This is a genomic window from Arthrobacter ipis, assembly GCF_014694315.1.
Classification (GTDB): Bacteria; Actinomycetota; Actinomycetes; order Actinomycetales; family Micrococcaceae; genus Arthrobacter; species Arthrobacter ipis.
The window spans coordinates 1-57,671 of record NZ_JAAOXD010000004.1 but is presented as its reverse complement, the minus strand read 5'-3'; the positions used below and the strand labels follow the sequence as shown (position 1 = coordinate 57,671).

At 62.4% G+C, this 57,671-nt stretch carries 45 protein-coding genes, 1 tRNA gene and 4 pseudogenes (1 of these 50 running past the window's edge); 16 read left to right on the top strand and 34 right to left on the bottom strand.

The window, feature by feature from the left end; translation table 11 throughout:
* Positions 1 to 487, bottom strand: a pseudogene (locus G9E11_RS12270) (DUF6994 family protein); it reaches 181 nt to the left of the window's first position.
* Between the two features lie 456 nt (positions 488 to 943).
* Here G9E11_RS12270 and G9E11_RS12265 point away from each other — a divergent pair.
* Positions 944 to 2,980 (top strand): coiled-coil domain-containing protein, encoded by a 2,037-nt coding sequence (locus G9E11_RS12265; RefSeq protein ID WP_194718149.1) that lies wholly within the window; start codon positions 944 to 946, stop codon positions 2,978 to 2,980.
* A gap of 11 nt (positions 2,981 to 2,991) precedes the next feature.
* Positions 2,992 to 4,641 (top strand): Hsp70 family protein, encoded by a 1,650-nt coding sequence (locus G9E11_RS12260; RefSeq protein WP_190606124.1) that lies wholly within the window; start codon positions 2,992 to 2,994, stop codon positions 4,639 to 4,641.
* On the opposite strand, the gene G9E11_RS12255 is transcribed toward G9E11_RS12260, so the two are convergent.
* The 7 genes and pseudogenes from G9E11_RS12255 to G9E11_RS12225 form a co-directional block, all read right to left on the bottom strand.
* Positions 4,634 to 7,984, bottom strand: coding sequence for a DEAD/DEAH box helicase (locus tag G9E11_RS12255; RefSeq protein ID WP_190606122.1), 3,351 nt, complete (start codon positions 7,982 to 7,984; stop codon positions 4,634 to 4,636). The genes G9E11_RS12260 and G9E11_RS12255 overlap by 8 nt on opposite strands.
* A 531-nt stretch (positions 7,985 to 8,515) precedes the next feature.
* A complete protein-coding gene (locus G9E11_RS12250; RefSeq protein WP_190606121.1) occupies positions 8,516 to 10,369 on the bottom strand; it encodes a DUF262 domain-containing protein in 1,854 nt (617 codons plus the stop codon).
* 53 nt (positions 10,370 to 10,422) lie between these two features.
* Positions 10,423 to 12,150: a TroA family protein gene (locus G9E11_RS12245; protein ID WP_190606118.1), complete on the bottom strand. Its 1,728-nt coding sequence runs from the start codon at positions 12,148 to 12,150 to the stop codon at positions 10,423 to 10,425.
* A gap of 12 nt (positions 12,151 to 12,162) precedes the next feature.
* Entirely contained in the window at positions 12,163 to 14,283 is a 2,121-nt protein-coding gene (gene brxL, locus G9E11_RS12240) for a BREX system Lon protease-like protein BrxL (protein ID WP_246468920.1), read from the bottom strand.
* A gap of 32 nt (positions 14,284 to 14,315) precedes the next feature.
* Positions 14,316 to 16,451, bottom strand: a complete 2,136-nt coding sequence (gene pglX / locus G9E11_RS12235; RefSeq protein ID WP_311764376.1) for a BREX-1 system adenine-specific DNA-methyltransferase PglX — start codon at positions 16,449 to 16,451, stop codon at positions 14,316 to 14,318.
* Positions 16,426 to 16,713: pseudogene (locus G9E11_RS12230) on the bottom strand (transposase); the annotation flags it as partial. The gene pglX and the pseudogene G9E11_RS12230, both read right to left, overlap by 26 nt.
* Before the next feature lie 60 nt (positions 16,714 to 16,773).
* The gene (locus G9E11_RS12225; protein WP_190606112.1) at positions 16,774 to 17,595 is read right to left on the bottom strand and encodes a putative protein N(5)-glutamine methyltransferase; all 822 of its coding nucleotides are present in this window, start codon (positions 17,593 to 17,595) and stop codon (positions 16,774 to 16,776) included.
* A gap of 215 nt (positions 17,596 to 17,810) precedes the next feature.
* Between G9E11_RS12225 and G9E11_RS12220 the strand changes: the two genes are divergently transcribed.
* The 3 genes and pseudogenes from G9E11_RS12220 (at position 17,811) to G9E11_RS12210 (ending at position 22,315) form a co-directional block, all read left to right on the top strand.
* On the top strand, positions 17,811 to 18,854 hold the full coding sequence (locus G9E11_RS12220) for a lactonase family protein (protein WP_190606109.1): 1,044 nt from the start codon (positions 17,811 to 17,813) through the stop codon (positions 18,852 to 18,854).
* 159 nt (positions 18,855 to 19,013) lie between these two features.
* A pseudogene (locus tag G9E11_RS12215) lies at positions 19,014 to 20,324 on the top strand (alpha-amylase family glycosyl hydrolase); the annotation flags it as partial.
* 176 nt (positions 20,325 to 20,500) lie between these two features.
* Positions 20,501 to 22,315: a tape measure protein gene (locus G9E11_RS12210; protein WP_203219249.1), complete on the top strand. Its 1,815-nt coding sequence runs from the start codon at positions 20,501 to 20,503 to the stop codon at positions 22,313 to 22,315.
* 58 nt (positions 22,316 to 22,373) lie between these two features.
* Here G9E11_RS12210 and G9E11_RS12205 read toward each other — a convergent pair whose 3' ends face one another.
* The 9 genes from G9E11_RS12205 to G9E11_RS12165 all read right to left on the bottom strand — a co-directional run bounded on the left by G9E11_RS12205 (position 22,374) and on the right by G9E11_RS12165 (position 27,577).
* Positions 22,374 to 22,829: a hypothetical protein gene (locus tag G9E11_RS12205; protein WP_190606107.1), complete on the bottom strand. Its 456-nt coding sequence runs from the start codon at positions 22,827 to 22,829 to the stop codon at positions 22,374 to 22,376.
* A gap of 62 nt (positions 22,830 to 22,891) precedes the next feature.
* Positions 22,892 to 23,755: a hypothetical protein gene (locus G9E11_RS12200; protein ID WP_190606105.1), complete on the bottom strand. Its 864-nt coding sequence runs from the start codon at positions 23,753 to 23,755 to the stop codon at positions 22,892 to 22,894.
* A 17-nt stretch (positions 23,756 to 23,772) separates the two neighbouring features.
* Positions 23,773 to 24,021 (bottom strand): hypothetical protein, encoded by a 249-nt coding sequence (locus G9E11_RS12195; RefSeq protein ID WP_190606104.1) that lies wholly within the window; start codon positions 24,019 to 24,021, stop codon positions 23,773 to 23,775.
* Entirely contained in the window at positions 24,018 to 24,221 is a 204-nt protein-coding gene (locus G9E11_RS12190) for a hypothetical protein (RefSeq protein ID WP_190606102.1), read from the bottom strand. Before G9E11_RS12190 ends, G9E11_RS12195 begins: the two co-directional genes overlap by 4 nt.
* Before the next feature lie 93 nt (positions 24,222 to 24,314).
* Positions 24,315 to 24,530: a hypothetical protein gene (locus tag G9E11_RS12185; RefSeq protein ID WP_190606100.1), complete on the bottom strand. Its 216-nt coding sequence runs from the start codon at positions 24,528 to 24,530 to the stop codon at positions 24,315 to 24,317.
* 4 nt (positions 24,531 to 24,534) lie between these two features.
* Positions 24,535 to 24,741, bottom strand: coding sequence for a hypothetical protein (locus G9E11_RS12180; RefSeq protein WP_190606097.1), 207 nt, complete (start codon positions 24,739 to 24,741; stop codon positions 24,535 to 24,537).
* A gap of 1 nt (position 24,742) precedes the next feature.
* Positions 24,743 to 24,967, bottom strand: a complete 225-nt coding sequence (locus G9E11_RS12175; protein ID WP_190606094.1) for a hypothetical protein — start codon at positions 24,965 to 24,967, stop codon at positions 24,743 to 24,745.
* Positions 24,968 to 24,993: 26 nt separating this feature from the next.
* The gene (locus G9E11_RS12170; RefSeq protein ID WP_190606092.1) at positions 24,994 to 27,270 is read right to left on the bottom strand and encodes a phage/plasmid primase, P4 family; all 2,277 of its coding nucleotides are present in this window, start codon (positions 27,268 to 27,270) and stop codon (positions 24,994 to 24,996) included.
* A gap of 94 nt (positions 27,271 to 27,364) precedes the next feature.
* Positions 27,365 to 27,577, bottom strand: coding sequence for a hypothetical protein (locus G9E11_RS12165; protein WP_190606090.1), 213 nt, complete (start codon positions 27,575 to 27,577; stop codon positions 27,365 to 27,367).
* 1,227 nt (positions 27,578 to 28,804) lie between these two features.
* On the opposite strand from G9E11_RS12165, the gene G9E11_RS12160 reads away from it, so the two are divergent.
* Positions 28,805 to 29,161 (top strand): hypothetical protein, encoded by a 357-nt coding sequence (locus G9E11_RS12160; RefSeq protein WP_190606088.1) that lies wholly within the window; start codon positions 28,805 to 28,807, stop codon positions 29,159 to 29,161.
* Positions 29,162 to 29,295: 134 nt separating this feature from the next.
* Here G9E11_RS12160 and G9E11_RS12155 read toward each other — a convergent pair whose 3' ends face one another.
* Complete coding sequence (locus G9E11_RS12155; protein WP_190606086.1) at positions 29,296 to 30,720, bottom strand: recombinase family protein; 1,425 nt, start codon at positions 30,718 to 30,720, stop codon at positions 29,296 to 29,298.
* A 28-nt stretch (positions 30,721 to 30,748) separates the two neighbouring features.
* Between G9E11_RS12155 and G9E11_RS12150 the strand changes: the two are divergent.
* Positions 30,749 to 32,311, top strand: a pseudogene (locus G9E11_RS12150) (pullulanase X25 domain-containing protein); the annotation flags it as partial.
* 70 nt (positions 32,312 to 32,381) lie between these two features.
* On the opposite strand, the gene malQ reads toward G9E11_RS12150, so the two are convergent.
* Positions 32,382 to 34,628 (bottom strand): 4-alpha-glucanotransferase, encoded by a 2,247-nt coding sequence (malQ, locus tag G9E11_RS12145; protein WP_190606084.1) that lies wholly within the window; start codon positions 34,626 to 34,628, stop codon positions 32,382 to 32,384.
* Between the two features lie 192 nt (positions 34,629 to 34,820).
* Entirely contained in the window at positions 34,821 to 35,159 is a 339-nt protein-coding gene (locus G9E11_RS12140) for a hypothetical protein (protein ID WP_190606081.1), read from the bottom strand.
* 331 nt (positions 35,160 to 35,490) lie between these two features.
* Here G9E11_RS12140 and G9E11_RS12135 point away from each other — a divergent pair, with 331 nt between their 5' ends.
* On the top strand, positions 35,491 to 38,169 hold the full coding sequence (locus G9E11_RS12135) for a GH32 C-terminal domain-containing protein (protein WP_190606079.1): 2,679 nt from the start codon (positions 35,491 to 35,493) through the stop codon (positions 38,167 to 38,169).
* 89 nt (positions 38,170 to 38,258) lie between these two features.
* Here G9E11_RS12135 and G9E11_RS12130 read toward each other — a convergent pair whose 3' ends face one another.
* Both G9E11_RS12130 and G9E11_RS12125 read right to left on the bottom strand, forming a co-directional pair.
* On the bottom strand, positions 38,259 to 38,552 hold the full coding sequence (locus G9E11_RS12130) for a putative quinol monooxygenase (protein ID WP_190606077.1): 294 nt from the start codon (positions 38,550 to 38,552) through the stop codon (positions 38,259 to 38,261).
* 66 nt (positions 38,553 to 38,618) lie between these two features.
* Complete coding sequence (locus G9E11_RS12125) at positions 38,619 to 39,617, bottom strand: LacI family DNA-binding transcriptional regulator (RefSeq protein ID WP_190607032.1); 999 nt, start codon at positions 39,615 to 39,617, stop codon at positions 38,619 to 38,621.
* Between the two features lie 164 nt (positions 39,618 to 39,781).
* Here G9E11_RS12125 and G9E11_RS12120 point away from each other — a divergent pair, with 164 nt between their 5' ends.
* The 4 genes from G9E11_RS12120 to G9E11_RS12105 all read left to right on the top strand — a co-directional run bounded on the left by G9E11_RS12120 (position 39,782) and on the right by G9E11_RS12105 (position 44,050).
* Positions 39,782 to 40,900 carry a substrate-binding domain-containing protein gene (locus G9E11_RS12120; protein WP_190606075.1) on the top strand — a complete coding sequence of 373 codons (1,119 nt, stop codon included), beginning with the start codon at positions 39,782 to 39,784 and terminating at the stop codon, positions 40,898 to 40,900.
* 159 nt (positions 40,901 to 41,059) lie between these two features.
* Complete coding sequence (locus G9E11_RS12115) at positions 41,060 to 42,106, top strand: ABC transporter permease (protein ID WP_190606073.1); 1,047 nt, start codon at positions 41,060 to 41,062, stop codon at positions 42,104 to 42,106.
* On the top strand, positions 42,103 to 42,897 hold the full coding sequence (locus G9E11_RS12110; RefSeq protein ID WP_190606071.1) for an ATP-binding cassette domain-containing protein: 795 nt from the start codon (positions 42,103 to 42,105) through the stop codon (positions 42,895 to 42,897). The genes G9E11_RS12115 and G9E11_RS12110 overlap by 4 nt, the downstream gene beginning before the upstream one ends.
* Before the next feature lie 229 nt (positions 42,898 to 43,126).
* A complete protein-coding gene (locus G9E11_RS12105; RefSeq protein WP_190607030.1) occupies positions 43,127 to 44,050 on the top strand; it encodes a carbohydrate kinase family protein in 924 nt (307 codons plus the stop codon).
* A gap of 10 nt (positions 44,051 to 44,060) precedes the next feature.
* On the opposite strand, the gene G9E11_RS12100 is transcribed toward G9E11_RS12105, so the two are convergent.
* The 11 genes from G9E11_RS12100 to G9E11_RS12050 all read right to left on the bottom strand — a co-directional run bounded on the left by G9E11_RS12100 (position 44,061) and on the right by G9E11_RS12050 (position 52,719).
* Entirely contained in the window at positions 44,061 to 44,351 is a 291-nt protein-coding gene (locus G9E11_RS12100; RefSeq protein WP_414635193.1) for an amidohydrolase family protein, read from the bottom strand.
* A 96-nt stretch (positions 44,352 to 44,447) separates the two neighbouring features.
* Positions 44,448 to 45,503 carry a HoxN/HupN/NixA family nickel/cobalt transporter gene (locus G9E11_RS12095; protein ID WP_190606070.1) on the bottom strand — a complete coding sequence of 352 codons (1,056 nt, stop codon included), beginning with the start codon at positions 45,501 to 45,503 and terminating at the stop codon, positions 44,448 to 44,450.
* Positions 45,503 to 46,333: an urease accessory protein UreD gene (locus G9E11_RS12090; RefSeq protein WP_190607028.1), complete on the bottom strand. Its 831-nt coding sequence runs from the start codon at positions 46,331 to 46,333 to the stop codon at positions 45,503 to 45,505. The genes G9E11_RS12095 and G9E11_RS12090 overlap by 1 nt, the downstream gene beginning before the upstream one ends.
* Before the next feature lie 257 nt (positions 46,334 to 46,590).
* The gene (ureG, locus tag G9E11_RS12085) at positions 46,591 to 47,208 is read right to left on the bottom strand and encodes an urease accessory protein UreG (protein WP_190606068.1); all 618 of its coding nucleotides are present in this window, start codon (positions 47,206 to 47,208) and stop codon (positions 46,591 to 46,593) included.
* Positions 47,209 to 47,236: 28 nt separating this feature from the next.
* The gene (locus G9E11_RS12080; RefSeq protein ID WP_190607026.1) at positions 47,237 to 47,905 is read right to left on the bottom strand and encodes an urease accessory protein UreF; all 669 of its coding nucleotides are present in this window, start codon (positions 47,903 to 47,905) and stop codon (positions 47,237 to 47,239) included.
* Positions 47,906 to 48,091: 186 nt separating this feature from the next.
* Positions 48,092 to 48,568 carry an urease accessory protein UreE gene (gene ureE / locus G9E11_RS12075; RefSeq protein ID WP_190606066.1) on the bottom strand — a complete coding sequence of 159 codons (477 nt, stop codon included), beginning with the start codon at positions 48,566 to 48,568 and terminating at the stop codon, positions 48,092 to 48,094.
* Between the two features lie 9 nt (positions 48,569 to 48,577).
* The gene (gene ureC, locus G9E11_RS12070) at positions 48,578 to 50,335 is read right to left on the bottom strand and encodes an urease subunit alpha (RefSeq protein ID WP_190606065.1); all 1,758 of its coding nucleotides are present in this window, start codon (positions 50,333 to 50,335) and stop codon (positions 48,578 to 48,580) included.
* Positions 50,332 to 50,685, bottom strand: a complete 354-nt coding sequence (locus G9E11_RS12065; protein WP_190606063.1) for an urease subunit beta — start codon at positions 50,683 to 50,685, stop codon at positions 50,332 to 50,334. Before G9E11_RS12065 ends, ureC begins: the two co-directional genes overlap by 4 nt.
* Positions 50,686 to 50,692: 7 nt before the next feature.
* Complete coding sequence (locus G9E11_RS12060) at positions 50,693 to 50,995, bottom strand: urease subunit gamma (protein ID WP_190606061.1); 303 nt, start codon at positions 50,993 to 50,995, stop codon at positions 50,693 to 50,695.
* A gap of 90 nt (positions 50,996 to 51,085) precedes the next feature.
* Positions 51,086 to 51,643, bottom strand: a complete 558-nt coding sequence (locus G9E11_RS12055) for a cysteine hydrolase family protein (RefSeq protein WP_190606059.1) — start codon at positions 51,641 to 51,643, stop codon at positions 51,086 to 51,088.
* Positions 51,640 to 52,719, bottom strand: coding sequence for a LacI family DNA-binding transcriptional regulator (locus G9E11_RS12050; RefSeq protein WP_246468918.1), 1,080 nt, complete (start codon positions 52,717 to 52,719; stop codon positions 51,640 to 51,642). Before G9E11_RS12050 ends, G9E11_RS12055 begins: the two co-directional genes overlap by 4 nt.
* 499 nt (positions 52,720 to 53,218) lie before the next feature.
* Here G9E11_RS12050 and G9E11_RS12045 point away from each other — a divergent pair, with 499 nt between their 5' ends.
* Entirely contained in the window at positions 53,219 to 54,589 is a 1,371-nt protein-coding gene (locus tag G9E11_RS12045; RefSeq protein WP_414635198.1) for a glutamyl-tRNA reductase, read from the top strand.
* Between the two features lie 88 nt (positions 54,590 to 54,677).
* Here G9E11_RS12045 and G9E11_RS12040 read toward each other — a convergent pair.
* Positions 54,678 to 54,750 (bottom strand) — tRNA-Lys (locus G9E11_RS12040).
* A 234-nt stretch (positions 54,751 to 54,984) separates the two neighbouring features.
* Between G9E11_RS12040 and G9E11_RS12035 the strand changes: the two genes are divergently transcribed.
* The 3 genes from G9E11_RS12035 (at position 54,985) to G9E11_RS12025 (ending at position 57,539) form a co-directional block, all read left to right on the top strand.
* Complete coding sequence (locus G9E11_RS12035) at positions 54,985 to 55,644, top strand: hypothetical protein (RefSeq protein WP_190606057.1); 660 nt, start codon at positions 54,985 to 54,987, stop codon at positions 55,642 to 55,644.
* A gap of 258 nt (positions 55,645 to 55,902) precedes the next feature.
* Positions 55,903 to 56,520: a DUF47 domain-containing protein gene (locus G9E11_RS12030; protein ID WP_190606055.1), complete on the top strand. Its 618-nt coding sequence runs from the start codon at positions 55,903 to 55,905 to the stop codon at positions 56,518 to 56,520.
* A 2-nt stretch (positions 56,521 to 56,522) separates the two neighbouring features.
* A complete protein-coding gene (locus G9E11_RS12025) occupies positions 56,523 to 57,539 on the top strand; it encodes an inorganic phosphate transporter (RefSeq protein ID WP_190606053.1) in 1,017 nt (338 codons plus the stop codon).
* Positions 57,540 to 57,671 lie beyond the last annotated feature (132 nt).

The following is a 57,671-nucleotide window of genomic DNA, read 5'->3' as shown; positions in this document are numbered from 1 at the left end:
TACCCGGCGAAGTCCCTGAACAGTGCGAAGAATTCGGCATATCTGAGCAGGACATCTGCGAGGGGGCTCGGCTCGCCAAGATAGTGGCGGCGGATGCACTCCAGTGTCAGGTCGAAGCGATCGGCAATCCTGGGATGGAGTCCGCGTGCACCAATAATCGTCGGCTTTCTGCCGATCCTGTTGCCTGGAAACACGAGCGTGCTTCCGGGGGTGTAGCCGAGGTACTCGGGTAGGTCGTCTTCCGGTATGTCACGGATGACGTTCCATGCCTTCCTTCGCAGCCTGGTGGTGATGGCGTCGCTGGGAGGAAGAAAACACCGGACGAGGATCGGTGCACGAGGTATGCGCGGGGTTCCATTGTCAGGTCGAAGTGCGGGCCGGCGGGCAACTCCTTGCTCCACAGCAGTTGGTGGTACTTCCGCAGGGCAGGACTGAAGGAGTCGGGGTCCTTGCCGGCCGGAGTATCGGAGTGGAAGTCGAAGGTCATCGGTGTCCCCATGCTCGATGCGTATGTCTTGGTGCGTAAATCGTCCCATGTGATCTCATAGGCAAAGCCTGTCTTGATCCAATGCTGCCGTGTTCCTGCGCCAATACTGAGAAGAAGTCGTTAGCCGCTGTAACACCGCGATTTGAAGCTTTTGGTGCAGCTGTGAATTGTCCCACCACAGTTTCTGCATCGCCTGCGTCAGCTCAACCCGCGGCCATCAAGCTGCAGCATCTCCTCCCCGGCGCTTCCGCCGTCGTCCTGATCATTGCCGCCGCAGTCTTAAACCGCCGGCACGTTAAGCGTCGGGACCAGGTACGCCGCTTCACCTGCCAGCAGCACCGCGGAGGTATGGTCGGCGACGAAAGACGTTCCAGCGCACGCGCTCGTCGAACTGATCGCTAAGGTCGGGATGAAGCCGGTGCTGTGGATAGAATAACGCGGGTGAAAGCGCCTCAGGTGGTCATAGACCTCGATAGGAAATCTCGGGTGGTCCTCCGAGAGGGACGCCTCGTCGCCCACAGGGGTTCTGAGGTCACTGTTCTTTGGAGTGACGGGTCAACCGATGATGTACGACTCGGTGTTGATGAGGATCACATACTGCTTGCCACCGCGACTGGTGGGCTACGCCATCGAAAGTTCGTCGACCCGATTGGCACCTCAGAGCTCGTGCGCTCGTCGCCTGCACAGGCTTTCGCGTTCGCCCTTCTCGACTCATCGAAGCCAACGTCTAGCAAAGACCTCATCGCGCGCGTCAAGGAAGCCTTCACCGGGGATGTCAGCGCTCTGTGGAAGCGGGCTCGCCCGACTTTCGAGACGAACGAGAATATTAAGACATCGGGTAAGGGCGCGAGCCTCGAGTACACCTGGGTGGGGCAGGCTCCGCTCGATGCAGTTTCGGCCGACATAGCCGCCCACATTGGCGAACGGACAACCAGGGACGAGAACACCGTGACGGTGAAACCCGAGGCCGGTAGCGCCGAGCGACGCGCTGACGCTGCTCCGCAAGTGGCCGATGGCGCTATCGGCGGGGCAGTGAACTCAGAAACTACCAACAAGGGCCGAGGCAGCGCACACAGTGCTGAGGACAGGCAAATGCACCCGGCTGTCGAACTCGTCCGCGCGACTTCAGTCTCAGGCCAACTGCCTGAGAACTGGGCTGGGGTACTGGGCAGTGCCATGCGAAATCCTTTGGCAGCTGGGCTCGCGGTGGGCTCACTGTCTGAGGATGTGCTTCAAGCGGCCGTTCCGGCGCTCGATCGAGCTGCTTTGATCCTGCAGGCCCTGCCGAGGGACAGCAAAACGATCAAGGCAATTGATGCACTGCAATTGGCGGGACCCGAGGGTGCGACCGCTCTGATAGATGCTGCAGAGGCTGAGTTGCGCGGTCTTGACTCTGCGTCTGCCAGAGCCCAGGAGCTACGGCAAGCCAAGGACTTCCTGATTCGGAGGTTGTTGAGTTCGCCCTCGGTTGGTCTCCTCAGCCTGGACACTGTTCTTCGTGCCACCCGCGAGATGGAAACGCCCAAAGATGCTGCCAAGAAGGGTGAGTGGGTCGCTGGAGTTCTGGCGGCCGTTATAGGCGCGATGGATCAGGACTCCTGGAAGAATCTTGCGCTCCAGGACAAGTCTGCGGTGGCCCGGCGTCTCACGTCCGTTCCGCTGAATGCGAGCGGCTCGAGGGCGCACGTGCTGGGGTGGATCTGGCGCAATCATCCGGCAGATCTCGCCGACGAAATGTGGTGGCGGGACGTGGAGTTTGATGACCTGGCTGCGGTCGCCACCACGCCCTTGGCCAGCGCGCTCGAGAGCGATGCCATAGCGTCCACCGTAGTCAAGCCCTTGGTGGTCAAGAGGCTCGAGTCAGCCACTACGAGGCGTCAGCTACTCAGGTCGCTCGCCGCCCCTACTGCACTTGCCCGCGTCATGGATGAAAGTGACGTTCAGCGAGCGTTCGACCGAGTCCTACGGGATGACAACATCGGCCGGGCCTGGCTTGTGCGCCTCAGGAATGAGACACGGATATCCGAGCTTGCTCACCAAGTAGAGGCCCTCAATCGCCAGGCGAGAGAAATGACGGAGCTGCTCGGCAAGGCCCAGGAAGCCGTGCGGTTGCGTGATGACCGGCTGCACCGCATGGAGGAAAAACTTGGCGAGGCCGCCGCGAGCACCAACGAGCTTCGCGAATCTCAGTCGCGCCAGATCAGGATCGATGTCATGCGCGCCTTTGCGGGGCTCTGCGCGTACGTCGACGGGGCTGCCGACAGTCAGTCCGCTCAGCGCGTCCGGGAGCGGGTACGGCGAATGGCCGCCCGTGAGGGACTGACTCCCTCGGGTGTTCCAGGCCGGACTGAGCCCTATGACCCACAGCGTCACGATGTCATCGGGGAGCCGCCACTGCCCAACACACCAGTGACTGTCACGGGCATCGGATATGCATGGGGCGAGGGGGCCGATGAGATCGTTCTCGTGCGCGCCCTCGTTGAACGAAGTTAGTAGGAGTGGGAGTGGCTCGAGAACAGTTTCTGGGTGTCGACTTTGGCACGAGCACGACACTGATCGCCGAGAGCCTGCCGGCGGGCAGGCCGACGGTAGTCCCAATCGGTCATGCCGAATCGTGGATGCCCTCCGCTGCTGCGGTCAGCGGTGACGCCTTGGTGGTCGGCGAGGACGCACTGACTCACAATCCCGCCGCTCTGATCACTTCAGTCAAACGCTGCATCACAGGACGCGCGGTAGTCGCGCGAAGCGGGGATGGCTCCATTGAACGCGACGCCGACGAGGTGATCGGCGCGGTCCTTCGCGAGATCGCGAACCGTGCCCGCGCTGATCGGCTCCCCATCTCCGATAAAGGAGTCACGCGGCTCGGCTGCCCTGCAATGTGGGATGGGGATCAGCGGGAACGGTTGCTCGGCCTCGCCGAGACGGCGGGGTTCAACGTCGGCCCCTCGACTCTGATTGATGAGCCGATCGCCGCTGGACTGAACTGGATCGGCTGGCGAACGCAACAGAGGGAGTACTTCGACGGAGAGCGCGTGCTCGTGTTCGATATGGGCGGAGGCACGCTCGACGTCGCCGTCCTTGACGTCACGACCGGCCCGCTCAGAGACCCTGAAATCTACGTCCTCGCCTCAGACGGCCTCAACGAGGCCGGCGACGTGCTCGACGGAACGATCGTCGCCGACCTGGAGGTCGCTCTCCGCGACCAAGGACTCGAGCTCGAGGCGTTGCCCGACGCTGATCTTGCGAGGGCTTATCTGATGCGCGCAGCGGCTGAGGCAAAGGTTGACCTCTCGATATACCAGGAGACGCAGGTGCATGTCGGCTATCAGGCCGGCAACCTGCCCAGCCTGCGCTACACCCGCGAGCAGCTGGAGGATGCCATGCGTCCGCAACTGGAACGCGCCTGGTCCCTCATCCTCTCGACTCTGCGCGGGTCGTACTTGACCCGCGCAGAAGGTGTGGTCACAGCTGCCCTGCGCCAGATTTCGGAGGAGGGCCTCACCTCAAAGGTTGATCACGTTCTCCTTGCCGGGGGCATGAGTCGCGCCTCCGCGGTGGAGAAGTTCCTTAGCCGAAAGCTACCCAACGCCAGGGTTCACACCTTCCCTGGCACGAACGGTGCGCGGGAGGCGATCGTGGCGGGCCTTGCCGAGAATACCTCCTATGAACAGGTGAATCTGCATCGTCCCGCCTTCGACTTCGTGCTCGAGTTCTCGGCGCGAGGCGGGAACGTGACCCGTGTTCCGCTCTACCGGGCACACACGAAGCTTTACGAGTCGTGGGAGGCACAGAGCCGGGACCGGCTCAGGTACGAGTGGCCAAACGGTGCCACCGCGGTCAATCGCGATTCAGCTCGATCATTGCCATCATCCGGGTACGGCCGCCTCGCTGTCTATGCGATGGACGGAACGCCGGTCGATCTGCGGCATAAGGAGACCGATGTGCCCGGACTAAAGGTGGCCTTTGGCTATGATGGTGTGCGCTTTGTCATGTCCACGGAGGGGCGCGTCAATATCACCGATGGCCGCGGAATGAGTCAGTCATTCCGCGTCTCGCGCTGGCCTGTGCTCACAGGGGGTTTCGCCCGCCTTGCCCTTCCTGTTAAGGAACCGGACTGGAAGCCAATGGAACGACGCGACTGGGACGTCAAGTAGCCGGACCGACGAGCTCAATCACTGCGACCGTCCTGCGGCTCATCGAGAAGGCCCGATGCTTTTCCAGCTCGGCCTCAAGCTGCTCGAGGTCTTGACCGAGGTTCCGGATGCGACCTTCTGCCATCCGGATGACTCGCGGGTCGCGTTCCCGCGCCATAACGACGTCCAACGTGGCTTTCGCCTTATGGATCTTGACCTGAAGACTCGCCTTGCGTGCATCGAGGCGGGCCTGTACCAACGCCGCATTGTCCAAACGTCTGCGTGACTCTTCCTCGCGGTGCCGGGCCCAGCTGACCTCCTTCAGCGATGCCAGGAAGGGCTCCATTGGTGTTGGAGCGGCTCCAGCGGCTTCCTCCAGTGATCCGTTCGCAATGGCTTCCAGCAACTGAACCCCGACGTCTGGCGCAACGGCCCCGGTCTGGATATCGATCGCCGTTGACCACAATTCCTTGGTCGGCTTTACTCCGGTCGACGCTACCAAGTCCACAGTGACGGCATAGCGAGCACCGGACGGCAGCGTTGCGAGCCTGCCTATGCCATAACGATGCAGCGCGAGCCTGTCGTGTTCCAGTTGGTGCAGTGCCACGTCAACGATGGGGTGTCGGAGAGATAGGAGCTCCACGTCCCGCGCGCTTGCCAAGTCGGCGTCGAAGGTGACTTCGATTGATTCTCCATTGCTGATACGACCTTGGAACAGTACCGCTGACCGACGGCTCGCTCCCTGAGTGCCTCGAAAGCGATAGATGAGGTCGGAGAGCTCTTTGCTTCCCCGTAATAGCAAGACGCCGGGATGCTCCGACTTCGCGAGCTTGCCTCCAGTGGCTCGCAGTATGTGCTCAATGAGGGTGCGCACTTCTGTCGTTCCGACATACCGCCCGTCCACTGGCCCTGATTCTGAGAGGCCTTCAACCTGCATCTCATCAATCGTGGACAGAGTAGCGCGCTCCTCATTCAGCCGCCGAAGGTTCGCCGCCCTCGTCTCGATGGCCGTTGCGATTTCTTCCGCTCGTTGCCTTCGCTGGGAGTCGTCCAGTCGCGGATCAAGGATTTGGTTAGCTAGGTCACGGAAATCGTCCCTGAGGATGGGCTCGAGGTCTCCGATTGAGTTTCGAAATACGCCGATTCGGGTGTATAGGCGTTCCAAGATGTCGGACTCGATCGTCCCCGGCACATGCATGTTGAGGATAAGCACCTTCTCGTGCTTTTGGCCGAATCGATCCAAACGACCGATTCGCTGCTCGACTCGCATGGGGTTCCAGGGCAGGTCGTAGTTCACCAGTACGTTGCAGAACTCGAAGTCCAGCCCCTCCGATGCCACCTCGCTCGCAATGAGGAGGTCGAATTTCCCATCGCGAAAGGCATCGACGATGGGCTGGCGATCCACCATATGGATACCGCCATGGAGCTGCTCGACCCGGAAGTCTGAACTAAGGCGTTCTGCCAAGTACGCGATTGTCCCGCGAAAGGTGGAGAAGATCAGTGCCTGACGCAAGCCTTGTTCGCGCAAGTGCGTGAGCCGCTCCAGCAGGGCTTCAAACTTCGAGTCCTCACCATGCCACTCGAAGGATGCCCGGTCCTCGCGCATTTCCGCCAAGTCCTCTTCGCCGTACTCCTCGTCGTAATCCTCCACTGAGCGCGCGAACTGGTCTGCGTTGGCAGAGAGTCGCGCCTGCATCGCGGGGAGGCAGCTCGCGACCTGTCGCAGCGGCATCTGCATGGCGAAGCCGGGTGGCGTTCCGTGCGCGCGAGCCCGGGACATGAAGTGGTCGACGACGCGGTCGTAGAAGCCCTTCTCATCCGGCGACCAGTTCACGGCTACCTGATGGGGTTCACGCACTGCCTTGGCGTCGGGTACATCCACCTTCCGGGTCCTTGAGAGCACGCCACTCAAGGTGTTCAGCTCGGAAACGAGACGCTTGACTTCGGCCCGTTGGCCCGCTTCCAAGGGTGCAGCGGTGTCAAGAACCTCCTCTAGGCGCGCGTAGTCGGGGCGATTCGAGACGGCGCGGCCGAAGGGCAGTGTCTTAATCGACAGCAAATGGTGACGCACTGCTGCGCCGGATGAGCCGTGAGAGATGCCGCGTTCGATCGCGTTGAGGTGCTGATTCGGTTCGAGCTGCATATGGAAGATTTGGGAGTCCTGGTACATGCCGTCGTCGAGCAAAGTCAGCAGGTTGTACAGGTCGTCAGAGCGCAGGTTGATGGGGGTGGCCGACAGGAACAACAAGTGATCGGCCCAATCGGATAGCAACCCGCCTAGCAGGTTCGACCTCGTACCGGCATTGCGCAACACGTGGGCCTCGTCGACGATGACCAAATCAAATCTCGGTCGGATTCGGGTCAGCTGCTCGAGCACGTCGCTCGCACTGCGGAGGGACTCCACCGAGATGATCGCGTGGATTTCCGGGTCTCGTCCGGCGAGGAGATCCTCGGCGAGGTCAGCCAGCTTGCCCGGCTTGATAACCTCGAGGTCACGGTCGAAACGCCGGCTCATCTCCATGCGCCATTTGTGAGTCAAGGAGGAAGGCGTGACCACAAGCGTGCGACGAAGAGGTGACCTCTGCTCCAGCTCGCTCCACACCAGTCCCGCCTCGATCGTCTTTCCGAGACCCACCTCGTCTGCCAGAAGTAGCCGCCCGGTCGGAGAGTTGAGGATCTTGAGCGCGGGGATGAACTGGTAGGCACGAAAGACCGTTTTTGTCGCTCGGTAGGAGTACAGGGTGTTCGAGAGCGGCTCGCGCAACTTCGTCCACGTCAGAGTCATTGCTATCTCCCGTGCCGAAGCGGGTGCCGAGGTTACCCAGAAGGCTGGATCGCGTGGGTCTCCGTCAATCCTCTGAAGGGACTCTGGGGCGACGTGCTGAAGCTCCCCGTCGACACTCACTTCAATCACGTAGCCAGCGCGCGTGCGAGTAACGCGCCGCACCCGACCAATGCGATCGCACCCGAGCACCTTCACGACATCCTCGGGGCCAAACGAACTTGTGCCGATGAAGGGCAGACCGTCCTCCCACTGCTCAACCAGGTCCTCTCGCGCCTCCGCGAGGTGACGCATCCCTCCGTCCGCAGTGAATCGATGGCGGGCAGTTGCATTTGGCCTTTCTTGGCCCTCTCCACGGATGACGAGGGCCTCCCATCGACCCTTGCGGTAGACCCCGTACACACCGTTAAAGAGATTGCCGCCGGAATATCCCGGCGGAAGCTGACGGACGTCGGCGTCGAGCGCCTCCAACTCTTCGAGCTCCAACCCCGTTAGTTCACCTCGAACGAGGATCCGCTCGGCTTCGCTCTCTTTCAGCCAAGTAAGCCCAGATTGCAGCCCCTGATAGACCAGATCATCCATTGACATCAGACGCGGACCTCCCTCGTAGGGATCTGCCCCGAGAATGGTTGATCTTGAGGAGATCGATGTCGTCGTGTGACCGGCAATTCCATACACGCCTGCTGGTGCCTGAGCACATCACCGTTCATCGCCCGTCATCGTGCTCCATCACCGTGTATTCCCTAAGCAAACACAGACTGCCGTTTTCTTCATGAAATGTGTACGTGTGCGAGTGATCCAGACTTGCTAGCGCGTAATCGATGTTCATGGCACCACCCGACATAAACTCCAATGCCTGCTGCCAAGAGAGATCAGTCTCTACCATTTCATCGTTTCCCGTCGATGACCACGCTCCGAGCCTTGTTATCTGGTATCGCTTCAATGAAGATCCTTCTGTTTGTGCCCGTATATATTGCCACGGACATCACTGATCAGCTCTTGCCGGCCCGAACAAGAAGGCCTGCAGACTTACGCCCTACAATGGTCTATTCCAAACATGTGGATGGAGCAAGTAATTGTGTAGCGATCCCTGCTTCACACGTCAGCAAGCACCTACTCAACGTCCCAGATTCGCCTGGACAGCTCAAAAAGCAACCTGTGACGCTCTTCAACTTCATCAGGCCCGAAGCCGGGAAGGGGACGAAAATTTAGCCCTTCACGGCGGATGAATTCCTGAAAGTCGAGTTTAGCTTTATAGGTGTCATCTCTGAGCGTTTCATTCCAATACAGAGTGTTAGCGTATGACCTGAGCTTGTCATCGTAAGGCTCGTTACTGCTTGAGATGTTGTCCCGCCCTCTAAGCAAGAGCACGGCTCCCAGACGGTTTCGCTCCACCTCGAAGAACTCCTCGTTTCCACCGAACAGTGCGACGTTCGCATCGTTGCGTGAAAGCACATGCTCGATGTGAAAACCGCTCTTGGCACCTGTCCTCGAAACGAGGTCGTATATAGGATGCTTCATACCCCGACCCATGCCCTTAGCCAGGTACCGCTCCACACGGCCGAAGAAGTAGCGAGCAAACCGGCTTGTCAACCTGTCTACGCTTATCGAACGGAAGAGCTGATAGCTGAAAAGCTCAGTCGTGCCGGTCTTCCTACGCTCTTCGAGCTCGGCCAACAGTTGCTGATCCATCAAGTGCCGAATCTTATCCGCAGGCTGGTTTCTGATGGCTGCACTGATCTCGTAGATACGGCCGACAAATTCGTTTGAATCGTATTGGCCCTGCAGCCTCAACAAGGAGAAAGCTCGATCTAATCCCTCTGACACCAGGGAAATCTTTTCGTCTTCCTCGGGATCATCAACTGTGCAAGCTGACATGATTAACTGCATCTGTGAGTCGAGATCGTTAAGGCGGCCGTTGAAGAACACCGCCGGGAAGTCGCCCGTCTCAGTCTCCGCCAAAGCACGAATACGGTGATACAAGCTTGAAAAGTACTGGAAATCACTTTTTAGGAATGCCTTGACTGCCGAGGCATTGTGATCCAGATGGAGCGTATCGTTCATGTCCTTCTTGAACATTTCCCGGTGGTAGTCGCCGTCAAAACGGACTCCCAGCCCTCGGGTGTCAGCGAACTTGGCTTTGAGCCATGACCGGAAGAAGCCATCGATGGTGTCGGCGCCAAAGCGGTTGAGGCTCTCTACCTGTCCATCCCAAAGTTCATTGAAATGCCCCGCGGCTAGCTCGCCTTTGTCTATCTGCCCTAGCAACTTTCCCTTTAGAATTTCGTGAGGTTTGAGCCGTACGCCGCGATCGTTAATGACTTCGAAGACCATAGGCACATGCGTCGTGTCGACGGAAAGATTGATCAGCACAAGGCGGAACAAGAAGTAATGGACGAAGACCTCAAACTTGCGCTTGCCCTGAATTTTCGCATCCAAGATTTGGGAAATTACCTGGTAGTTGTTGACCAGGTTCTCCGCAGTCACTCCCGAGCTCACGTCAATCGACGACAGTTCTTCCCCTTCGAGAAGCGCCCTCATGACCTGAACATGTCCTTCGTGATTCATCCAGAAAGACCGTTCCATACCTGAGTGCCCAGCAATTCGGTTTTCGAGCCACGGGCGAGTCTGTGACTCATACTCCTGAGCCATATGCGCGAGTTTGATGAGGGTCAGCGTCAGCGTTGTAAGCCGTTGTTGTCCGTCGACTACATAGACACGGCCCCCGACAGTGTTGGTCACATACGTGTTCAAGTAGTACCAAGGGTAGTGTGAGTCGATGTTCGCCCGATTGGCGTCAAGATCTGGGTTCTTCTTCCACGACTCTTCGAACTCGTACAAGATGTCGTCGAAAAGTCGCTGAACCGGCTCCTCACCCCATTTGTAGCTGCGCTGGTAAAAATCGATGTGGTACACCGTGTTGGAGAAGGTTTGGTCGAGGTTTTGTTTCTCCGGCTGAATTTCCAATGGCACCTCTCTCAGATCGAACGCCGTCAGGTGCCCCTCATCGGACTCCAGGCTCAGTATCTAGCCGTCGTCAAGTGTTCACCTATATATCCGATGTAAACATAGCCATCCGATTGGGCGCTGTCATGGAGGTACATACGCGGCGCGCCGGCACGGCCGTTTAGTAAGGCAATATGCGTCGTCATAACAATCGTCCCGCTTGGTGAAGCAGCCGAAGGCACACTCACGGTCCTCTCGGCCATCATCCTGGGATTGCTCTGCACGGTTTCACTTTCCGTGGGCCTGTAACCTAAGACTCGAGCACGGCCGCGGTGACCGCCGTCATTGATGTACTGATAAAGGCCGCCTCCAGTCCACGTCCCAGTAACCGTCAGGTTCGCGTAATCATGGAAAGCAGCGAGGGCATCCCAGGCTTTGTGGACAGCAATGGCTATGTTGGGGTGCTCGTCCAACGCCACGGCCGGGTCTTTTCGACCCACAAAACGAATGCGGTCGAACTCCCCAATCCTTTCCAAGAGGTCATAGAACGAATCGGGGTAGGCAGTCCTTTCCGACTCGTCCAAAGGCGCGTAGGCATCCCCTACCGCCTGCAGGTTTATCAGTCGGCGGCGTAGAGCATCAACCAGGTCTTGAGAGGTTTCTGCTCGGGCAGCCAGTTCAGCCGACTCGAGCTCCATCACCTGGATGGTTTCCTTTAGATCGTCGACTTCTTCCATTAGCCGGACGGCTTCCTCCAAAGCCACCAATGCGTCATGTTGTTGGCCTTGGAGTTGCGCGGCCAGCTTCGCATTGAGCGCGATAAGATTTTCAACATTTCCAGAGGCCTGAGCATTCTCGTTTTCGCGTTCCAGCTCCTGAAAGTCGGCGAGCGGCTGGAAGCGCTGGCTGCGCAGCAGCCCGTAGTCAACCTCCCGAAGTGTCGCCGGCAGCCGAAGCTGTGAGAGGCGACGTACCTCCGAGTTGCGGAGCATTCGAGACAGGCCGCGGGGGTTAGCGGTAACGATGCGGTGCTGTGATAAGTACTTGTGGCGATATGCATCCGACAGATCGCCAAGCTTTACAGCTGGCAAAAACGTCCGCAGGGATCCAGCACGGAGCCAGTGCGTCTTCGCAACGCCGTTGAACGAGGAGAGCAGTCCTGGGTCCAGGATGTAGCTCGTTGCCATGCCTTCAGTGCCGTGGATCATTTCTTTTGTGGATTGTGCCCACTCGGCAGATGTGACGCCCTCCGGAGGGGTGGTCACAAACGCTGCACCGATCCGCTTTTCATCCTGCAAGATGGTGAGTAATTCTTCCAGATGCGTTCGGCTTGCGATCATCAGGGGATCGGAGAAAGGTAATGCAGATCCATCACTAGTCTCCACCGCCTCGATGAGAGCTTTGATGACACGGGGCGTTCCAGACTGCTGGGTCTCAAGGACCTCGTCGCCGCGCCTGTTTGTATAGCGCAAAGTTGGACTGTCGATGTCAACCCACAGTCGAGCCTGCTCCTCACCACGGACTACGGTGATTGAAGTCACCGCAACCCTGTTCTCTGCGCGCACGCCGGTAAACCACTTGGGCTCGTCCCAGTGTTCCCGGAGCTGCCAGCGCCGGCTGGTGACGTGATCGTTGACCCAGTCCGCGCGAGAAATCTCCCTGCCGTTGTTAAATAGCGTTCCCGCTTCCGTTACTACGGGCAGACCTTTGCTCTGGAGCCACTCGTTAACAACGCGCTCCACATCGTCCACGAGTGACTCGGTGGGCTCGACTCCGAGGATGGAACGGTAAGAGATGGGCATAAATTTCCTCGGCTAGCTGGTGGACTCGGGGACGGAAGTGCGCTGATAGATCACGTTGAATGATCTAACTTTGCGGAATTCCTGGACGCTCTGTCCCAACTCAAAGGACTTCTCTGGTTTCTCGAAGATGTCGAGCCCACGGCCTAGCGAAATGTCCCAACCTGTATTTATCCTCACCCAACGGTCATGCAGATCAGCTGCCTCGACTAGTTGGACATCCATTTTGATGCCAGCAGCCTCTACCGATCCCTTGATCTGAAGGAGGTCTCCAAGTTGCTTCTGCGCGAAGCCCGGATCGCTGTCCTGAACAGTCTTCACCGCGAGGCTAACCTCGTCGCCCGGCTGGATCCTTTTCGCCCACGTTGCTACGAAATCGATCAGATTCCGCATTTGGTGACTCGCTCTGATGTATGGGTCTTCAATAACCACGCTGGTGGCACCGTCGAGGTATGGGCCGAAGATCCTCTCGTAGCTCGCCCCCGTCTGGCCGTTTTGGAAGGTGAGCATCTTTCCGAGCTCCGTTGTTGCCGGTCCGTCTGCAGCGGCCGGCTGAGCACTCGCCGCTTGGTCGTTCTCCCCTCGAGTGCTTGAACCTGTCTCAGTGCCTGGCAAAGCGGTACCTTTTTCAGGTACTCGATCCTCACCCCCCCGGTAATAGATCGTTGGATAGAGGAGCTCCTCTGCCGTGGCAACCTCTCGCCATTCCCCTTCGGGTGTCTCGTATCCAAACCTTACAGTCGACATTGTCTTATCGATGCGGAGAATCTGGTCTTTCACCCGCTTGCGGCCTTCTATGGCGAGTTGCAGGATCTCCTCAATTTCCTCCGCAGTCGCCTGACCATGCGGGTAAAGAATCTTCATTAGACCGGAGAACGTCTTGTGGATCCCGTCGCGGTCCCGTGTCGAGATGTCGGACGACAGCACGAAATGCTCTTTATACCGATCTGAATAGTCATACACCCGCTGGGACTTCAGGATCTCGGCGATGTAGTCCACGACGAAACCATAACCCGACGAGAACATCTCACCCCTGATGATGTCGACTTCCCATCCGGGGATATAGTGGTGCAGCCTGTCCAGAAAGGCCGCGTCATGATACGACGGCGGCAGCTCGTCAAAGAGGTCCGCGTGCTTGAGCATGTGCGGGACGGTGTGCTGTGTGTTCCCCACAAAGACCATTGACGCTTCAGCACCAAGAGTTTCAACTCCTCGAGAAAACGTCTTGTTGGCCATGTAGTTCTTCATGATGTCGACGAGCGCTTTGTCCGTCTTCTTTGTCTTGCCGGCAAACTCGTCGAAGGCAACGGCGTCCCAGTACCCGACGAGCCCAAGTCGGCCGTTGGCATTGTTCACGAACAGCTTGGGAACGGTGATCTCCCCGCCCGAGATGAGCATGCCGTGAGGTGAGAATTCCGAGTAAATGTGGGACTTGCCCGTTCCCTTAGGACCCAGTTCAACGAGATTGTAGTTACGTTCACAATACGGGATGAGCCGCACCAGTTGAGTGAGCTTGGCACGACGATTAAACAACTCCGGGTTGAACCCAATGGATTGGACGAGGAGGTCTACCCACTCCTCAGTACTGAACTCGGCGCGTGCCGCGAGATATTCTTCCACGTCAAAGTTCGACAGCTGGATTGGTTTCAGAGAGCCAAGGATCCAGGGGATTTGCTTGCTATCCAAAGGATGGTCGTACTCAACGTCAGCCAGGCACCAGACCCCGCTGACCAGTAACTTTGGATGTTGTTTCACAGTGGACGAGTCAACCAACACCCGCGATATGCCCAGGTTGGCAAACGAAGCTTCGTAAACGTCGTCCTTGTCGTTGAGTGTCACACTGATCTTGTCGATGACTTTGTGGCGGCCCCGTTCGCGGATGGTGGAACGAACAAGCTCTGACTCATTGCGGTGCACGTAATGGTCAGCAAGGATCCGGCGGACTGATTCGATGCCGGTCTGAATTGTTGCCTCGTCGTCAGTGGCACAATACTGGCCGAGCAGGTACTCCAAAACGTAAGACGGGACGATGGCGTTGCCTTTGACGGTCTTCACCAAGTCCTTACGCACAACTGAGCCAGCAAAAACCCTATTGATCTTTTGATCAAGATCATTCATGGTGTTCCCCTCGTCCATGTGCAATCCGTTGCCAGTGAGTGCAGCCACCATTAGAAGCCCGTGTATTTGTTGTTAAGGGCGGCGCCGAACTTGGGATAGTTGGCCTTGACCCCGTCATCCAGGTCAATCTCGATCTGTTCGGTCGCCAGCGGGTATAGCACGTTCTGCTCCCACTCCTCCAACTCCAGCAGGACCTTCCCGATCTGCTCGGATTCCTTCCGGGCAGCCGCCTGCTCCTTCACCGTCGACACCATCGACACTGCCACCTGCTCCACATTCGTCCGACGGGCCCTCAGCTTCGCCTGGAACTCATGGAGGTAGTCGTTCAACACCAGGCTCACCGTGTCCGGCCGGTACCGGTGCATATAGATGAGCGCATTAAAGGAGCCCTTCGGCGAGGAGAACAACCAGTAGATCGGGCGCTTCTTGTACCGCTGGACGTGGTCCTTGTAGAAGTCCTGAACAAAATACTGCCGAATGTCCTTACCCAAAGCATCCTCGACGAACCGAAGGTTCTCCTCAAAATGCTCAGCACCAAAGGACACCTTCAGGAATTCCCGGAACCGCTCAACAATGTCATCCTCGAACCAGCTGTCAGACAGGACCGGAAGCACGTTGTCCTCATCGGGCATGAATGACGGCGAAACGACCTTCTCCAAGTAGTCCGCTAATGACTCGTTTTGGTTTGCCAATACCAGGCCCGGATTGTCCAGACTGTAGCGGCCAAACATGCAACCTACAGCGTACGAAATTAGATCGCGAACGTAGCCGGTCCGCTGGAACTGATCCGCATCTGCCGGGTCGGCCAATGAAAACCTGTTAGCGGAATTATTGGAAAGAGTGATGTCCTTGAGGGATCGTTCGTTGTGTAAGCCCTCGGTGAGTCCGAAACGAGCATTGTGATTTCTGTCATTTTCAAGTTCCAGTCTAAGAGACTGTAGGGACAATTCGCTCCACGTGCTGGCCAATGCATCGACGGAAGTCGCGAGGGACTGACAGGAAGCGCCCTCTGACATGAGCGGACTTGCCCGGAACTCCCACGAAATTTCCGAAGAGTTCCAGTCGATCCTGTGTATCTCGATTAGTCGAGACGCAACTTCCGCTGCGCTCGAGGCGTCCTCGTCCGAGGGCGCTGGTAGATCCGCTATATCACCGGCCTGAATATTCATCGTCGGTGCTATGGCCTCCAGAGCCAAGGTGGCAGCGTTCGAATTCAGATATGAAGTCAGTTGCAGGAGCAGCTCGCTTCCATCCACGAACGCCGACATTCCCGCGCCATCAAAAATAAATCCCGGGGGGAAGTATCTAAACGCTGGGCGACCGGCTCCGATCTTTGACCAAGACACACACGACCTGAAATAATAATCCCGCGAAGGGAGTTTATTTCCCTGTTGCGCCAATATGAGATAGTTCTCCCGGTCAAAAGATATAACAGACTGCTGATTGCCATACCATCGACGAGCAGTTCCGCCCTTGTTATAGGGAAACCACTTCCGTCCGGAGTCGTGCGCTTCATCTAGCGAACCCATGTTGGGCCCAAAGTCTGCAATATTGACTTCCCACCATTCGCGAATGAAACGGCCGTTATCTCCGGTATTCATGCCACATCGTGAGTCAGCGATGGTTCCGACCGCCGGCCTATCCAAGAATGCAGATCTGAGGCTGGGCCCTATCCAGTAGGCTATGGGAGCGTTGGGCAGTGCTAGAAAGTCGCGGCCTGACATCCAAAATACATTATCCGAGGAGGGGTCTAGTGCGGCTTTCCTCAATGCATGGGACTTTTTCAACTCGTTGACTTCGGCCACCAACCGAACATAGGATCCTGCAAGGCCAGGTGCGCCAGCGTTATTAGCCACGAACGCGGCTGTAGAAACCACGTCACCGCCAATTGAACCGAACCCGTTGGTACCGAGATGAGCCATTGAACTTATGGCGCAATCCTTGAGCAAATTTGCCCGCAGGCGCCGGTATCCAGAAAGGAACATCCATGAGTGCATAGTCACGAGGGCGGACAACCCGTGAATGGCTAGGAATTCACGATTCCTCTCGATGAACATGGCGTACAGGTCGGACTTCGAATCGGGGTATTCACGTTTGGCAAACTCGGCGAGTTTGGGTCCCATGTTGCCGGAGCCCATGTAGGGGGGGTTGGCGACGAGCTGCGGCTTTTCCCAGGAACTCGTTATCCATCCGCAGCTGCGCGTTTTCCCGGCGCAACCGCTCGAGCTCCGACTTCTCTGTCTCCGCCGCCGCGAACTCTTCAGGGGCCGCCAGACGCGCCCGTTCCTGGGCCACCCACCGTCCCAGCAACTGCTCACCCAGACCCAGCTCCCTAGCCACCGGTGCGACCGGCCTGTCTGTATCAATCACCAGGCGCGCGGCCTCCCGCCGGTACTCCGGAGTGAATTTACGTCGTGTCGTGCTCACAAGAACACCTTCCCGCAGAATCCAAGGATCCCGCTACTTCAGGTGTCCACCAACAGAGGTTAACCCCAGAGCTTCTAGGGGTTACAGCAGTTGCCCTATCACCACTGTCGCGTCCAACTCAGCCGACATTGCGATCCGAGGGTTCAGGCCCCCACCGACCATGGCCGCGGCTGTGTCCGGAGCCTGCAGCCGGCTCGTTTCAATGAGTAGGTGCCCGCCTTGCCTGAGCCAGGCACCCGCTCCCGCAATCACCCGGCGCTGGATGTCGAGGCCGTCGGGCCCTCCGTCGAGCGACACCCGCGGCTCGTGAACTCGTGCCTCATGAGGCATGCTGCTAATGGAAGCCGTGGGTACATACGGCGCATTGACCGCCAGCATGTCAACGTTGCCTAGCAGCCGGGCGGGCAGCGCGGCGTACAGGTCACCCTCATGGACCACACCGCCCGCTGGCAGGACGTTGAGGCGGGCACAGCGCACTGCGGCAGGGTCGACGTCGGAGGCGTGCACCTCAATCCCCGGGACCAGCGCCGCCAACGCGGTGCCCACAGCTCCGGAGCCGCAGCACAGGTCAACAACAACTGGCGTGGCCGATGGTGATCTCTCCGCGGCCCCTGCCCCCGCGTCACCTAGGAGCGCAGCTGCCTCGCGGGCCAGCAGTTCCGTCCGGCGCCGCGGCACAAATACTCCGGGCCCGACCCTGATCCGCAGGCCACAAAACTCTGCCCAGCCGAGAATGTGCTCGAGCGGAAACCCCTCGACCCGCCGCTGCAAGGCGTCGGCCAGCTCGCTGGGGGCGAGGCCAGCGGAAAGAAGGAGGTCCGCTTCATCTTCGGCAAAGACACAGCCGGCGGCGCGCAGCCTGCCGATGACGGTGGAGCGGGAGAGCAATGATTGAACAGGCATGGAGGCGTCCTTCGGTTGAATGATGGGCGCTCCTCCGTGCATACGTCCGACTAGCCTTGGCGGTCCGTGAGGCGGCGGGCAGGAAGAACCCAAGCTGGAATTGCGTGAATTGTTCTCACCTCCCGTAAGTTCAAACGTTCCCAGTCCTGAAACTGGCTCTGCAAAAATCCATGTTATCCGACACCCAATCCAGCAATTATTGGCAGGATGGGACCATGACCCACAGCGAAGCCCACACGCTCATCTGGACCGGCTCCTACACTGCGGACAGCGGCGGCCACGGTGCCGGGATCGGGGCCGTATCGGCCAACGCTGACGGGACGCTCACCTGGCGGGGTACGGCGGCAAAGGCGGACTCGCCGTCGTTCGTCGCTGTGCACCGGCAACTCCCGATGGTTTACGCCGTCGGGGAGAACGCCAAAACCGTTCAGGCGTACCGGCGGCGGGGAGAGTTCGGCCTCGAAGCCGTCGGCAAGCCCTGGCCGGCAGGCGAAGCCGCCTGCCACGTCAACGTCGATCCGCAAGGCAAGTTCCTGATTGTGGCCTGCTGGGGCGACGGCCAAGTGTTGCTGTACGAACTGGGGGACGACGGCGGCATCGCCCGCCGCCTTCCGGCGGCACCATCCAGCGATCCGCACCGGGACGATCGCCCAAGCCGTGCCCACGCCAGCCTGGTACTCGCAGACGGCCGCATCATGACCACCGACCTCGGCCACGACCTCCTCCGCGTGTGGAACCACGTCCCCGCAACGGGCCTGGCGCTGGACCACGAGGTGGTGCTTCCGAAGGACAGCGGTCCCCGCCACCTGGTGCAGCACTCCAATGGAACGGTGTTCGTGGTCTCGGAGTATTCCATCGAGGTCTTCGCGGCCCGGGCAGCCTCGTCATCAGGGAAGTTCGAACCGGTCCGCCAAGGTCCCGCCACCTCCGACGGCGCGAAGGACGGGGACTCTGCGGCCGAAATTGCCTTGTCGGCGGACGGGCGCTTCGCCTACGTCGGCATACGGGGATCCAACCGCATCAGCGTGCTGGAAGTGACGCCGTCGGCGGAGGGCAGTCTGCTTAGCCCGGTCTGCGACTTCTCCAGTGGTGGCGACTGGCCCCGCCACCACCTGGTCCACGGCGAATGGCTTCACGTAGCCCATGAGCGCTCCCACGACATCACCACCTTCCGCCTGGACTCCCGGACCGGCCTTCTGCAGGGCGCTATTGACCGCCTCGTTGCGGGTTCCCCCACGGCCCTGATTGTGGCAAGCTAAACCGCAATCGACAAAACCAATACAAGATATGTCATTTCCAATACAGCCTCGTCACAGGAGCTGTGGCAGGTGAACTGGCTTGCGTTGGACGCGTCGGCACCCAACGGATTCCGGGCATTCCCACCCGGACAAGCAGCGTTGTTTCGCGGAAGGTCCAACATGCTCACCGTCCCTCGCTTGAATTTCCTGCGCCTGAATTCCTCGCGCCGCGCCGGCGTTCGCACCAAGTCCGCCCGAACAACTCTGGCGGCAGCGGGGGCAGCCGTCCTGGTGGCTGCGTCGGCCGTCCCCGCGCCGGCCCTGCCAACCACAGCAGCCCTGCCAACCAAGGCATCGGCCCAAGCCGCGGCCGCCACCAAAACCCCGGGCCCGCCGTCGGGCACTAAACCCGGAACAAGTGCCCATTCGCTCCGCACTCCCGTCACGGGCGAGAATTTCTACTTCGTCATGGCGGACAGATTCAGCAACGGCAACACCGCCAACGACCAGGGCGGCCTGGGATCGGACCCGATGGTCTCCGGCTTCGACCCCACCCGCAAGGGCTTCTACAACGGCGGAGACCTGAACGGCCTGCTGGACAAGATCGATTACATCCAGGGGCTAGGGACCACGGCGATTTGGCTGACGCCGAGCTTCAAGAACAAGGCGGTCCAGCCCGAGGACAACTCCGCCGGCTACCACGGCTACTGGGTGACGGACTTCACCCAGATCGATCCGCACCTGGGCACCAACGCCGAACTGAAAGCGCTGATCGACGAGGCGCACTCGCGCGGCATGAAGGTGTACTTCGACATCATCACCAACCACACCGCGGATGTCATCGGCTACAAGGAGGGCGCCCGCACCGGCTACGTCTCCAAGGACAGGGAGCCGTACCGCACCGCCTCGGGCAACGCTTTCGATGATCGGGATTTCGCCGGCCAGGCGGACTTCCCGAAGCTCGACGCCGGGACCTCCTTCCCGTACACCCCCGTGCTTGATCCGGCGGAACAGCACCTCAAGGTTCCGGCCTGGCTCAATGACCCGACGCTCTACCACAACCGCGGCGACACCACCTTCGCGGGCGAGAACTCCTTCTATGGCGATTTCTTCGGCCTTGACGACCTGTTCACCGAACACCCGACGGTCGTGGCCGGCATGACGGACATCTACGAGACGTGGATCCGGGACTTCGGCGTGGACGGGTTCCGCATCGACACGATGAAGCACGTCAATGACGAATTCTGGCAGCAGTTCGGGCCCGACGTCCTCGCCTACGCCAGGGAGCACGGCAAGGACGAGTTTTTCATGTTCGGCGAGGTCTTCGACACGTCCAAGAGCTTCACCTCCCAGTTCACTACCCGCAACAGGATGCAGGCGGTCCTCGACTTCCCGTTCCAGGATGCAGCCCGCAATTTCGCCTCGAAAAGCCAGAACGCCAAAGCGCTTGAGACGTTCTTCGCCGCCGACGACTGGTACACGGACGCGGATGACATTGGTTCCAAACTCCACTCCCCACCGGGCGTCTGTTGCGAACCATTCTCGCTAAAATGGATGAGGGAACCCCCTGCCGCTGAGGCAAGGGGTTCTTTCGTTTAACGCCCTCCTCGCGGACGGACCATCTCTGCGAGTAGGGGAACTCACCTCATTCCCCTCAAGGAGCACCCATGGCCGCCGAACTCGGCACCGCATTCATCTCAGTCAGTCTCAACACGTCGGGCTTGTCCGGCGAAATCCGTCGGGCGTTCAGCAGCGTCGACGGCGTTGGAGCCCAGGCAGGGTCCAAGACAGGCAAGTCAGCCAGCGGCGGCTTTATGTCCGGCGTGATGGGCGGTCTCATCAAGGGAGGCCTTGCCGGTGCAGCAGTCGGTGCCGCAGCAGCTGTCTTTAGTCCCTTCGTAGAAGAAGCCGCCAGCGCGTCTGACGCCGCCGACAAGTTCAAGGCTTCCCTCAGCTTTGCCGGTCTCAGCACCAAGGAGATCGACGCAGCCACCAAGGCCGCGAAGGGCTACGCCGACCAGACGGTCTATGACCTGCCGACCATCCAGAACATGATGGCCCAGCTCGCCTCCAACGGCGTCAAGAACTACACAGGTCTGACGACAGCAGCAGGCAACCTGAACGCTGTCGCCGGTGGTAACGCCGACACCTTCAAGTCCGTTGCCATGGTGATGACCCAGACTGCTGGAGCCGGCAAGCTTACGACTGAGAACTGGAACCAGCTCGCCGATGCCATTCCTGGCGGCGCAGGTCAGCTGCAGAAGGCTCTCCAGGCTTCAGGCGCTTACACAGGCAACTTCCGCGACGCCATGTCAAAGGGTGAGATCACTGCCCAGGAGTTCAATGCCTCCCTGCTGAAGCTCGGCTCAAGCCCTGTCGCTGTAGAAGCGGCCCAGTCGACGAAGACCTTCGAGGGTGCTCTCGGCAACCTGAATGCGACGATCAACTCCGGTCTGATGGTCGTCCTGGACGCCATGAAGCCAGCTATCACCGGAGCAGTCAACGGACTGTCTACCGGCATAGGGATGATCGGACCGCTGATCAGTTCCATGCAGCCAATACTCCAGAGGTTCGGCGCGGGGTTTGTGGGTGTCTGGTCCGCCATTCAGCCGCTGGTCAACGCCCTCATCACTACCCTGACGCCGGTCGTGAGGGGCCTCATGCCTGTCTTCAGCACTGTGTTCAAGACAGTCGTCAGCGTCGTGACCGGTGCGATGGGAATCATGAAGTCCATCATTCAGACGGTTACGGCCCTTATCAAGGGCGACTGGAACGGTGTCTGGAACGGTATCAAGAACATCCTCCAGGGTGTGTGGGGTGTCATCAAGAGCATCGTCTCGGGCGCGATCACTGTAGTGAAGCTGAACATCCAGAACGTGACCGGTGTCATCAAGGGCATCTGGGAGGGGATCTGGAATGGGATGAAGGGCCACCTGGACTCTGCCTGGTCGGGAATCAAGACCGGCGTGTCGAACGGCATCGGCGGCATGATGGGCTTTATCCGGGATATTCCCGGGAAGGTGACCGGCGCACTTGCCGGCGCTGGAGGCTGGCTCGTCGGCATTGGTAAGAACATCATCCAGGGTCTGATCGACGGTATCGGCTCCATGATGGGGTCCATCGGCCGGGCGATCCTGAACATCGTCCCTGCCGCGATCCGTGGGCCGTTCGAGCAGGCCCTGGGGATCCACTCTCCGTCGAGGGTATTCAAGGGCTATGGCGTCAACATCGGTGAGGGTCTGATCCTCGGTGTTGACAAGATGGAGGGGAAGATCAAGAACTCTATGGAGAACATGGTCTCCCTGCCGTCCGTGAAGCCTCCCAAGGCATTCCCAGACCTCGCTGCTTTCGGAGGAAACGCAGGCTCGTCTGCCTCTGGCCCCCTCGGCGCCGGGACGAACATCAACTTTTCCATGCCCGCGCTGGACCCGGAGGGATACGCGTCGGCAGTCGCTCGCAGGATGAACTCCATGGTGGTGTAACAAGACTTTCTGAGGGGGAAAGGGGAAGAGCCCCGAGCATTGCGCTCGGGGCTCTTCTTTACTTTCGGTAGAGGGGAGTGCTTGTGCCGTCCCAGTCAATCGTGGTCAGGACACCAGTGCGGGTGCGGTAGCGGTCAGGCTTGGCCTTCTTGTTCGGGGCTACGGCTGTGAAGTCCCTCTCGGAGACATTCCCGAGCCGGTGAGTCACTACCTTGCGCTTGGTAGGAGCTACTGTGCGCCCCTGGCGTTCTCGGGCTTCCCTGGTGTTGCTCCGCTTGCTGTTGCAAGAGCGGTGGGCCGGGTGGAGCTTCGCACCGCGCAGGAGTGATCCACCTGCTGCCAGCTCTTCTTCATGGTCGGCAGTGAATGACAGCGGGTGGGTGTATTCCACGTCGAAGAGGATTGCCTCACCACAGATCCAGCACGGCAGGTTGTTCTTCTTGGCGTAGGCCTTCATCGCCCTGGTGCGCTTCTGCCACTCGGTGGTGTTGCGCGGATTCTTCTTGACTTCCATTGGAGCCTTTCAGCTAGAGAAGAAGGGCCGCCGGCTTTCACCGGCGACCCTCCGTGAGGGATCTAGAGGACTGTGTAGCTCAGAGCAACCTGCTCTTCGTAGTCCGGGGAATCGGGATCGACCGTGATCGGACGGGAGCCGCCGAAGCCGTCTGTTCCGCGGACATACCGGGTTTCCAGGGGACCAGGGCGACCCTGCTCGGCAGCACGGTTCCGGAACTCTTCCAGGGACTCGACCGGCGCGATGCGGGCTCCCATCTGCAGCAGGGCTGCGAACCGTCCTGCACGGCCACACTCGCCGTCCCATACCGTGAAGACAGGGCGCTTGCGCTCAAGGTGGGTGGCATCTACGACGAGATGAAAGAGGTTCTCACTTGTCGGCTGGATGCCGAGCAGTTCGGCAGCGGCTGCCAGCGATGTGAGGGCTTCTTCAACCAGGAAGTTGAGGCGAGGGGCATCGTTCCACGCCTTGCGCTGCTCGTTGTCCTCGATAGCGATGACCCGCTCCGGAATGAGATCCGGATCGCACAGCTGGACTGCACTTTCCAGGTTTTCGGCAGCCTCGGTCAGGACGTCTCCGAGACGGACCAGGTTCGCTTCGGCAGAGGTTTCCTTGTACTCGCTGCGAAGAGTTGCGAGGACCTGACCGGCAACACGCTGCCGGACTTCAGCGCGGGCCTGGGCGTCAGCCGCGACCTCACCCAGGGCAAGGGTAACCAGGTTCTCAACGTCCAGCGGCTTCTTGCCGGAGCCTTCCAGGACGAAGTCAGAAAGCTTGCCGATAGCGGCAGTCTCAGAGACGGCCGTCACCTGCTCGAAGCGGTTGCGGATGCCGGTGAAGGTGTCGCTGACCTTGGCAGCACCACCAGCAGTCACGGTGTCGATGGAGCGGAAGAAGGCGTTGAGGACAGAGAGGGAGTCGTACATGAGGGGATTCCTTTTCGTTACAGGGGGTTGTCGATGCCGCGGTCGCGGGAGGTGATGGTGTTCATGGTGGTGGCGTCGAAGCCGAGCTTGCTCGCCAGGCCTAGCAGGAGAGTGTCTTCGTTCAGTCCGGCAGGGGTTCCACCGGTTGCTGATGCTGGCTGCTGCTGCTGCTCGTTCTCGTCGTCCTGGGGAGGCTCTTCGATGCCTTCGATCTTGCGCTGCAGGAGCTCCTTGAGCTCTGAACGGGAGAGGGGCTGCTGTGTCATTTCGTCTCCTGCTTGATTTCGATGACATGGTGCGAGACAAACGTGCGGATTTCGTGGTGACCGCTTTTGAGGAACTTGAGTTCCAGGTACGAGATCCTCATGTTTTTCGGCTTGCAGGAGATCACTTCGACCTGCGAGCTGCCGAGCTTGAAGCGGTCGCCCGCCTCAAGCTGCCGGATTGGTTTCTTGGACTTGGTCAACGCAGAGGTATCCCTTCTGGTAGTGAATGTGGAGTGTGATGGGGTCAGGCAGTCGGTCGTGGTCCCAAGCGGGGTGGTTCTCCGCAGGAGGGACTAGCAAGACCCCTGGATCTTGTAGAGGGTGAACTGCTGGGTCCAGTGGAAGAGGCGCGTTTCCTCACTGCTGTCAGCCAGGTCGCGCAGTTTGACGGCGATGATGTTCCCCCAGACCAGAGGGGTCACGTCCAGGACCGAGTGCACAGTCAGCTTGTCGTCGGGGCGGATGAGATCTCCAGCGCTGAGATGCCAGGCGATTTTCATTCGAGACATGGGGTTAGTTCTCCTTGTTGGTGATGGGGCATTCGGGCGTGTGGGTCGCGGTGACGAGCGCCAGCTGGGGTGCCTGCGGAGATATCTCGACAGTCGGGGTGCACCACCGGCAGCCGTCGATAGCGTCGTGGCCGTCTGAGAGCTTGATGTTCAGCAGGGAATCGTGTGTGATCGGGTGGCCATAGACCCAGAAGGTCTCTTGCTGAGGCAACTCAGGACTCCGTTTCGATCATCAAGTCGAGGAGGTCGCGAGCGGCCTCGTAGTCCCCTTCGTGGATGTAGCCCCAGACGCCGCCGAGCCCGAGGCCGGTCTCTTCGGCCAGCTTCTCGGTATCTCGGATCAGCAGGTACCAGCGGATGCGCTCAGCACGGGGGTCGGTCTTGTCGTTCAGTCGATCTCGCCAGTAGGCGGACTTCTCGATGGGGGTAAAAGCCATGGTCATGTCCTTTCAGGTGGTGAGGGTTAGTGGGTGCCGGCGTACTGCCGGGATTCCAGGCTGTTGAGGGTGATGAAGTTCTCGACCCAGAAGGTGTCTGCCAGGCGGAAGCCGGGGATATGGCGAGGACCCTTTTTCCCATCAGCCGTGATTGGTCGAACATCACTGCCAGTGGGACGAGACCGCAGCCGACTGTTGACTTCACCGATGAGTGACCTCACCTTGTCGGCTGAAAGTTCTGGAGCTCCCTGACCGGCCGTGTTCCAGCGCCTGATCGCTGCTGTGAGGGTTTTCGGGTGGATGTAGTAGTCCTCATCCAGTTCGAGGCACTCATCTGCGAACCTGCTGACCAGGTCTGTCTCTTCCTCCATTGCAGCCCGTGCATCAACCACAGATGCAGGAGTGAGAAGACCTCCGCGTTCGAAGTACTTGATCGCTCCTTGTACCCACCAGGAGAAGGCTTCCTCCATCAAGGCAGGGTCTCGGTCCAGGTCATCCTTGAGGGAAAGATCCCGCTCAGTCACCGGGATGGTGTGTGGGAACTCGATGCGGAAGATGCGCCGGATCAGAGCGTCGTCCAGACCTTCAGGCAGGAAGTTCGCCACCATCCACAGCTTGAACCGTGGGGTGAAGTCAAACGACTGCTTGTAGTGTTCCCGCCCAGTGAGCTTGTCGCCGCCTGTTGCTCGCTTTGTAAACGCCGCGTTCCACTTAGCCGTGTCCTTGATCTCCGACAGGGAGAGGTGGTGGACACCATGCATCCGTGCAACCTCAAGCGGCGCCGGATCTTCTCGACCGAAGAAGGAGCTAACCTGCGCAGTACCCGCCAGATCCCCGAAGAGACCGAAGGACCTCAGCAGAACGGACTTGCCGGATGCCTTCGGACCAATCACTTGGAAGAGAACCTCTTCCTTGATGAGGCCAGTCAGCGAGTAGCCTCCGGCGATCTGGACTGCTTCGCGCATCTCGTCATCCGGGATGGCGGTGGTGATGTAGCTGTTCCAACGACCAGGACGGGCATCGGGGTTGTAGGAGGCCTTGGTGATCCTGGTGTGGTCGTGCTTCTTCGGGTTGAAGGGCTCAACAGCACCGGTGGTCAAGTCCAGGACTCCAGCAGGGGTTGCAACAGACGTGAAGGAGGTGTCAAACTCTTCCGCCGTACGCTTCACCTTGGAGGACTTCCGTGCCAGGCGCTCGATGTTCGCCAGACCAGCTGCCGACCGGGACTGCGTGATCGCCTTGTCGTATTTCTTTTGGGTGTCAGGGTCTGCGACCACAGCTTTTTCCCTCAGCAGGAGTTCAGCGACATCTTCACAGAGCTCGTCGATGTCTTCCTGGACTGCTACGGCCCAGTGGGTTCCCTCAACAGTGGAGTCCACCCAGTCCCCGGTGTCCGTCCGGTAGCGGAGGTGACTGCCGTGCACGTCCAGAAACCTGTCGCGGAAGCCGATCTCATCCAGGCTGCGCAGCTCAAGCTCTTCAAGCTCGTCAGTGTGATCCTGCTTGAAAGCAGACTCGATGCACTTCTTGGCTTCGGCCGCGGGGAAGTTGGCCTTCTGTGCGGCTGCCATGACGAGCAGAGTGACAGCCTGGAGGCCTCCATCGGCGTCACCTGCGTGCTGGCGGCGAAGCCGGCAGGCCCAGCGGAAGAGAGTGTCATCCCGTTTGCCCTCGCTGAGGCCCTCGAAGATACCGGCGACGTCAGTGAGATCCATCTCAGGGGCGCTGGACTCTGCACCGCCACGCTTGAAGATGATGTCCTGGGCGACATCAGCGGGCATCTCGACGAGAGGCAGGTCGTTGTGCCACTGGTAGGAACCACCAGAGATGTGAGTTCCAGGCGCGAGGATCACATAGCCACCGTCGGAGCGGACGTCGACGCTGGTAAGCCAGTTGACGCGGTTAGGGACCGTGAGCCCAGCGGGGTATGAGAAAAACAGATGGCGTCCGTTGCCGCCGGTCCGGGATGTAAGGGTCTTCGGGAGCTCGCTATTACGCTTGGTCTCGTACTCGTCGAAGGAGCCGAAGCCACCAGACTTCTGGTCAATGTCGATGACAATGACGTTGGACTCACTACCAGTTGCGAGGGCCCAGTTGATCCCCTTATCGGCCCAGTTGCGGGACCATTCATCTACAACTGCCGGATCGTTGGAGGCGTCCGATACGCCCTGCCGAGTGCGAGGGTGCTTGCCGGGGCTGCCGCAGTCTTTCTTGCCGCAGGTGCACTTGCCATCAGTGATGCTGTGGCAAGGGAAGATCTTCCAGCCACGGTCCAGGAAGCCGAGAGGCGATACAATTGACACTGGAACCTTTCATTTTTGTTGGGGTGGTTGGCTTCCTTTTTTCCTTGTGGTGAGGGCTTAGGGCTCGGTCTGTTTACTCAGATCGGGCCCTTCCTCATTTGCCTGCATCGCGCTCATCGATGTACCGGACGAGGGACTCTGCTGTGATGAGGATCCGGTCATCCGGGGTGACGATCCAGTCGAGCTTGCCTCTCAGACAGAGGCGGTAGACCGCAGCCGATCCGGTACGCGCCAGGCCGAGTAGGCTGCATACCTGGTACAGATTGAGGGGCCGTGCTCCCGGCTGTCGTAGCTGGTCGAGGTCCATGAATTTCTCCTTTAACGACAAGAAGCCCCAGGATCCCCGTAGGGTTCCTGAAGCTTCCTGAGTTCCTTGTGGTTAGCTCGTGTCGAGCTGATGTTTAAATCATGCCGTGAGAGTTCTGTGGCTGTAAAACGCATGGGAGGCCTGTGTCAGCGTGACGCCGATCACACGCTAAAGAGGACCAAACGACCTGGTCCTTGACTGGTCCTTGGGACCAAAAGACCCACTCCTGGAAGTGGTCCTTGAAGCTTCAACTGCTGCTGATCCAAGGTTCGACTGAGAGGAACTGGTCCTTCAAGGACCAAGGACCGGTCCTGGGACCAGTGGCTCCGGTCCTTGGGAAGGGCTCCCGATGCCTTTGTTTGCAAGGGTTTCTACCTCAAGGACCATAAGGACCAGTCTTTTTCTGGAAGTTGCTGAAGAAAAAAATAGAGAGAGTAAAGAGCCCATAGAGAGGGTATGGATTCTGAACAACCTAGTTCCTGAAAAACAGTGGTCCTTCTGGTCCTTAGCGCAATGGGTAGTGTGAAGGCACCCCTATCCAGGGGCAGCGGCGCGCGCTCACGGCACCTATCACCTGCTGGATACCACCTACCCGGTACCAGCCAGGCACCATGCCGGTAGACCGTGTACCTGCTGGATCATGGCGCGGTACTGTATGTACCTGCTGCCTGGTCATACGACAAAGGCCGGCTATCTCGGGTATGAGACAGCCGACCTCTGCTTGGCGTGATCGATCTTCAGTTATAGGCATGTGGTTCGCCTCATTCTATCGAGGACGTAGGTCGCCGCACCCGGTCGGGGACGGTGGCGCCGGGCGGCGGGTAGCTGTTGAAGCGACGACCTGCTGGTCTTGACGACCTGAGGGCGCCCGGGTGAGACCCCGCCCCCCGGTCGGACCACGCCTTACGGCATACATGCATTTCCCTCCACCACAGAAATATAGTTGTGGATCAAAAAGTTTCCTATAGGTAAACCCTTGCAAACAAAGGCAACCGGGCCCGTTTTGATCTACACCGGCTTGTGGCCACTAACCTGCCCAGGAGACCAGAATCGTTGGCCTGGTGACTCCGTGCCCGCTTGGGTAGGTCCTTGCAAGGGGTCAAGGAAACGGAGAGCCCACAGGACGACCGGTGGCCTGAGTAGTGTTGAGTAGCATTGTTCCCTTCCTCTGTCAAGAGCGGCAGATTTGAACTGTCACCAACGACAACCAGGAACTGAGGAACTGAAATGACTGCTGAGACCGAGACCAAGCCCACCACTTGCAGCGAAGACGGCTGCGAGAAGGCGATCTACTCTAAGGGCAAGTGCCGCGGGCACTATGAGGAAGAGCGCGAAGCCAACAACCCGCTCTGCTCCGCTGCTGGGTGCGACCGCAACTCCTATGTTCGCGGCCTCTGCCGCAAGCACTATGTCTCTCAGCGGTCGACGTCAGCCAAGGTTGGCCTCTCTGCTGAAGATCTTGCAGTCCTTGCTGAGGTCGTAGAGAAGCTTGGCAAGTACAACAAGAAGTCAGCACTGGTGGCGCAGGCCCGCGAGATCCTGGGCCTCCCATCGAGTGTCACTGCAGCAGACGGCACGCCATAATTGAAACATCAAGTCAGGTTTTTTGTCCTTTCTCCCTGGTCTTGACAGGCGCATGATTTTGCCATCATGGTTCCTTGTTGCAAGAGAAGCTTCGAGACTCGTCTCCAATCCGAGTCTCGGAGCTTCTTTTGTTTTCAGCTGACGACTGAGATCCTCTCCCATGCCGTGAGACCCTCTGCCTTCGGGGCGATCACAATACGTCCCACAGTGCGCTTGACGGCAGCATTCCACTGTTCGGTACCCTGCTGCCCTTCGCCGAGCAACTCCAAGCCACGCTGAATCTGGCCTAGATCATCCTGTGGGGACCTGAACCCGCCCAGGTTGGCGCGAGCAAGGTCCAACTGATCTTGCGCGTCCTGGATCGACCGTGCGACCTCGACCAGAGCGTCTTTCACTTCCTCATCAGTCCAGCTGAGACGCACCGCCATCAACTGAAGACCAGCACGCTCCTTCTTCGCAGCATCCAGAGCTACCTCTGCTGTGGCCACAGCAGACCGTGCAGCCTCCAGGGCCTCATCCTCTGAAGGAAGCTCTCCGGCGAGGCGCTCCATCCACCCGTAGAGATACAGGGCCACGTAGTCATCGATGACATCCTGCTGGATGGAGTTTCCCCCACAGATAGAGGAACCTCGCCGCCTGGCATTACACATGCGATAAGCGATCTTCTTGCCGCCGTAATTGACTCCCATTGCTGAGCCGCAACTGCCGCAGAAGATGACCCCGGACAGCCAATAGCCATTGGACTTCGTGCGTGGAGGGACAGAGGCCCGGTCGGCTCTCGCCTTTCGATAAGCAGCCCACGTGTCCTCACTGATGATGGCTTCATGGGCTCCTGCGTGTTCTTCGCCGCCGAACCTGACCTTGCCCGAGTAGACGGGATTGTCGAGCATTCGCTGGACGTTGACGGCCATCCATGAGCGACCGTGCTGTGTGCTGCCAGCTTCCTGCAGGAAATACGCAATGCTCTTAAATCCGGCACCTGCGATGTACTTCCGATACGCCTCCCGGACAAGCTCGGCATCAGCGTTGGGGATGTATCCCTTGTCCTTGTCTCTGTCGTAGCCGAAGAACTGGCGGTGATGCGGGTGGAGGCCTCGACGCAGACGATGGTTGTGCGATTCCTTCCAGACCTCGGCCCTCTGAGTAGCCTCCATCTGCGCCAGTGAGAGCAGGACATCCATCCCGAACTGACCTGCCGCAGATGAGGTATCGATCGGCTCGGTCGCTGCCTGGATGCCTGCGCGCAGGTCCTTCAGTTCCTGGAGGATCATCGCCTGGTGAAGACGGTTCCTCGATACACGAGAGAACTTCCACACGACGAGGACGCTAGCCTTGCCGGTCTTGAGGTCTTCTAGTGCTGCCTGCATACCTGGACGCTGGTCCACGCCCTTGAGCCCTGAGATCCCCTGATCACCATGCACGGCAACAAGCTCCAGATTGTTCCGGCGACAATGATCCTCAATAGCTGACTGCTGGATGTCAAAGCTGATGCTGTCGAGCTTCCTCTTGCTCTGCCGCAGGTAGCCAACGGCCTTGGTCTTCTTGGTATCCGGTTCCATGCCTTGAATATTAGCGTGTGCTTTAGAAACATTGTCCGATTCCAACGTGTACCAACTGCCCACGTTCCTGGGGAACCACGACATGGGCCGGATCGGCAGCTTCATCAGCACCGACAATCCGGACGCGGACGACGCCGAACGCGTGGCACGAGACGAACTCGCCCACGAGCTGATGTACTTGTCCCGCGGAAACCCAGTGGTCTACTACGGCGACGAGCAGGGCTTCACTGGGCCCGGCGGGGACCAGGACGCCCGCCAGACCCTGTTCGCCAGCAAGGTGCCCGACTATCTCGACGACGACCTGCTCGGCACGGACGCCACCCACGCCACCGACAACTTCAACACCGGGCATCCCCTCTATGCCAAGATCCGCGAACTCGCTCAGCTGACCAAGGAGCACCCCGCCCTGCGCGACGGCGCCCACCAGCACCGGTACGCTTCGGACGGGACCGGCATCTACGCGTTTTCGCGCATCGATGCCAAGGACCAGCGCGAGTACGTGGTGGCACTAAACAACAGCGAGGAACCGCAGACCGCGGCTGTTCCCACCTACATTTCCAAACGCAATTACAGCCTCATCTATGGCGACGCCGCCGAAAACACCAGGACCTCAGCCGACGGCAAGCTGACGGTCACCGTGCCGCCATTGTCCGCCGTCGTCTACCAGTCCTCCGGCCGGATTCCCCGCGAGAAGACAGCGCCCACCGTCGCGCTGCAGGCCCCCCTTTCGGCTGCGGCTACCGCCGCGGCCGCCGGGGATAACGGCCGCATCCAGGTGACGGCCGACGTCGACGGCAATTCGTTCTACGAGGTCACCTTTGAGGCGCGGACGCCGGGCGGCAAGTGGGGGCGCGTGGGCACCGATGACACCGCACCCTACCGGGTCTTGCACGACGTGTCGGTGCTGGATCCCGGCACTGCTGTGGAGTACCGGGCCGTCGTCCTGGATAATGCCGGCCGCACGTCTGTCAGCGCTTCCCGATCCGCCGTGGTACCGGACCCGGTGCTGACCATCCAGCAACCGGCCGAGGGCAGCACCGTCCAGGGGAACGTGGAAGTGGTTGCCACGGCGGACCCGGAGAAGGCCAGCCACGTGGTGCGGTTTGAGCGCAGCGCCGCGGGCGGGGGGTGGACAGCCATCGGCTCCGGCGATGATTCGTCGCCGGCGTACACGGTTATGGACGACCTGGCCGCCCTGGGCCTCGCCGACGGTACCGATGTGAAGTACCGGGCGAGGCTGGACGGATCGAACGTGGTAAGCAATGTCCGGACGGTGGTCGTGGGCGCCGCACCACAGCCCGAATCGGTCACTGTGGCGGGAAGCCTGAACAGTGAGATGGGGTGCCCGGATGACTGGCAGCCCGGGTGTCAGGCGGCGTTCATGGCCTTTGATCCGGCGGACCGCCAGTGGAAACTCACGGCAGACCTTCCGGCCGGGCAGTACGAATTCAAGGCCGCTATTAACGGCTCCTGGGACGAAAACTACGGCCAGGACGGCGCGCCGGACGGTTCCAATATCGTGCTGAATCACGACGGCGGGCCGGTCACCTTCCGTTACAGCCACACCACGCACGTCATCACGGCCGGCTAGGCCGCACGGGGCTACTGCCAGCCATGCAGTAGCCCCGCGTCACTGCCATCCGGGCAGCGGCCGCCTGGGCTCAGGCCCGCATGGCCTCCTCGACCGCAGTGAGCAAAGAGTTGAACCTGTCGTCGTCCTCAAGGCTGTCGATCAGCACTGAATCGCCGTCGGAGTTGGCTAGGGGCACCTGCCAGTTGGGGTACTGGGCCGACGTGGTTCCGGGCTGGTTCTGAACCCTCCGTTCGCCGACCGCGTCCACGAGGGCCACCCCGAGAAGTACGGACGGGGTCTGCGCGAGCAGTCGGTGCAGCGCCTCGATGCGTTCCTGTTCCGAGCCGGCGTCGCTGGTCGAAAGGAGGCCGCGCTGCCGGAGCAGGTCCATCATTTTTTCCAGCTTGGCATTGTGCTCCAGGCGCTCCTCCTCCGCAGAACGCTCCAGCAGGCCCAGCGCGTTGCGGAGCGTCACGTGGTCGCCGGCGAGGTAGCCGGCGGTAGGCGGCAGGTCGTGCGTGTTCACGCTGGAGAGGGCCTGCAGCCGGTACCGTTCGGGCGGCAGCGGGGCGTCGCCGTCGTTCTCGAACCACAGGATCGAGGTGCCCAGGATGCCCCGCGCTGCGAGGTAATCCCGGACCCACGGCTCGAAGGTGCCCAGGTCCTCGCCGATCACCACGGCGCCGGCACGGTGAGCCTCCAGGGCGAGGATGCCGATCATGGCGTCGTGGTCGAACCGGACGTAGGCGCCGTCCACCGGCGAGTTCCCTTCCGGCACCCACCAGAGCCTGAAGAAGCCGAGGATGTGGTCCACCCGGATTCCGCCCGAATGCCGCAGCACCGTTGCGAGCATCTCCCGGAACGGCTTGTAGCCTGCCTCGGCAAGACGGGTGGGGTGCCATGGCGGCTGGTGCCAGTCCTGCCCCAGCTGGTTGTACATGTCCGGCGGCGCGCCGACGCTGACGCCGGGAGCGAGGACGCCCTGCAGCGTCCAGGCATCGGAGCTCCGGAGGTCCACGCCGACTGCAAGGTCGTTCACCACGCCGAGGCGCATGCCGGCGTTGCGCGCGGCCTGCTGCGCGGATTCGAGCTGCTCGTCGCAGAGCCACTGCAGCCAGCAGTGGAACTCAATCCGTTCGGCCAGCTCGCCCCTGAGCTTCTCCGCCAAAGGCGAGCCGAGCGCAGCCGCTGGGTCGGTCCAAAAAGGGTCATCGGCGTCGAGATCCTCGCGGAGCGCGCACCAAAGGGCAAAGTCATCCAGGCCCGCGCCGGCCCGGCGGCAGTAGTCCTCAAACGCGAGCCGCCGGGACGGCGAACGGCGTACACCAAAGATCAGCTCCAGCGCGGCCAGCTTGGCGGAGTAAGCCTTGTCCCGGTCAAGCCGGATGGCGTCCTTGTTCAGCTTCCGCGCCTGCTTCATGAGGCTGTGGACCAGGGACTGCTTCTTCGGCTTCAGGTAGGGCAGTTCCGGAATGGCCTCGATCCGCAGGTACAGCGGGTTGAAGAACCGGCGGGTGGACGGTGAATACGGGGACGGTTCCAGGGGCGGCACGGGATCGGCCGCATGCAGCGGATTGACCAGCACGTAGTCGGCCCCGCGCGCTCCGGCCACAGCTGCGAGCTCGGCGAGATCGGCAAAATCGCCCACACCCCAGGACCGCTTGGAACGGACGGAGTAAAGCTGCGTCGCCAGCCCCCAGCCCCGGCGCTGCTCCAGGTCGGCCGCCGTGGACAGCCGGGCGGGAGTCACCACCAGCGTGGCCTCCGCAACCACTCCGGCCGCCTCGGCACGCAGGGTGTGCCACCCCAGGCCGGTGTTCTGGGGCACGGCAAAGGTGGCCCGGCCGGTCAGAGTGCCGTCCACCTCGCGGGGCTCCACCCAGACGTCCTCCTGGACAGCCTCCAGCTCGCGCCCGTCCTCGGTGACGGCCCACATCCTGACCGGCGAACCGTGCGGAACATGGACGCTCACCTGCCCCGGCGTGCCTTCCTGAATTACGACGGCGGGCGGCAGCATCCGGCGCCATGGCGCCAGTTCCGCCTCGGCCAGCTCGTGCTCGATAAGCTGGTCCGTGCGGGCGTCGACTCCCAGCGCCGCAAGGACGCGGATCAGGGTGCCGGCCGCTACGTCATGCGGCTCCCCGTCCCACCCCTGGTAGGACGTGCCAACGCCGTACGCCTCCGCCAGCCACCGCAGCAGCTCGGGATTGACGGCGGTGTTGGTCACCGGCATTCCGTTGCCCGCAGGCGCTTCCGAGGGCGAGCGCTCAGTGTCAGTGGTTTCCGGGGAAGGTGTTTCAGGGGAAGTCGCGTGCTGCTGGCTGGGAGCCTTCATATATCCGCCTCGTCTGCTGTAATCGGCCCGAAACTAACGCTGCTGCCCGTTGCGGCCGGCCGTTTCAGCACCCCCGCAACTGCTGGTTCCGATTATTGCAGGCTACGGTGGCTGTCCCGGACAGAGAGCCTGGTGGGTGTCGTGGGCTTACTCGTGATCAGGCCCGGCCGAGCCTCCCACCGCGGCCAGGTCTCAGGCGGCAGTGCAGGCCTTCTGAAGTTCACGGACAGAATCGCTCGGAACCTGGTCGCCGGCCTGGGCGATCGCCTTGAGGGGTCCGGTGATTTCGGCGGGGACTCCAGCGGTCTCGGCGCCGGCCACAAGGCCCGCGAGTGCCGCCTTGTCCGAGGCGCTGACCAGGCCGTCTTCAACCAAGTTGCAGATCTGTCCCTTTACCTGCCCGGCCGCGGCATTGGCAACCTGGGAGACCGCCGAGCTTGCCGCGTTCTGGGCTGCCTCCTCGGCCTGGGCGCAGCCAGCCAGCAGGACAACAACAGGAAGCATGGACAGGGCGAGGAGGCTGCGTTTCATGATCCCACCCTAGCAACGGTGCCCCGGGAACTCCGGCGGCCGAAGGCTGCCCTCGGGGCCCGCCACGCCCACCCCTCGGTAGGCACCGACAACGGTGTCTAGATCGCCCGCCGTGGTGAGTTATCGCCAACCACGCCTGGCCAGCGCGCCCCAATTGGGCCGACAGCGGCGCCGTGATTCCAACGCACAAAGGTTGTGAGGGCTTAACGCACCACGCCTATTCGCCGCCGTCGAACCCGTTGACTTGTCTTGCGGACATCCCCTAGCGTTCCAGTCACTGACAACGTTGTCTACCTGCCATCAATTAGGGGGACGGCAGAAGGCACGCGCGATGAAGGGCGATACCAGCACTATGCACCAGAGAAAATTCGGCAGACTACAGCTATGTACCGCGCTGACCGTGGCAGGTCTCAGCCTGGCCTCGGTACTGGCCGGAACCGGAACAGCGACGGCGGCCGGTACCTCCGGCGACGAGCAGTTCCGGCCGGCCTACCACTACACGCCACAGCAGAACTGGATGAACGATCCCAACGGAATGGTGTTCTACAAGGGCGTCTACCACCTCTACTACCAGCACAATCCGTCCGGCAACCAGTGGGGCAACATGTCCTGGGGCCATGCCACGTCAACAGACCTGGTGCACTGGAAGGAGCAGCCGCTGGCCATCGCCACAGACGACCAGCAGGACATCTTCTCCGGCAGCGTCGTGGTAGACAAAAACAACAGTTCCGGACTCGGCACGGCAGAGAACCCTCCGCTGGTGGCCATCTTCACCAGCGCCTACAAGGACGCCTCGCCCTATAAGGGGCTGCAGGCCCAATCCCTCGCGTACAGCCTGGACGAGGGGAAGACCTGGACCAAGTACAGCGGCAACCCGGTGCTCAACCGCAACTCGGCGAACTTCCGCGACCCGAAGGTGTTCTGGTACGACTCCCCCGGCGGAGGTGGCTACTGGGTGATGGCCGCTGTTGAGGCCACCGAGCACAAGGTGGTGCTGTACAAGTCCGGCAACCTCAAGGACTGGACGCAGCTCAGCGAATTCGGCCCGGCGAATGCCACGGGCGGGCTCTGGGAATGCCCCGACCTGTTCCCGCTGGCTGTCGACGGCGACCCTGCGAACGTCAAATGGGTGATGGTGGTCAACATCAACCCGGGAGGCGTGGCGGGAGGCTCCGCCGGGCAGTACTTCGTGGGCAACTTTGACGGCACCACCTTCACGTCGGAAACCACGAAGGCCAGCGACGCACTGCCCGCGGGCACTCCCCTGGCGGGTTTTAACGACGGCACGTACAACGGCTGGACAGTGAGCAACGAGCCCGGCAACCCCAAGGACGGGCCCTTCGCCGGGGCACCCGCGGCCGGCACCCTCCCCGGGCAGAACGGCGTCGCCGGCTTTGCCGGCGCCGGTCTGATCAATTCATTCAACGACGGCGACTGGCCGGTGGGCTCAATGAACTCGCCGCAGTTCACCGTGGCCAGCGATTACCTCAACTTCCTCGTGGGCGGCGGACAGCATCCGCGTGTCTCGGACAAGCTGGACAACACCCCGCCGCCCGGGGACCTGCTGTTCAGCGGCTTTGAGGTACCGGACGCCTCCACGCTGGCCGACGCCGGGTGGACGGGAACCGGGGATCTGGCACCGGCGTTCCAGCCGTCTACCTCCGGCGGGGACTTCTACATCGGCGCCAAGCGGATCAACACATTCGACACGGGAGGAGCGCCCGGCGACGACAGGCAGGGAACCCTGACGTCGCCGTCGTTCACGGTGAACCGGGACTTCATGAGCATGCTGGTGGGCGGCGGACATCGCGCGGCGGGCTCAGGGCAGACGCTGGAAGTCCAGCTTTTGGTGAACGGGAACGTGGTGCGCAGCCTCGCCGGCGATGACGCGGGCGCCCTGAACTGGAAGGGCTGGGACGTGTCCGAATTCGCAGGGCAGCAGGCACAGCTCCGGATCGTGGACCAGGCCACCGGCGGCTGGGGACACCTGACCCTGGACCATGTCATGCTGACGGACCAGGCCGCCGTGCCCCGTTCCGACGAGACCACCGTCAACCTCGTGGTGGACGGAAAGGTGGTCCGGACGGCCACCGGGGCCAACAGCGAGGTTTTGGACTGGGCGTCGTGGAACGTTTCTGAGTTTAGGGGGCGGCAGGCCAGCATCCGGGTGGTGGACAACAACCGCTTCGGCTGGGGCCACATCCTGGCAGACGAGTTTGTTGCCTCGCCACGGCCGGCCACGCCGCGGGTGCAGACCTACGACTGGCTGGACTACGGCCGGGACTACTACGCGTCCGTGTCCTTCAACAACATGCCGCAGAGCAAGCGGACCATGCTCGGCTGGATGAACAACTGGGACTACGCCAACAACATTCCAACCTCGCCATGGCGCAGCGCCATGTCCCTGCCGCGCGAAGTGGCCCTGACGCAGACGGCCAGCGGTCCGCGCCTGACGCAAAAGGCAGTCCAGCAGGTGGATGGCCTCGCCGGGAAGGAAAGCTACGCCGAAAAGCGGGCGCGGAACATTCCGGCCGGCACCCACGTGCTGCCGCCTGCGGCTTCGGGCGATGTGCAGCGGATCGACGTGACCTTTGCCCCCGGTTCAGCGGCCAGGGCCGGGATCACTGTACTGGGGAACGGCAGCAAGTCCACCGTCATCGGATACGACAAGGCAACCGGAGAGGTGTACGTCGACCGGAGCAACTCCGGCAGGACGGACTTCCACCCGCTCTTCGTCTCGGTTGACTCCGCCCCCGTGGCCGTGGACGCCAGCGGCAACGTGACGCTGCGGATCTACGTCGACAGGTCCTCGGTGGAGGTGTTTGCGCAGAACGGCCTGCGGACCATCACGGACCAGGTCTTCCCGGAACGGGTCCTTTCACAGCAGGTTGCCAATCAGGTGGCGCTCTTCGCCGAAGGGGGAACGGCCCGGCTGAAGTCGCTGACTGTCACGCCGCTCAGCCAGTCCATGTTCCTGGCAGCGCAAGCGCCGGCCAAGAACAGGAAGTAAGGGCCGGCGTCGAAGAAGGTCAGCGTACGAAAGGCCGGTGTCTGCAGAACCTGCGGACACCGGCCTTCTTCGTGCGGGATACCGGCGAACTACTGGACCGGCTGGAGCCAGGTCAGCACGGAGCCGTCCTCCTCGATGTGGTCCGCTAGCTCCGCGTTGAACCGGGCGCCGTAATCTGCGCTGATGTGCTCTTGGAAGGCGGCATCGCCGTCGTACACCTCGAAGACGAAGTACTCCCGGGGGTTGGTTTCCCGGGTGTACGGCAGGAACAGCTGGTTGCCCGGCTCCCGGCGGACGTGCTCGGTCAGTTCGCGCATCATTTCCGCGACCCGGTTTTCGCTGCCGGGCTTGACGGTGAATTCTGCGTACAGCGTTTTCGTCATGGTTTTCCCCTCTTGAAGGTTAGGTATGGGTGGTTTGAAATCGTGGTGCCACGAAGGTCGGCCGGCTCAGCGCGCCGGGCGGAGTTCACCTGATCCGCGCTCAATGAGTTCTGTGGGAACGACGTACGTTGTCGGGGCGCTGTAGTCGCCGTCGATCCGCGCCAAGAGCCGCCCGGCGGCGAGCTTTCCGATCCTCTCGGGGTGCTGCGCGATGACGGTAATTCCGGGGTCCATCATGTCCGCGAGGGTAAAGTCGTCGAACCCCACGAGTGCCACTTTCCTGCTTACGCCGAGTTCCTTCAGGGCGCGCATCACTCCGAATGTGACGAGGTTCTGGCTGGAGAAGATGGCCGTGGGCGGGTCCTCGGAGCTGAGCAGCTCAACCGCCGCCTTGCGCGCGGACTCCTCGTCGTGGAGGCCTTCGCGCACAGGGACCACGGACGTGGGGATGCCTGCCCTGCCCAGTTCTTCGATGAAGCCGCGCCGGCGTTCCCGGGCCGTCTGGATGTCGGTGCGGTCGCCCAGATAGGCAAGCTTCGTGTGACCCCGCGCGATCAGGTGGGCGGCGGCTCTGGCAGCTCCCACCGCGTTGTCCGTCACCACGGCGTCCGCCTCGATACCGACGGGTTCGCGGTCAATGAAGACCATGGGCAGATCCCGTGAATGCTCCGGAATGACGTAGGACTGGCTCTTGGCGATAGGCGTCAGGACCAGTCCATCCACACGCCTGCCCAGGAAAGCGGCGACCAATGCCTTCTCTCGTTCGGGGTCGTCGTCCAGGCTGGCCGCGAAGACCGCAATACCTCGGGCGGTCAGGGCATCCTCCAGGGCGCGGTGAATCTCACCGCTAAAGGGGTTGGACACACTTGGCAGCAGGAGACCGATGGAAAGAGTCTGGCGGCCGGCCCGGCGAAGGCTTCCCGCTGCCATGTCCAGCTGGTAATTGAGCTGCTGGGAGGCGCCGAGTACGCGCTGGCGGGTTGCCTCGGACACCCCGGGCTCATCGTTCATCACCCGCGAGACGGTCTTGATTCCGACGCCGGCCAGTGCAGCGACGTGCCGCATAGTGGGGCGGTTCTTTGTTGTCTCAGGCTGGTAACGATTAGACATCGTTGTCATTCCTTGGTCCTTCATCATCGAATTTCTCTTGACTGTACCTTGTGATCTTGATTACATGATGCATGACATCGTTGTCAGGCACCAGAAGTGCCACGAAACCAGGAGATTCAATGTTGAGTTCCAAAGCCCCGCGGACAGTCACCCACCGCCTGCTTGCCATCGGTGCCGTGCTGACCCTCGGCACGCTCAGCCTCACCGCTTGCGGCGGGAGTTCCCCGAGCACCTCGTCAGCCGGAAGCTCGTCGGCCGAGAAGGTCGGCGTGTCCCTCATCGTGAAGACCACGTCGAACCCGTTCTTCGTTTCCATGCAGGACGGCGCAAAGAAGGCCGCCGAAGCCGACGGCGTGGACCTGAAGCTCGCAGCCGGTAAGGCCGACGGCGACGAAGAGACGCAGATCCAGGCGATCGAAAACGCAATTTCCAAGGGCGACAAAGGCATCCTGATCACGCCCAACGGCCCTTCGGTTGTCGATGCACTGAAGAAGGCCAAGGACGCCGGCCTGTTCGTCATCGCCCTGGACACTCCGCCGGACCCCGCTGACGCCGCCGACATCACCTTCGCCACGGACAACTTTGCCGCCGGTGAATTGATCGGCAAGTGGACCGCCGCGCAGCTTGGCGGAAAGAAGGCCACCATCGCGCTGCTGGACCTGTTCGACGACAAGGTCGTCTCCGTGGACTACAACCGGGACCAGGGCTTCCTCAGCGGCCTCGGCATCGACACCGCGGACAAGAAGAAGAACGGTGACGAGGCCAAGACCGGCAAGTACACCGGCGGCAAGGGCGGCGACTACGAGATCGTGGGCAGCCAGGCAACCCAGGGCGCCGAGGATGGCGGCCGGACCGCCATGGAGACTCTCCTGGCCAAGAACCCGAACATCAATGTTGTCTACACCATAAACGAACCTGCCGCGGCAGGCGCCTTCGAGGCACTCAAGGCCGCCGGCAAGGAAAAGGACGTCCTGGTGGTTTCCGTGGATGGCGGCTGCTCCGGCGTCAACAACGTCAAGGCCGGCGTCATTGGTGCCACCGCCCAGCAGTACCCGGTCAAGATGGCGGAACTCGGCGTCAAGGCCATCGTTGACCTCGCCAAGACCGGCCAGAAGCCAGCCAATTCAGCAGGACTGGACTTCTTCAACACCGGCGTAGAGCTGGTCACGGACAAGGCCGTCGACGGCGTCAAGAGCATCACAACGTCCGAGGCCGCCAAGGTCTGCTGGGGCAAGTAGCCAGCGTGCACCTCGCACCGCGGGAAGGTGCTGAAGACGCAGTACCTTCCCGCGGTGCGCGGCCGCAGGAGATACCCCGGCAGAAGCAGCAGCCGCAGCACCAGCCCAGCACCAGCCGAACCAGCACCCCCAGCAGGACCTTGAAGTTCAGGAGCAGCAATGACCCAGCAACAAACCGCAGGCCCGCCCGCAGCAGGGCATGCAGACCCGGCCGAGGAATTCCTCGACCGTCAGACCCCGCTCAGCCGAATCCGCAATATCCTCCACCGCTATCCAGCACTAAGCCCGGCCATTGTCCTGCTTGTTGCTGTGGTGGTCTTCGGGCTCCTCAATGAGAGGTTCCTGCGGGTCGAGAACCTATCCCTGATCACGCAGCAGGTTTCGGTTGTGGGCACGCTCGCCGTCGCCCAGACGCTCATCATCCTGACCGCCGGAATTGACCTCTCCGTCGGTGCTGTCATGATCCTGTCCTCCATGGTGGTGGCGCAACTCGCCGTTGGCAGCGGCACGCCCGCTCCGCTCGCTCTCCTCCTTGGCCTCGTCGTGGGTCTGGCAGCCGGAGCGCTGAACGGTTTCCTGGTCACCAGGTTCAAACTCCCGCCGTTCATCGTCACCCTCGGAACCCTGAACATCTTCATCGCCGTGACACTTCTCTACTCCGGCGGCTCGACCGTCCGCGGCTCCAGCATGCCCGGCCTGCTGACATGGATGGGCAGCACGTTCCCGGTTGGGCCCGTGCGGATCTCCACCGGCGTGGTCATGATGCTCCTGCTCTACATCGCGGTCGCGTTCATCCTCGGAAAGACCGCCTGGGGCCGGCACGTCTACGCAGTGGGCGATGACAAGGAAGCCGCTCGTCTGGCCGGTATCCCCGTGAACCGCGTCCTGATGAGCGTTTACCTCGCCGCCGGAGCCGTGCTGGCCGTCGGCGCCTGGATCCAGATTGGCCGCACGAACGCAGCCAGCCCCAACGCCGGCGTGGACCTGAACCTCGATTCCATCACCGCCGTCGTGATTGGCGGGACCAGCCTCTTCGGCGGCCGCGGCTCCATCTGGGGATCCCTCCTCGGCGCGCTGATCGTCGGCGTGTTCCGCAACGGCCTCTCGCTGGCGGGCCTCGATGTGCTCTACCAGACCCTCGCCGTGGGCGTCCTCATCATCCTCGCTGTGTCGATCGACCAGTGGATCCGAAAGGTGAAGTCATGACCGCCACAGAATTCCAGCCGGCCAAGACCGAGGTCCGCCAGCCCATCCTGCAAGCCAGGAACCTCGTCAAGACCTTCGGCCGGGTTGTCGGCCTGGACGGCGTCAGCCTTGACCTGTACCCGGGTGAAGTTCTGGCGATCATCGGCGACAACGGTGCCGGAAAATCCACGCTCATCAAGTGCCTCACCGGCGCCGAGGTCCCGGACTCCGGCGAGCTGAAGGTGTCCGGGCAGACCGTGCACTTCAAGCGCCCGCAGGATGCCCGCGTCCACGGCATTGAAACCGTTTATCAGAACCTTGCGGTCTCGCCGGCGCTCGACGTCGCCTCCAACTTGTTCCTGGGCCGTGAAGAGCGCGTTCCCGGACCGCTGGGAAAGATCTTCCGCGTGCTGGACACCAAGGGCATGCGCCGCAAGGCCAAGGAGGAACTGACCCGGCTGGGCATCTCGACGCTCCAGGACGTGACGGTGCCGGTGGAGAACTTGTCCGGCGGCCAGCGCCAGGCCGTGGCCGTGGCCCGCGCCGCGGCGTTCGGCTCCAAGGTGGTCGTCCTCGATGAGCCGACGGCAGCCCTCGGCGTCCGGGAATCGAACCAGGTCCTGCAGCTGGTCCGCGACCTCCGGGACAGGGGCCTGCCGGTGATCCTGATCAGCCACAACATGCCGCACGTGTTTGACGTGGCGGACCGGATCCACATCCAACGGCTCGGAAAGTGCGCGGCCACCATCACGCCGCAGTCGCACAGCATGACCGACGCCGTAGCGATCATGACCGGCGCCGCCACGGCCTGACCGGGCGGCTGTGTCCAGAACCCGGCACCAGAACCGGGCCCAACCAGCTCCACCAAAGCAGCACCACAACCGAGCACCAACCTCCGTCCGCGGGCCGCGAAGCCGGCCCGCGGACGGCTCCATGAAAGGCCCTACCGTGATCCCAACCTCCACCCCCGGCACCGCCAACCCCGGAACTGCCAAGGCAGGATCTGCCAGCCCGGGTGCCCGCGCGGCGGCCCCGGAAGTCATCGTCATCGGCGAAGCGCTGGTGGACGTCGTTGCGTCCGCAGGCGGAACCGTAGAGCACCCCGGCGGATCGCCGTCGAACGTGGCCTACGGGCTGGGCCTGCTCAGCATCCGGACCGCGCTCCTCACCTCCATCGGCGACGACGACCGCGGCCGGGCCATCGAAGCACACCTTGGGCGCGCCGGCGTCGTGCTCCTGCCCGGTTCGAGGACACCGGGTAAGACGGCGTCGGCCACCGCAACGCTGGCCGCCGACGGCTCCGCCACCTACGACTTCGACATCCGCTGGGAACTGCCGCCGGTGGCCCCTGCATCCCTTCCCAGGGTGCTCCACACCGGCTCGATCGCCACCTTCCTGGCTCCGGGCGCAGCTGCAGTCAGGACCCTCCTGGAGCAGTCGCACCGCGAATGCGTGGTCACCTACGACCCCAACATCCGTCCGGCACTCCTCGGCAGCCAGGCTGAGGCCCGGACCATCTTCGAGGAGCTGGTCCCGCTCACTGACGTGGTCAAGCTGAGCGACGAGGATGCCCGCTGGCTGTATCCAGGCCTGCAACTGGAGGACACCGCGGCGCGGATCCTCCAGCTGGGTGCGGGGCTCTCGGTGGTCACCCGCGGTTCCGAGGGGTCGCTGCTTGCCACTCCGGAAATGCAGCTGGTGGTGCCGGCCGTCCGGTCTGCGGTGGCTGACACCATCGGCGCCGGGGATTCGTACATGGCGGCGCTGATCTACGGATTGCTGGCACGCGGAGCGGACGGCCTGGCACCGGCCGTGCTGGAAACACTGGGACGCACGGCCTCGAAGGCCGCCGCGATCACCGTGCGCCGCCCTGGAGCCAACCCGCCCACGGCGGCCGAGCTTCTCGCGGACCTGCCGGAGGACGCGGCGACGCCCGAGGATGTGGGGGCCGCCGCGGTCGCCTGAAAGATCGCGGCTAGGACAGCTGCGACGTACGCCTAGCCGCGGAGTGCTGGGCCTGCCCGTCGACGAAAGTGGCCAGGACCCGGGCAGCAGCAAGGTCATCGGGAGCAGCCGCCAGCGGATCCACGTCGAACACGGTGAAGTCTGCGCGCTTGCCCACGGTGATGGAGCCGGAGATGTCCCACACCCCTGCGGCCCGGGCGGCGTGCGAGGTGTAGCCTTCGAGCGCCCGACGGGCCGTGAGGGCCTGCCCGGGAATTATCGGCTGTATACCGCGCCGGCGAAATACCGAACGGCCTGGCATACTCCTCGGGCCGGGGCCAGAACGGCGCCACCGATTCACCGTAGGCATTGGGTTCAAACAGCGGGCGAAGCTGGCAACTAGGCGAGACTCGCGCGGCTAGGCGCGGGCCTGGGAATCAGCCCGCCGGCGCCCAAGCAACGACGCCGCACCCCACAGCGCCAGGAATGCAGCCACCAGCAGCAGCCCGGCATCGCCCGGATCGATGGCGCCCAGCCAGGCGGTGAGCGGGTCTTTCAGCCCGAACGCCGCGTTGCAGAAACCGAAGAGGGTTATCACGGCAACGAAAAGCGCGGAGAGGGCCGAGAGCCCGGTGATGACCGCGTTGAACCCAAGTTTGCGCAGGGGATCGTGGATGGCCGACTTGTACATCCGCATCATGGCAACGCCGTTGGTGGTGTCGCACAGGGTCATGGCGGCGGTGAACGCGAGCGGAAGCGCCAGAAGCGCGACGGGCGAAACGCCCGCCAAGGAGGCCGCCGTCGTCATCACCAGGAGCCCAATGGTGGTGGCGGTATCAAAACCGAGACCGAACAGGAAGCCGATCACATACACGTTCCTGGGCCGCCGCACCTTTGACAGCGGCCGGGCCAGAAGGCGGGCCACAAAGCCCTTGGCTTCCAGATCCTCCGGCTGCACCGTTCCGCCGCCGCGGACCCTGCGGTAGTGCCGGGCGGCACCGAGAAACGCAGACCCGTTGAACAGTCCCATGGCCAGCAGGAACAAGCCGGATACCCCGCTGCCAATCAGCCCAAGGATCAGGTTCCCGGTGCTGCCCTCGGTCATGAACCTGCCCACCAGCGACACCCCGGAGACCACCAGGGCACCCGCCAGGATCACCACCGAACTGTGCCCCAGGCTGAAGGCGAATCCCACACTCGTGGGATCCTGCCGCTGCGCCACGAACTTCCGGGTGGAGTTGTCGATCGCGGCAATGTGGTCCCAGTCGTAGCTGTGCTTGATACCGGCCAGGTACGCCGTAAGCACCAGTCCGAACGCCAGCGGCTGCCCCGACGCGGCGGTACCGGCGACCAGAAGAACGACGGCGGCAAGGTGCAGGATGCCAACCGCGGAAAAGGTGGCCAGCAGGCGCGTCCGGAGCGGCAACTGCTCCCGCTCGCGGTACATGGCGGCGAACTGGGTCAAGGTAGTCATCAGTACTTCCTCAGGTTCAGGGGCGCCTGGCCGTACCAGCGTTGACGGAGAAGGCCACTGCAGCCACCCAGTAGCGTATTGAGTTTTTCGGTGCTGTTCGACAGGGACCGGAGCACCAGTGCCGTGATGCCGTCCATTGTGGCACTGAGCGAGATCCCTGTGTAGGCGTCGATCTTTTCCGCCAGCTGGTGCAGTTCGTCGGCGAGCGCCTGGTCCACCCGCGCGTCCGCCACCACCAGTGAACCCAGGTGGCTGTAACCCTCCATGAAGCCCGTGCCGGTGACGTCGTCGAGGGGCGGGCGGATCAGCAGGTTGTCCAGGGCGAGCAGCCGGGTGCCCCCGTCCGTCTGCACGTGGATCTCGTTCCGGAGCCGCAGCTCCTCGTACCGGAATGAGGCCCCGTCCGGTGACCAGCCCGGCGTGATCACCTCGGCCATCACCAGGCTCGACGTAGGCCGGACCGTGATGTGGGTGTTCTGCCGGTAGCTGGCCTCCCGGTAGGCGATGACCTGGTCCGGCGCCAGCTCCAGCCGCGACCCTTCCCGCAGCCGGACGGTCATGCGCTGCTCGGCAAACGATTCCGGGGTCCGGTAGATCTTCGTCGCCGACTGCGTAGTGAGCAGCAGGTCGGCCCCGTCCCCCACCTCCACGTCAAGAACGTAGAGATCGGCCCCCAAGTACGCCCCGCCGGGATTGACGACGACGTAGCAAACCTGGCCGGAGTCATCCAAGTAGTGAGGTCGGAGCACGCGAAGGGCACCCCGATGGAATTGGTGCGACGCAAAGGAACGCCCTCCATGTTCGCTGATGACCAGGGCGAGCTCCCCCATCGGTGCCGGGGCGCGTCCGGCGGCTTCGCCGGGTTTGGGGCCGTGCCCGTCCCCGGCCGTTCCCGGCTCTCGCAAGCTCGATCCGGGGCCCTCACGGCCGTGGTCCCCCCGCGAGGCCCACCAGGCCGTGGCCCCAAAATCCGGCCTCGCCGCCTCAGCGGTTAAGTCACGTTGAGGTGCCCGCTCCGGTGATTGAGCTTGTCGAAATCCCGGCCCCTCGGTCTCGACAAGCTCGACCAGCGGACCTTCCGTCGTGCTCATGACGCCAAGTCGAGCATCAGGACATCGTGCCGGATCCATTCGATGACGTGCTCCAGGCCTTCGTCCGTTTTGAGGTTCGTGAAGCAGAACGGCCGCTCGCCGCGGAATTCCTTGGAGTCGCGTTCCATGACCGCGAGGTCTGCACCGACGTGCGGGGCGAGGTCTGTCTTGTTGATGATGAAGAGGTCGGACTTGATCATGCCCTGGCCGGCCTTCCGGGGGATCTTCTCTCCCTGCGCAACGTCGATGATATAGATCGAGAAGTCCACCAGCTCGGGGCTGAAGGTGGCGGAGAGGTTGTCGCCGCCGGACTCCACGAAGATGACCTGCAGGTCGGGGTGCCGCTGCTTCAGCTCCTCGATGGCGGCGGAGTTCATGGACGTGTCTTCGCGGATGGCGGTGTGCGGGCAGCCGCCGGTTTCGACGCCGATGATGCGGTCCTCGGGCAGGATCCCGTTGGCTGCCAGGATCTTCGCGTCCTCGATCGTGTAGATGTCGTTGGTGATGGCGGCCATGGAGATCTCTGCGCTCATGTGGCGCGTGAGCCGTTCCACGAGCTGGGTCTTTCCGGCGCCGACGGGGCCGCCGATGCCGATCTTGATGGGTTCAGTCATGCTGTCCTCCTTTGATTCAAAAGCACGGTTAGCTCATGAACATGCGGGCACGCTGGCGCTCATGCCTCATCTGCGAAATCTCCAGTCCGGGGCTGACCGCCCCGAAGTCGCCCAGCGTGAGGCGGGCGGCCCGCTCGACGGCGGCAGCAACGGCGTCGTGCGCGTTCCGCAGCACCCGCTGGCCGGCGTTCTGCCCGAGCGGGATGGCCCTGACTGCGTTCTGCGTCAGGGAGGTGACGGCGGCGAAAAGGTAGGCGGCCGTCGCCTCCGCCCGGGGAACCCCCAGGGAACGGGCGACGACGCCGAACGCCAGCGGCTGATGGCCGGCGGCCCGACCCCCGCTCACCAGCGCCCGGTACGCCGATAATTCAGGCGAGGGAAACACTTCGGTGCCGATTTCGATCAACCGCCCGCCCATCTTGACGCTGGCCTCCCGCACCTGCCGCGGCAAAAGCTGCGCGGAAAGCAACTCATCCAGCTCAAGGACAGGAACACCCTCATACAAAAACCGGATAGCCAAGGCATCGGAATAAGTCAGCTGCTGCCCCAGAAAAGCAGCCAGCCACACCCCAAAAGACTCCTCATCATGAACGACCCCCCGCTCGATGTAGGTCTCAAACCCCAACGAATGAGCAAAAGCCCCAGTAGGAAGCGAGGAATCAGTAAGCTGCCTAAGCGCCAGCAAATATCCGCTCACTGAATTGCCGCCCAAGGCGAGGAAGCAAAGCGGCGCCCCGGATAGGGGGCTGCGGCGTGGCGGGCCGCGCGGGGGGCCCACAGCCGCGAGGGGCCCCGGCCGAGCTTGCGAGGGCTGGGAGCGGCTGGGGACGGGCACAGCCCCCTATCCGGGGTGCCGCACCCACCCACCAGATGCGCGGAAACTCTAGTGACTGTGTTCAGCATGGCGGAAAGGCACTGGCATGACGCGTTCCTGGCGGTCGTAGGGCACTCCGACGTGTTTGAGGTAGTCCTCGACGGTGTGGTCGTACTGGCACACCATGACTTCGGCGCCGTACTCGGACGACGCGTCGAAAAACTGCGCCTGCAGATGCCGGTTGCCGAGGGAGTGGGCCACTGTGCCCATCTCGTGGATTGTCCGTGGTGCGATCACCAGGACGTCGGTGGGCAGCACGGAGACCACGATCATGTTGGATTCAGCCATGTGCAGCACGTCGCCGTCGCGGAGATCAGGCGATCCGGCAGGAAGCCTGATGCCGACCTCGTTGCCGTGATCTGTGGTTACGCGCTGGATCCGTTTCACCAGCTGGGTGCTGGGGAGCACCACCTTCTCCCGGTGCCGGCCGAAGAAGGACTCTGCGGGCTGGTCGTGCACGTTGCCGAGAATCTTTTCGATGATCACGTGAAACTCCTAGAAGAGGAAGTAGCGCTGGGCCATGGGCAGCACGTCCGACGGTTCGCAGGTAACCTCTTCGCCGTCCACTGTCACCGTATAAGTTTCCGGGTCCACCTGAATGTCCGGAGTGGCGTCGTTGTATTTCAGATCTGCCTTGGTCAGGGTCCGGATGCCGGAGACCGGGCGGATGACCTTCTCCAGGCCCAGCTCCTCCGGCACGCCAGCGTCGATGGCCGCCTGGGAGAGGAAAGTGATGGACGACTGTTGCACGGCCATGCCGTGGGCGCCGAACATGGGCCGCATGGTGCGCGGCTGGGGTGTGGGGATGGATGCGTTGGCGTCGCCCATCAGGGCGTAGGCAATCTGGCCGCCCTTGATAACCAGTTCGGGCTTCACGCCGAAGAACGCCGGATCCCAGAGGACCAGGTCGGCGAACTTGCCCTCCTCGATGGAGCCGATGGAATCAGCCATGCCCTGGGCGATGGCCGGGTTGATGGTGTACTTCGCCACGTAGCGCTTCAGCCGGAAGTTGTCGCTCTCCGTGCCGGAGCCGGATGCTGCACCGTGGGCGGCACCGGCAGCATCCTTTAGGATCCCGCGCTGCTTCTTCATTTTGTCCGCCACCTGCCAGGTACGGGTGATCACCTCGCCGACTCGCCCCATGGCTTGGGAGTCCGACGACGTGATGGCGAAGATGCCGAGGTCCTGCAGGACGTCCTCCGCCGCAATGGTTTCAGCACGGATGCGGGAATCAGCGAAGGCCACGTCCTCCGGAATGTCCGGGTTCAGGTGGTGGCACACCATGAGCATGTCCAGGTGCTCTTCGATGGTGTTCCGCGTGTAGGGCAGCGTGGGGTTCGTGGAGGCGGGAAGCACGTTCGGCAGGCCGGCGATCTTGATGATGTCCGGTGCGTGCCCTCCCCCGGCGCCTTCGGTGTGGAACGTGTGAATGACGCGTCCGTCGATGGCACGGATGGTGTCCTCCACGAAGCCGCACTCGTTCAGCGTATCCGTATGGATGGCCACCTGGACGTCGTACTCGTCCGCCACCCTCAGCGAGGTGTCGATCGAGGACGTAGTGGAACCCCAGTCCTCGTGGACCTTCAGGCCCACTGCGCCCGCTCGGATCTGCTCGGCCAACGGCTCGACGGCGGAAGCGTGCCCCTTGCCGAACAGCCCGATGTTGATGGGAAACCCCTCGGCGGCCTGCAGCATGCGGTGGATGTGCCATTTTCCCGGAGTGACTGTGGTGGCCTTGGTGCCTTCAGCCGGTCCCGTGCCGCCGCCGACCATTGTGGTCACCCCGCTGCACAGAGCCGTGGCGACCTGGTCTGCGGAGATGAAGTGAATGTGCGTGTCCACTCCCCCGGCGGTGAGGATCTTGTGCTCCCCCGCGATGATCTCTGTGCTGGCGCCGATGACTATGTCCACGCCGTCGGCAATCTGCGGGTTTCCGGCCTTGCCGATCCGAAAGATGTGGCCGTCCTTCAGTGCCACGTCCGCCTTATAGATACCCGTGTAGTCCAGCACCACAACGTTGGTGATGACGGTGTCCGGCACGCCGCCGTCAGGGCCTCCGTCCCGGGTGGCCTGGCCGTTCTGGCCCATTCCGTCACGGATGACTTTGCCACCGCCGAAGACCACTTCCTCACCGTAGTTCGTGAGGTCCTTTTCGATTTCGAGGAACAGATCGGTGTCGGCGAGACGGATGGCGTCGCCCGTCGTCGGGCCGTAAAGGTCCGCGTACTGCCTGCGGGACAACTCGAAACTCATCGGTCGCCCCCGTCCTTGTCAGTGCCGCCCTGGCCAGCGCCGTCGCCAAGACTCCCGTTCACTGCGTTCCTCAGGCCGTAGACCTCACGGCTTCCGGCCAGCCTGATCAGCCGGACAGTTCTCCTGTCGCCCGGTTCGAACCGTGCTGCGGTGCCGGCGGGAATGTCCAGGCGCCGCCCATAGGCGGCGTCGCGGTCGAATTCCAGCGCCGGGTTCGCCTCCGCGAAGTGGTAGTGCGAGCCCACCTGCACTGGACGGTCACCGGTGTTGAGAACAACGACGTCGACCGCCTCGCGGCCCGCGTTAATCACCAGCGGTTCGTGACGCAGGACGTACTCTCCGGGAATCATGGCGCCCCTATCGGATGGGATTGTGGACGGTGACGAGCTTGGTGCCATCAGGAAAGGTGGCCTCGATCTGGACATTGTGGATCATCTCCGGCACGCCCTCCATGACGTCGCCGCGGCTGAGCAGCGTGGTGCCATAGCTCATGAGCTCGGCCACGGTGCGTCCGTCCCGTGCACCCTCGATCAGCTCATAGCTGATGATCGCCACGGCTTCCGGGTAGTTGAGTTTGAGCCCCCGCGCCTGGCGCCTGCGGGCGAGGTCGGCAGCGACCACGATCATGAGCTTTTCCTGCTCACGGGGCAGCAGATGCATGAGGATCCCTTCAACGGCGTGCGGGTCGGCGTGGGACCCAGACTAGGCCCCGTTCGTTTCCACCACGTTTCAGGAGTGCGGATCCGGCCCTCAATGGGCGCCGCTGAGCCGGGCGAGGATCTCATCGCTGGACTGGACCGGCTGGCGGTAGGTGGTGGACAGGATGCGCAGCATGTCCCTGGCATCCTGGCTGTCCTCCGACGCCATGGCGTCCTCCGCGTATGTAACCCGGATGTTGTGGGCGAAAGCGTCCGCTCCGGTCTGGGCGATGCAGTTGTGCGTGGAGACCCCGGCCAGCACCACTTCGTCGGCGCCCCAGTTCCGCAGCCGGGACAGCAGGTTGGTGCCAATAAAGGCGCTGTCCCGCGTTTTGCTCAGCTGCGGCAGGCCGTCGGTGGCGAGGCCGGGCACAGCCTCCGCCTGCTCACTGCCGCGGAAAATGAAGCCCTGGTCGTCATCCAGCATGCTCAGCGTCCACGTTGATTTGTCCCGCTCGTGCTCGGTGCCAACCAGCAGCACCTTGTGTCCGCTGGAGGTGAAGCCCTCCAGCAGCCTGTTGCAGGAGGTGACCAGCCGCTCCCGTTGTGCTGCCAGTTCCGGCGCTTCGAAATACGCGTTCTGCATGTCGATGATGAGCAGGGCAATCATGGGTCCACCTTTCCTTCCGCTGCCGATGCCGTTGAGGTACCCGTTTGCGGCAACTGCGAAACCCCGCCCGCGGGGGCCGAGGCACGAATCCTCAGTTCGAATTCTGCTTCCACATGCACCCCAAAAGCGGCCTTCTCGCTACCTTCGATCCGGTCGATCAGCAGCTGGACGGACCGCTCGGCGATCTCGTTCATGCCTGGAGCAACAGTGGTCAGCGACGGGGACGAGAACCGCGCCTCATCGATGTCGTCGAACCCGGCCACGGCTGCGCCCTCGGGCACCCTTACCCCGCGGAGCAGCAGTTCGTGCATGGCGCCCAGGGCCAGGGCGTCATTCAGTCCAAAGACGGCGTCGAACGGCTGGCCGCCCTTGAGCAGCCTGGCCACCGCGGATGCGCCCCCGTCACGGCGCCATTCCGCAGGCACAATCAGGGCCGGGTCAAAGTCGAGTCCTGCCTCGGCCAGCGCCTCCCGGTATCCGGTCAGCCGAAGGCCGGGCGAACCAGCACGGTCCCCGGGGGATGCACCGATCACCGCGATACGACGACGGCCTCCCGCCAGCAGGTGGGCTGTCATGGCCTTGGCCGCGCCCACATTCTTCATGGTTACCTGGTCGAACCGGGGGTCGTCGATGTGTTCGCCGAGCATCACGAGTGGCTTGGTTCCGCGCCGGGCAGCGGCCACAGCGTCCGCGTCGAGCACCAACGGAGTGAACAGGAGCCCGTCCGTCAGCTGGCTCAGCGATCCTTGCAGGGCAGTAAGCTCGCTGGTCCGGGTCGCCGCTGACTGCTCCACCACAACGCGGTAGTCCCTGGCAGCCGCGGCAGTCATGAGCTTGGAAGCGAGCTCTGCGTAATACGGCACGGAAAGGTCGGACACCACCAGGCCCAGCATGCGGGACTTTCCGGACCTCAGGCTCCGCGCGGTCAGGTTGGCCTCGTACCCGAGCTCGGCGATGGCGTCCAGCACTTTCTGCCGGGTGGCCGGCCTTATGAACTCATAGTTGTTGAGCACATTCGACACGGTTTTCAGGGAAACTCCGGCCGCGCGCGCAACATCGTTCATTGTCACGGCCATGCAAAGCCCCTTTCGCGGCACACTTTTCCCCCGGGTATGTCTCTTAGCTACATTCCTCTCAGCTACATCGTTGCAGAATGCGGGCCGCCCCGCCCGCCAAGAATTTCCCAAGGTGGGTACCCCACCCTTTCTGCAAGGTCTCTTGGCTCTGGGGCCAGGCAACGGCGCCTGGCCCCAGTGACAACCGGCGGTGTCCTCTAAGCGGCGGCCACTGGCGGGACCGGTCCGGGCAAGCGGCGGCCTCCTTAGCGTTAAGCGGCGGCCACCATACGGGGCGGCAACCAAGTGGCGCGGCAGGACAGGATGGGGAACGTTGCGGCAGAAGGGGGCCGAATTGTTGGAGGGTGCAGGGGGGTCCACAGGAGGATTACCCCCGTCAGAACGGCAGTTTGCTCTTGTTGTTTCCCATCATGCCCGCACACCGTACCGGGGTTCCATTCCCCGGTACGGAAACGGGGGTCCCGAACCGGTTGGCGACGAGGAAGGCCGGGCATCCGGCCTGGAGTTCCTGGCCCGGCTCGGTTCGGGACCCGTCCGTATTACTTCGGGCGTTATTGCGGACGTGGACGGGGTTGCCGGAGCAGTCGTGCTCGCCACATGCAACCGGTTCGAAGTCTATTGCGACGTCGTTCCGGCCGCGGATCCGGACGTCACCAGGAAGGGCGTGCTGCGTGTCATCAGCACATGTTCAGGTGTTTCCACTTACGAACTCGACCGGGCCCTTGACTGCCTGACAGGCACCGCCATGACTGAGCATCTCTTCTCGGTGGGCGCCGGCCTTGACTCTGCAGTGGTGGGCGAACGCGAAATCGCCGGCCAACTGCGCCGATCGCTGGCCTCCGCACAGGAGGACGGAACGGCCAGCGGCGCCCTGGTGCGGCTCTTCCAGGCGGCGTCCCGTGCCGCCCGCGAAGTTGGATCGCTGACGGCCCTGGGTGAGGCGGGCCGCTCCATGGTGTCCGTTGCGCTGGACCTGACCCGATCCAAGCTAGGAGCCCAATCCAAGGGAGCCCTATCCGAGCTCGAACGCCGGGACCTTTCCGGACTGTCCGTGGTGGTCATCGGCACCGGGGCCTACGCCGGCTCTACCCTTGCGCTTCTGGCGGCAAGGGCGTGTTCTGCGGTGTCCGTGTTTTCCTGGTCCGGACGCGCCGAGGCCTTCGCGTCAGTTCGGGGCGCCACCGGCCTGACCGCGGAGGAACTGCCCGCCGCCGTCCGGGGAGCGGATGTGGTGATCGGCTGCAGCGGCCGCGGCCCCAGGCTCAGCTCTGAGGACTTTCGGAGCTTCCGGCAGGACGCTGCCGCCCCGCTCGTCGTCGTCGATCTCGCCCTGAGCCGGGATTTTGAGCCGGAAGTAGGCGAACTGCCGGGGATTGACCTCATCACGCTGGAGCATGTGCGGCTGGCCTCGCCGCGTGAACAAACCGACGTAGTCCGCCAGGCCGGTGAGCTTGTCCGGCGGGCCGCCCAGAGGTTTGAGGCGGACCGGCAGGCGCGGCTTCTGGATCCGGCGATCGTAGCGCTGCGTGGACACATGCAGTGGGTACTGGCTGATGAAGTGGCGCGGGTGAAGAACCAGCACGGCTGCACGGCCACTGCGGAAGCGGTGGAATTCGCCCTGCGGCGGGTGGTGCGGCAGCTCCTGCATGTGCCAACCTCGCGGGCGCGCGAACTGGCGGCAGCCGGCCGGCAGGACGAGTACACCGCTGCCCTTGAAACACTGTTCGGGCTGGACGTGACGGCAGGCGTGGAAGCCCAGGCGGCAGCGAACGGCGCCGACCCGAAAGCGGAAACGGGCCCGCAGGGCTGCCCGGCACGGGAAGGTCACGACCGCCAGGCCACGGAGGACGCCCTGCCGGCAGCGAGTTAGCCGCCTTTGTCCGATAATCCCGCAAATAAAAAATCCCCGGATTCCTGTTGCCAGGAAGCCGGGGATTTTCCACTCTTCGCTAAAAGAGTGGGCCCTGTGGGGATCGAACCCACGACCCACGGATTAAAAGTCCGATGCTCTACCAACTGAGCTAAAGGCCCAAACTGCCTACTGGAATGCTGGCCAAAAAAGCCTGCAAACGCGAAACAGTTCCAGTCCATTTCTGAACGTTTAATACTGTACCCCAGTCGGTGGCGACTTCAGCACGCCGCCCCGCCGCCGCCGTCGAACGTGTCTTTGCCGGGAGACGGCAAGGGTCTCGGGCTGTCGGTGAAGGCCCGGGAGGCACTGAAGGGACGCTCGATTCCGGTTCCCTGCAGGAGTAGCGTGGGACCATGAGCCAGAACGCAGGAACCAGCGGCCCGGGCGGGGCGGAGCGGCACCACAAACCGAAGCCTTTTGCGCCCATTGATTTCGAACCTTTCGCAGGCGGCGCCGATCCGGCGCGCGTCTCGGAAGCTGCGCATCTGGCCGCCCAGGCCTTGGTGCGCCACGGGCGGGACAGCGATGATCCCGTCATCACCAAACGGCTGGTCAAGCTGGCCGACGAGCAGGGGCTTGAGGCGATAGCGGAGATGTGGGCGGAAAGCCCGGCCCGCTCGCTGCCCGGCGCGCTGTGGAGGCTGTACGCCCTTCGCGCGGCAACCGTGCAGGACCCCGAGCGCATCTCCGTTTATTTCAAGGCGGGCAAGGACACCGCCCAGGTCTCCCATGTGGTGGCCGGCGCGGCCGAGCCGCCGGGCGCCGATGAAATGAAGACCATGGCGGACGCCATCCTGTCCGGGGCCTTCGACGGCGAGTTTGACGTCGCACTGGAGCGCTCTGCCGCTTTTTGCCGCGTGGTGGCGCTCGGCCAGGCCACGCTCGCGGACGGCGCGGAGCATTCGAACGAGAGCCACGCGCGCAAACTGACGCACAACTCCCACCTGCTCGTGAAGACCGCAGAGGACCTGGAGCACGCCGCCAACGCGTGGCGGCTGGGTGAGCTTGACTGACCCATCCGGCCCGATCTGTCAATGTTGACTTGGCCCAGCCAAAGTAGAAGACTGAAATAGGTGCCGAACCGCGAAACCCCCGGGCTTCAACATTTAGCCGCCTAGAGCGGCCTACCGCCGAGAGGCGTATCCGGTTCGGCACCATTTTTATGCCCTCATCCGGCTGCCGGTAAAGTACTGACTAGCTGCGGCTCCGACGTCAAGTCATAAACCTTCCGCGGCGTCCCGCCCCTGACGATCCTCCGGAGACCGGTACTCATGAAGCTGCGCCTTTTTCCCCAGGAGCCCGCAGGCCTGAACCTTCTTTCGCAGCTGGCCCGGCAGATCGTTTTTGCCAGCGCCACCATGGCGGAAATCCTTGGCGCACCATCCTCCGAGCACCACCGGCTGGTGGAGGATATGCACAACCACGAGGCAAAGTCGGCCGAGCTGCACTTCGCCCTCCTGACGCACATGCGCACCAGCTTTGTGAATCCACTCCCCCGCGAGGACATGTATGCCCTTTCGCAGAGCCTCAACGAAGCCATTGAAAAGCTGGACGCCGCCGCCGAGTTGGTGGCGCTCTACAATCTGGACCGGCTGCCGAAGCGCGCGGCCGACCAGCTGGAAATCATCAGTCGCCAGGCGGAGCTGACGGCTGACGCCATGCGCCGGCTGAACAACCTGGACGACCTTGAGGACTACTGGATCGAGGTGCTGCGCCTGGCCAAGCGGGCCGAACGCACGCACCGGGTCTGGGTGGCGGACATGCTCAAGGACATGAAGTCCGCCCAGTATGCCCGCAACAGGGACATCGCCAACCAGCTGGTCGAGGTCACCAAGGACATGCGCCGGATCGCCACGCAGGTGGGCAGCATCATCGTCAAGGAATCCTGAGGGTGACGCTGTTCATCTTTGCCCTGGTGGTGCTCCTCACCGCGGCGTTTGCCTTCATCAACGGCTTCCGGGATGTGTCCACGTCCGTAGCCTTGGCCGTGCGCACCCGAGCTTTGACCCCCACCATCGCCGTCCTGCTGGCCGCCCTTTTCAACCTCATCGGGGCCTTTCTCAGCGCCGGCCTGGCCGTGGCCATCAGCCAAAACTGGGTGGCCCTCCCTCCCGGGAACAGCGGCCTGACCATCATCGCCGCCGGCCTCGCCAGCGCGTGCGCCTGGGGTATTTTCCTGTGGTGGCGGGGCGTTCCTTCCTCCTCCACGCATGCCCTGGTGGGTGGACTCGCGGGCGCCGGAACCGCCAGCGCGGTGGTGGGCGGCAACTCGGTGGGCGGCGTGGACCAGTCACTTCTCTTTCAGGTGGTCCTCCCCCTGGCCCTCTCGCCGGTTGTCGCCTTCATCGCCGCGTACCTGCTGGTGTTTCCCGTCACCTGGGCTGCGCGGTACACCCAGCCGAACGTCGTCAACAAGCGGTTCCGGGCGGCCCAGTCCATCGCCGCCGGGGCCGTGGCCTTTGGCCACGGGCTGCAGGACGGCCAGCGGGTCAGCGCAGTGCTCATCCTGGCGCTGCTGGCCGCCGGCTATTCCGACGGCGGCTCGCTTCCAATGTGGGTGGCGCTGCTGTCCGCCGTGATGATCACCGTGGGCACGCTGTTCGGCGGCTGGCGCATCTCGCACACCATCGGCTACCGGCTCACCCGGATCGATCCCTTGCGCGGCGTGGTGGCCCAGGGCTTCAGTGCGCTCCTGCTGTTTATTGGCGCCATCGGGCTCCACTGGCCGGTTTCCACCACCCACACGGTCACGTCCGCCGTGCTCGGCGCGGGGGAAAACCAGCAGTTCGCCACCAGCCACCGCAAGCTGGTCACCCGGATCCTGTCCCTGTGGGTCCTGACGCCGGCAGCCACCGCCGCGGGCGCCTTCGTCCTGGAACTGGCGCTCTCCCCGCTGATCGCCGCCTGAAACAGCAACGCGGGGTCACTTAGCGCCCATTCCGTAGGGGCAGGTTCAAGGGGTCGTTGCAACACCTGAGTGATTGGTGTTGTTGTGGGACGTTTTGGTCGGCCTGAGGTGTTGCGTGAGGTTGTGCGGGTG

Coding starts and splice junctions, on each gene's coding strand:
- G9E11_RS12200 (WP_190606105.1), bottom strand. CDS start 23,755: ATGTACGACTCCCTCTCTGTCCTCAACGCCTTCTTCCGCTCCATCGAC.
- G9E11_RS12210 (WP_203219249.1), top strand. CDS start 20,501: ATGGCCGCCGAACTCGGCACCGCATTCATCTCAGTCAGTCTCAACACG.
- ureC (WP_190606065.1), bottom strand. CDS start 50,335: ATGAGTTTCGAGTTGTCCCGCAGGCAGTACGCGGACCTTTACGGCCCG.
- G9E11_RS12255 (WP_190606122.1), bottom strand. CDS start 7,984: ATGGATGATCTGGTCTATCAGGGGCTGCAATCTGGGCTTACTTGGCTG.
- G9E11_RS12160 (WP_190606088.1), top strand. CDS start 28,805: ATGACTGCTGAGACCGAGACCAAGCCCACCACTTGCAGCGAAGACGGC.
- G9E11_RS12100 (WP_414635193.1), bottom strand. CDS start 44,351: ATGCCAGGCCGTTCGGTATTTCGCCGGCGCGGTATACAGCCGATAATT.
- G9E11_RS12065 (WP_190606063.1), bottom strand. CDS start 50,685: ATGATTCCCGGAGAGTACGTCCTGCGTCACGAACCGCTGGTGATTAAC.
- G9E11_RS12185 (WP_190606100.1), bottom strand. CDS start 24,530: ATGTCTCGAATGAAAATCGCCTGGCATCTCAGCGCTGGAGATCTCATC.
- G9E11_RS12090 (WP_190607028.1), bottom strand. CDS start 46,333: ATGGGGGAGCTCGCCCTGGTCATCAGCGAACATGGAGGGCGTTCCTTT.
- G9E11_RS12125 (WP_190607032.1), bottom strand. CDS start 39,617: ATGCGGCACGTCGCTGCACTGGCCGGCGTCGGAATCAAGACCGTCTCG.
- brxL (WP_246468920.1), bottom strand. CDS start 14,283: ATGGACGAGGGGAACACCATGAATGATCTTGATCAAAAGATCAATAGG.
- G9E11_RS12175 (WP_190606094.1), bottom strand. CDS start 24,967: ATGGCTTTTACCCCCATCGAGAAGTCCGCCTACTGGCGAGATCGACTG.
- G9E11_RS12165 (WP_190606090.1), bottom strand. CDS start 27,577: ATGGACCTCGACCAGCTACGACAGCCGGGAGCACGGCCCCTCAATCTG.
- G9E11_RS12120 (WP_190606075.1), top strand. CDS start 39,782: ATGTTGAGTTCCAAAGCCCCGCGGACAGTCACCCACCGCCTGCTTGCC.
- G9E11_RS12155 (WP_190606086.1), bottom strand. CDS start 30,720: ATGGAACCGGATACCAAGAAGACCAAGGCCGTTGGCTACCTGCGGCAG.
- G9E11_RS12135 (WP_190606079.1), top strand. CDS start 35,491: ATGAAGGGCGATACCAGCACTATGCACCAGAGAAAATTCGGCAGACTA.
- G9E11_RS12060 (WP_190606061.1), bottom strand. CDS start 50,995: ATGCATCTGCTGCCCCGTGAGCAGGAAAAGCTCATGATCGTGGTCGCT.
- G9E11_RS12110 (WP_190606071.1), top strand. CDS start 42,103: ATGACCGCCACAGAATTCCAGCCGGCCAAGACCGAGGTCCGCCAGCCC.
- G9E11_RS12245 (WP_190606118.1), bottom strand. CDS start 12,150: ATGCCCATCTCTTACCGTTCCATCCTCGGAGTCGAGCCCACCGAGTCA.
- G9E11_RS12055 (WP_190606059.1), bottom strand. CDS start 51,643: ATGATTGCCCTGCTCATCATCGACATGCAGAACGCGTATTTCGAAGCG.
- G9E11_RS12220 (WP_190606109.1), top strand. CDS start 17,811: ATGACCCACAGCGAAGCCCACACGCTCATCTGGACCGGCTCCTACACT.
- G9E11_RS12205 (WP_190606107.1), bottom strand. CDS start 22,829: ATGGAAGTCAAGAAGAATCCGCGCAACACCACCGAGTGGCAGAAGCGC.
- G9E11_RS12030 (WP_190606055.1), top strand. CDS start 55,903: ATGAAGCTGCGCCTTTTTCCCCAGGAGCCCGCAGGCCTGAACCTTCTT.
- G9E11_RS12140 (WP_190606081.1), bottom strand. CDS start 35,159: ATGAAACGCAGCCTCCTCGCCCTGTCCATGCTTCCTGTTGTTGTCCTG.
- G9E11_RS12225 (WP_190606112.1), bottom strand. CDS start 17,595: ATGCCTGTTCAATCATTGCTCTCCCGCTCCACCGTCATCGGCAGGCTG.
- G9E11_RS12115 (WP_190606073.1), top strand. CDS start 41,060: ATGACCCAGCAACAAACCGCAGGCCCGCCCGCAGCAGGGCATGCAGAC.
- G9E11_RS12035 (WP_190606057.1), top strand. CDS start 54,985: ATGAGCCAGAACGCAGGAACCAGCGGCCCGGGCGGGGCGGAGCGGCAC.
- G9E11_RS12095 (WP_190606070.1), bottom strand. CDS start 45,503: ATGACTACCTTGACCCAGTTCGCCGCCATGTACCGCGAGCGGGAGCAG.
- G9E11_RS12050 (WP_246468918.1), bottom strand. CDS start 52,719: ATGGCCGTGACAATGAACGATGTTGCGCGCGCGGCCGGAGTTTCCCTG.
- malQ (WP_190606084.1), bottom strand. CDS start 34,628: ATGAAGGCTCCCAGCCAGCAGCACGCGACTTCCCCTGAAACACCTTCC.
- ureG (WP_190606068.1), bottom strand. CDS start 47,208: ATGACTGAACCCATCAAGATCGGCATCGGCGGCCCCGTCGGCGCCGGA.
- G9E11_RS12130 (WP_190606077.1), bottom strand. CDS start 38,552: ATGACGAAAACGCTGTACGCAGAATTCACCGTCAAGCCCGGCAGCGAA.
- G9E11_RS12195 (WP_190606104.1), bottom strand. CDS start 24,021: ATGACACAGCAGCCCCTCTCCCGTTCAGAGCTCAAGGAGCTCCTGCAG.